The organism is Thermofilum uzonense (assembly GCF_000993805.1).
Classification (GTDB): domain Archaea; phylum Thermoproteota; class Thermoprotei; order Thermofilales; family Thermofilaceae; genus Thermofilum; species Thermofilum uzonense.
The window spans coordinates 338473-396143 of the sequence record NZ_CP009961.1 but is presented as its reverse complement, the minus strand read 5'-3'; the positions used below and the strand labels follow the sequence as shown (position 1 = coordinate 396143).

The window sequence follows — 57671 nt, the reverse complement described above, 5'->3', positions numbered from 1 at the left end:
AGACCCGAGAAAGCTTCCACGTCTACATAGAAGTAGTTCTGGAATGGATGTTTCTCTACTGAGATAGCTCCACTCGTGCTCTTAAACCATAGCCGCGCCTCTGCGTCCGCCACAGCTATGTCGTAGAGAAAGCCATTCTTCATCGAGAAAGTGCTTCTAAAATAAGGAAATAATGAGTTGATGGTTGATCGTCGGAGGGGGGTAAATCTAATATATATGGTTTTCGTACATCCAGAGACGAGATTTTTAACCAAGAAAATCCTTTATGAAAAACGTGAAGTGGGATAAGTCGAGAATTGTTGCCACGACAAGCGTGATGGCGGCGCTTACCACTGTAGCAACGATGATTTTCCAAGTACCTGTTCCCGAGACCCATGGATACATAAACCTGGGAGATACCATGGTCATGCTTTCAGGAATTCTGTTTGGACCACTGGTAGGGGCCATGGCTGGTGGAATAGGCTCTGCCTTAGCCGATGTGCTGTCTGGCTACGCGGGATGGGCTCCCTACACGCTTGTGATTAAAGGGCTTGAGGGGTTCCTCGTCGGACTCCTTGGCGGTAAGGATGGGAGGATTAAGGCATTGGCTGGGTGTCTGGCGGGCGGCGCCGTGATGGTGCTAGGGTACTTTTTAGTAGAGTTCTTGCTTTACGGGGCTGGAGCCTACGCCGAGCTCCCGGGTAATATCCTCCAGGCGTTGGCCGGAGTTATCGTGGCTGTTAGCGTGGGAGTTGAGGTTAGAAAGGTTTTAGGCAGGGTGTAGGGAATTGCTCTTGTCTTTCGGGAAGCTTCCATATACTGAACTCCGGGAAATCCTCTCCGTTATATACAGGAAAGACCCTTCCGTCCTCCTGGGCCCAGGTATTGGCGAGGATGCCGCGCTGATAGAGCTAGGCGACGATGTACTCGTGGTCCACGCCGATCCAATAACCGGTGCTGTCGAGAATATAGGTTGGCTTTCAGTGCACGTCTCGGCCAACGATATTGCTACAAGAGGAGTAAGGCCAAGATGGCTTGTCACGGTTCTACTCTTACCCCCGGGGTTAGAGTACAAGATGATTAAGGGTATAGTTCAACAAATAAGGAATGCGGCAGACGAGATTGGTGCGGTTGTCGTTGGAGGGCACACAGAGATTACTCCAGGGATTGATCGACCCATAGTGATTACAACGGCTATCGGTATCGGTAAAAGGGAAAAGGTTATATACACTGCTAATGCGAGGCCGGGTGATTTTTTAGTCCTCACTAAGGGTGCGGGTATCGAGGGAACAGCTATTATTGCTAGCGAGTTTCAGCATATACTCAAAGGAAAAGTCTCGGAGGAAATTCTCCTAAAGGCTAGAGAGTTCATAAGAGAGATAAGCGTTGTCCGCGAAGCCCTCGCGGCCTTTGAAACAGGGGGTGTACATGCCATGCACGATGCCACAGAAGGTGGTGTTATAGGCGCTGTCCAGGAGATCTCCATAGCGTCTGGACTCTCAGCTCGAGTATACGAGGGAAAAGTGCCGATTCGGGAAGAAACCCTCACCATTTGTCGAATCCTTGGCTTAGACCCGCTAAGACTTATTAGTTCAGGGTCTCTTCTCTTAGCAGTTGATCCGGGAAAAGTGGAAGATGTGTTAAAAACCATTTCTTCACTAGGTATAGAGGTCTCCATAATAGGAAGTCTTGGAGAAGGCGGAGGCGTAACCCTCATTCGCAGGAATGGTGAAGAGGAGGAAATCCTGAAGCCCATAGAGGATGAACTTTGGCGTCTCCTGGCGTTAGAGGGAACAAGCCGCGTCAAAAGCTTAGAATCATGATGAGCAAGCAGTTCTAGAAAAATGGTAGAACACAGCGTTATAGCAACGAAATAATGACGTCTCGGGGTAGGAGTATTTTTGGTTTAAAAGACTCTCTTAGCTAGCCTCCTAGCCCCGAGAATACGCCAGGCGAGTGATGCGAGAAGGGCTCTCCCATACATGTCGGTGTTCTGGGTTGCCCAGGCGCCTATAGCGCCGTATTTCTCCGCCAACACCTGGGCTGGGATCGCCCTAAAGAATACTACAGTTATCATGTTTATGAAAAGTGGTAGCCAGACGCTCCCCATGCCTCTCATAGCCCCATAGAAGGCGTTGCTGATGCCAAATCCAATCTCGCTGAGAGCTGCTAGGACTAGATACGCCTGGGTTAACCGAATAATTTCGGGGTCACTCGTGAACATATAGCCGGCGAACGGGGACAAGGCTACCAGAGCCAGTGCGGCCAACCCCATCGTAATAGCCCCCACCACTACTCCCTCGCGTAGCCGGGCGCTAACGCTCTCCAGGTTCCTAGCCCCTGTTTCCTGTCCGGTTCTCACGAGTGTTGCCAGGCTGATGGCGAAACTCGGCTGTATGATCAAGCTTTCCACATTCACTCCTATATTGTGGGCGGCGAGAGCTATGGTTCCACCTTTAGCCACGGCGTTTACGTATATATTGTGAGCTATACTTGCCACGAATCTTTCGAGAGCCATTGGAGTTCCAAGCATCAAGACTTTGAGGCTAAGTCTGCCTGGCACGGTTAATTGAATCCTTATGGGAGGCTTCCATATAGCATAGGCTACCAGGCTGAAGTAGCTTGATATTGTGGTAGCGAATCCTGCACCTTTTAGTCCCATAGCCTTGACATTAAATCCTCCGAGGGTGAATAGCGGTATCAAAAGAAGCCCTAGCCCGAGGTTTATGAGGGAGGCATATACGCTGGGCCACGGCTTGTCAACACTCCTGTACAACGAGGCTAAAACTATGTTTACAAAGAGTGCAGGTAGTGATAGAAGCCTCAGGAAAGTATACTCGAGAGCTAACTCAGTGACTTCAGCGTTACCAGAGGAGACCGCAAGGAAGTAGCTGGAGAGCCAATAAGGTGTGGAAAGGACGATGAGAACTGACAGGACGAATGCTAAGCAAAGCGTCTCTCCCGTGGCAGAGCCAGCTATATCTTCTTTCCTAGCCCCTATGGCCTGTGCTAAAACCACCATTAAGCCTCCGGTAAACACCGAGGCTAGCGCGTTTATTACGAAGAAAAGGTATGCTGCGAGACCGGTAGCGGCTACGGCTGTCGTTGAGAGCTTTGAAACAGTGATTAATGCGACCAGACTAAGTAAGGAGTCTGAGATGGTACTAATCGTTATCGGGAGAGCCAGGCTGGTTACACTTCTCTCTTCCATTGAGTTCAGGGTATCCTAGCTAATTTAAAAATTTTTAATTTTTCATAGAGTCTGTAAAGAATAAGTTCTGTAAAAGTCTTCCGGGTTTTCACGGAGCTCTCTCAATACTCTTGGAAGTACTCTCATCATCCTCGAAGCTGTTACCCCATCGATGCCCTCAAGAGATGCTACGTAGTCTCCAGCATAACCATGAACGAGGACTGCCATACGTGTCGCTTCCCCCACGTCCAGTCCCAAGCCTAGCATCGCTGCTATGACTCCTACAAGAACGTCCCCTGACCCCGCTTTAGCCATCCCCGGGTTTCCAGTCAAATTAACGTAGATCTTACCGCTTGGCGTCCCTACAAGGGTATGTGCACCTTTTAAAACTATGTATGAGTTGAGCTCTCTGCATAGCGTCCTCAAGAAACCAATTCTATCCTCTCTTATCCTTTCAACCGAGATTCCTGTAAGCCGAGACACTTCACCCAGGTGTGGTGTAAGTATTGTAGGAGCCTCTCTCTTTTTGATGAGTTCCAGGGCGCCGGCAACCGCCGTTAAACCGTCACCATCGAGGATTAAGGGCTTCTTGATAAGAGGAACCAGATCCCTGACCAGTCTAAGAGTTTCCTCCTCCGTGGTTAGTCCAGGACCCATTGCTACAATATCTGCCCATTCGGCCAGTTCAAGCAGCCTGTCCTTGTTAGCATATGATATGCTCCCGGATGGGGTCTCAAGTAATGGCTCGTAGACAACCTCGCTCGCCTTTGAACCTAGGTATGGCACTATATTTGATGCTGTTGCAAGCCTAGAGTAGCCGCCTCCAGCCAGGAGGAACGAGTATGCTGAAAAGAGGGGTGCCCCCATGTATCTCCTCGAACCGGCTATAAAGAGGGCCTTCCCGTAATCACCCTTATGCGTGTCTGGTTTTCTCTCAGGAAGCTGAACAGGGTCATTCGTCTCTATAACCAGATTTTCATCCTCTAGAAGCTCGATTGGATAAGATATCCTTGCAACGTATATCTCACCTGCGTGTTCAGCTCCCGGATATATTAAAAGACCGGGCTTTGGGAGTCCAAAAGTAACCGTATAGTCTGCTTTTACAGCTACTCCCATCACCTGACCTGTATCACCATTCACGCCTGAAGGTATGTCTACGCTCACTACGAGCGACCCGGAACCATTGACGGCGTCTATGACTCGAGCATATAACCCTGAAACGGGTCTATTGAGACCAATGCCGAACAATGCGTCTATCACTACGTCTGCCTGGTGTAATTCCTCTGATAAGCCGCTTATGTCTTCCGCGACATGCTCTACGGGCAGCCCCATTCTCATGATCCTATCAAGGTTTATCCGTGCCAGAGTAGTAATCTTCTCTAAATCTCCAATGATGTATACGTTTACATCCGCTCCTTGAGAGGCAAGATGCCTAGCTGCAACTAATCCGTCGCCTCCATTATTCCCGACCCCCGCCACAACAACAACTCTTAACCCACTCGCATCTGCAAAACTCTCTATAAGTCGTGCAACGCTGGCGCCCGCGTTTTCCATTAGTATTTCCTGTGAAATTCCGTACTTTGTACTAGCCAGCTCGTCCATCCTCTTTATGTCTTCAACTCGAGCCACCTTCACGGGGCATCAAGCATTAACACTTAACGATGCTTAAAATTACTACACTTGAAGCACGCTATCCAAGGGGGGTTTGATAACAGTGAAAGTGAAACCTAAACCAAGGAGTTTTTCAACTGATCCTGACAGGCTTCGTCTGATCATATAGCCAAGGCTTCTCTTTTTCTAATTCTTCTAGCCATGGGAGGCCATCCTGTGCACCCATCTTTGTAACCTTTAATCCCGCAACTATACTTGCAAGCCGTACCGACTCCACTAAATCCTTTCCATGCATTAAACCATAAGCCAAACCCGCGTTAAACGCATCACCAGCGCCTGTCGTGTCTACGGGTTCCACCCTTACAGCTGGTATGAAATAAGCATCAGTCCTTCTAACGACGACTGACCCCCTTGCCCCCAGAGTTATAACTGCTGCTCCTACACCCTTCTCGAGGAGTTTTCTACCAGCCTCCAAGGCAGAATCAACGCCAGATACTTCGATTCCAGTTAGCATGCTCGCTTCAACAGCGTTGGGAGTAAGTACATCTGCATGCTCGAGAACTTTGAACGGGAGGGGTTGAACCGGTGCTGGATTGAGAACTGTCGTGACGCCGTGTCTCTTAGCTATATCTAATGCTGTACTCACTGTCTCAAGGGGGATTTCTAGCTGTGTTAGTAGCACCCTGCTGCCCCTAATAATTTCCTCTGACTTTTCAAGATCAGCCTGGGAAAGCCTGTTATCCGTACCGGGTTCAAAGGCTATCATGTTTTCTCCATCATCGCTTAAAAGTATGAAGGCGATACCAGTATTCACCTCCTCGTCAATGAAGACGTAGTCTGTTCTGACATTATTTCTGGTGAAATTAGAGATGAGAAAATCCTTGTAATCCTTACCTATCCTACCTATCATGTATACCTCTATTCCGAGCCTGCCCAGACCAACCGCCTGGTTCGCCCCCTTGCCTCCCGGCTTTATCACGAAGCCCTTACCCTTAACTGTCTCGCCTGGCCTTGGAAGCTTTGGAACTCTTATGTAGAAGTCGACGTGTGTGCTCCCAACGACGCTTGCATGCATAAGATATCAATGACTAGTACGTAATTAAAAGCCTACCCTTGAAAGCTATTACTAATCAATAGTTAGGCATGGAATAAAGTTAAAATTCAGCCTTAGCCCGTTAAGGTGCGTGAAGCATTTAATAATAGACACTGATCCGGGAGTTGATGATGCCCTTACCCTCTTAATGGCTCTTAACAACCCCAATGTTGAGATACTTGCTTTATGCTCTGTGGCCGGCAACGTTCCAGCAGAGAGGGGGGCTAGGAATATTATCCGGTTGCTTGATGCAGTTAAAGCCCCCTCTGACCTTTATAATAAGGTTAGGCAAGGTTCATCCAAGCCCCTTGTCAGGAGGCTTGTCACAGCCGAGTGGGTTCACGGAAAGGACGGCTTGGGAGACGCCGGATTACCAGAAGCCTCTCGTGAGCCCTTGAAGGGTGGGGTTAGGTTTCTTCTCGAAGTATTGGAGTCGGCATCTAAGCGAGAGATATCAATCTTGACACTGGGCCCATTAACAAACATCGCCCTTTTAACAGCTCTAGCCCCCGACGTCACGAGCCGTGTTAAGGAGATTGTGGTTATGGGGGGATGGTTCGCTTTGACGAGCTACTCAAGCGGAAACGCTACGCCTGTCTCGGAATTTAACATATACAATGACCCCGAGGCGGCCCTAATGGTCTTCGAAGCCTTCGGTGATAAGCTCAGAGCCGTTGGCCTAGACGTCACCATGCACCCGGAAACGCTTCTCACCTGGGAACAATGGAGGCAGCTCAAGGAGTCGAAGTCCCAGTTTGCTAGGCTTTCCGCCTTGATAACCGAGAGGGGTTTAAGAGTGTTCGGAGGGGTTTTTGGGCTACACGACCCTCTTGCCTTCACTGCTCTTATTAAACCGGAGCTCTTTGAGTTCTCGACGTACCCTGTAACGGTCTCTCTGGGAGAGGGGGCAACTAGGGGTCAGACAATAGCGGATAAGAGAGGATGGTTAGAGTCGAGTGGCTCTGAGGAGGAGGCCTTCCCCTATATTAAATACCCGAAAATACAGGTTGCATCATCCGTTAAGGCTCGCGAGGCTAGAGACTACATAATACAGGCCCTGTCAACATAAACTCCTGGGATAAATTGAGTTTATTAGAGACGAATATCACATAATAATCGATGCCAGGAGACGCACAATACCATATTAGATGCCGCAAGGGAGACGTTGGAAAATACGTGATACTTCCCGGTGACCCTGGTAGGGTTCCTCTTATTGCTCGTCATCTAGAAAACGCTGTGAAAATTGCACAGAACAGAGAGTATGTAACCTATACGGGGTATTGGAAAGGGATAAGGGTATCTGTTACGAGCACAGGTATCGGTAGCCCGGCTGCTACTATCGCTGTGGAAGAGCTTGCCAATGTTGGGGCAGAGGTATTCATAAGACTAGGTACATGCGGCGGTGTCGAGCCCTCAGTCCACGCGGGAGACATCATAGTAGCACAGGCGGCGGTTCGGGGCGAAGGCGCCTCTAAGGAGTATCTGCCCACAGAGTATCCAGCGGTCGCTGATCACGATGTTGTGGAGGCTCTCCTCAGGTCTTCGAGAAAACTCGGGATACCGGTTAAGACGGGGATTGTGTGGACTCATGATGCTTACTACCGTGGAACCTGGGTTGGCGAGATGCCTCCCCAAGCTCGTAGAGTATATGAGCCTTGGCTTGAGGGGGGTGTTCTTTGTGTGGAGAACGAGGTTAGCGGCATTTACGTGGTGAGCAGGATCCGCAGGAAGAAGGCGGGCGCTGTTTTGCTCTGTATGGGAAACAACCTCGTCGAGACGCCTGAGCAGTTCACCGACACGGATTACCTATCAGGAGTAGAGAGAATGACGCGTTTAGTCTTGGGGGCTATAGAACTTCTTGAAGAGGGGCTCCGATAGTGAAGATTCTCATTAAAGACGCCGACCTTGTAGTAACACAAAACTCTAGAAGAGAGATTCTTCGAGGAGCATCCATCTTCATCGAGAATGACATTATAAAGGCCATAGGAGACTACAAGGATCTGGAGGGCCTAGGCGCGAACACAGAGGTTGATGCGAGAGGACTCGCCGTCATCCCAGGCCTTATCAACCTCCACACGCACTCCACTCAGACGGCAACTAGGGGCTTGCTAGAAGATATCCCATTGATGGCCTGGCTTTACCGCATCGATAAAATCTATGAGTCTATCGACGAGGAGGCAATAGGAGTCGCTTCAAAGCTTTCATTCTTAGAGGGGCTTTTTTGCGGGACAACGACTTTCGTAGATATGGAGCTTAGCTATCGGCCCGTGATTTCCGCTGCTCGTGAAGTAGGTGTAAGGCTCTTCGAGGCTGCAGCTCTAGTAGACACTCAGGAGACCGGTCCAAGCGGGTTTGAGAGGATAAACGATCCAGATGAAATTGTTAAGAAAGTCGTTAGAGACGCCGTAGAATTCAAGGAAGACCCGCTTGTCAAATTAGGTTTAGGCCCTGTCGGCATTCCAAGCAGCAGCCCTGAGCTTCTCAGAATCGCCGCGATCGAGGCTAGAAGGAATGGGCTCTTTGTTCAGACCCACTCATCTGAGAGCCAGGTTAACGAGAAGATAGCTAGGAAGTTGTACGGTTTAAGCGAGACACTCCTTCTAGAGAAAATGGGTGTTCTAGGACCATGGCTTATAATAGTTCACGGCGTAAACTTAACGAGAACAGACATTGATACCCTAGCTAAACATGGTGTAAGTGTAGCCCACTGCCCCACTAGTAATGCTAAGCTAGGTAACGGGGTAGCCCCTGCTTGGCATTTAATCTCGAGAGGCGTGAATCTTGGCCTAGGCACTGATGGGGCATCAAGCAATAATTCCTTGGACTTGTTCCAGGAGATCAAGACGTTTATACTCATGCAGCGGGCCATCCTAAAGGAAACTGTATTATCCGCGCAACAAGCCTTCGATGCAGCGACGATCAACGGTGCCCGTGCACTAAGGATAACAGGTAAAATTGGAAGTATTCAACCTGGCGCCTACGCCGACCTAGTGCTCGTAGACCTGAGGTCTTTGTACCTTCAGCCTTCAACGATGTTTCTTGAAAACCTCGTCTTCTCAGGCGGATGTAAAAGTGTAAAACATGTATTCGTCAACGGTAAACTTCTTGTCAAAGATGGCTTGTTTATAGACCCGACCCTTATTGATAAAATAATAACGGATTTTGAGGGGGCTTTCGAAAGAATACAGAAAAACGTAGTCTAAATAGCAATGAAGTATTATTGTCTTTAATTACATACTCTACAAATAGGTGTTCCTCATCTAGACTTATGAGGTGAATTTGTTGAGCTATGCGGCTGTTGGAAAGAAAATTAGGCTAGGGAGACTGTTGCCAGACGGTAAGAGCCTGATATTTGCGTTTGACCATGGTGTAGAGCACGGGCCTTCTGACTTCTCGGGAGAGACGATAAATCCCAGGAAGATCCTCGAGAAGATAGTTGACGTTGTTGACGCTATAATGTTGCTACCAGGCATGGCTAACATTACGAGTGATGTATGGGCTGGCAAGGTTCCCTTAATTGTCAAGGTCACGAGCAAGACAAGCCTGAGACCCGAGGACGCGCGACTTCTACAGAGCCCCTTTGGTTGGGTTGAAGACGTCGTAGCTCTTGGAGCTGAGGCTGTCGCGGCCACCGTCTACTGGGGGAGTCACTATGAGGACTCTATGCTCAAACAATGGTTTACCGTGAAGAGAGAAGCTGAGAAATATGGTCTGCCATGCCTACAACTCTCCTATCCTCGGGGGCCAGCGATTAAGAATATGTACGACGTAGAGGTAGTTCGTTACGGTGTCCGTGCGGCTATAGAGAGCGGGGCCGACCTCATAAAGACCTACTATACGGGAAGCACTGAGACGTTCCGCGAAGTTGTGAAGACCGCTGCAGGCATACCCGTACTGATGAGCGGAGGAGCTAAAGCCAAGACTCTCTTGGACTTCTTACATGTCGTCAAGAGCGTGATGGACGCTGGCGGACAGGGAGTAGTGGTTGGTAGAAACATTTTCCAGCATGAAAACCCGAAAGGGGCGGCAAAGGCCATATCAGCAGTCGTTCACGAGGGCCTAGATCCTGAGGAGGCTGTTAAGAAGGCTGGGTAGCCATGTCTCACGAGTACTACGACGCCATAACTGTAGGTCACGTCCTCTTGGACTTACGCTTCAGCGTTGACAGGTTTGCTGCGCCAGATAGGGAAAGCACTATACTTAGCCAGAGCCACGGAGTCGGCGGCAGCGCAGCCAATGTTGCTATAGGGATTCGCAGGCTTGGAGGAAACTCGACGGTCATAGCAAAGGTAGGCTTCGATGACTTTGGTAAAAACGCACTCGAGGATCTTGTCAAGGAGGGAGTGGATGTATCTAACATAAGGATTCAAGCAACAAACGGGAAAACGGGCTTCACTATCGTGATTATTGACTCGTCGGGCCAGATTTTAATGTATGGGCATAAAGGTGTCTCAGAGGAACTCAAGCCAGAGGAGATAAATGCAAAAGTATTTGAGAAAACAAAGCACGTCCACATAGCAAGTTTGCGCGTAGACACCTCGGCAGTAGCAGCTAGATATGCTAAGGAGAAAGGAGCCTTCGTCTCATTTGATCCCGGACGGAGGATTTCAAGGCTTGGCCTTGAAGCCTTGCGACCGGTATTGTCACACGCAGACCTCATACTGCCCAATGAAATCGAGGCTACTGCTATTACAGGTGAGGAAGACTATAAAAAGGCTGCACAGGTCTTGCTCGATACAGGCGTAAAGATTGTAGTAGTTAAAAGAGGGGGAAAAGGCGTCTATGTATCGACGCGAGATGAAGAATTTGAAATCCCCTCATATCTACCGGGAAAAGTAGTTGATACCACGGGTGCAGGAGATGCACTTGCAGCCGGCATAATAATGGGCTTGAAGAGATACCCCCTGCCTGACGCACTTAGGTTTGCTACTGTTGTAGCAGGTATAAAGGTTACAAGGCTTGGATCCCACGAAATACCCTCTCTCGCGGAGGTCGAGGCTGAGCTGAGAAAAATTGGCTTCACTAGCAAGTAACTCTTTTATTTACAGAAGTGTTAGAACAATCGCGAATCTAATGATCACTAAGGAGGAACTTGTGGTAAAAGCTCGCGAGTTTGCTCTTGACGAGTTATTCGATTCCATCCTTTATCTAGAGATGTCGAAGAGGGAGAAGAAACCTGAGAATAAGCAGTTACTCATGAAGATGTCCGAGCAAGAGAGAGCGCACTATGAGTTTTGGAAGCTTTTTTCAGGTGAAGTACGGCTCACAACACGTGACTTTGCAAGACTTAGACTTTTCATCCTCCTTTCTAGGGTGCTGGGTAAGGTCTTCACAATAAAGTATCTTGAGCGACATGAGGGAAAAGTAGTCGCCGAGTATCGGGGAATACTGGAATCCGGCGCTTTAGGGGAGGATAAGAAAGTTATCCTCGAGAAAATAATTGAAGACGAGGTTGAACATGAGACGTCCCTCACAAACCAGCTCGAAGAGTTTGCAGTGAAGCATTTAGGCGCTATAGCGTTAGGTATGAGCGACGCCATAATCGAGCTCTCAGGTGTTCATGCGGGCTTCCTAGGCTATACAGCTTCCTCCGTTACAACAGGTATTGCTGGACTAATAGTTGGAGTGAGCGCCTCAATGTCTATGTCAGCCGCGGCATACCTCCAGTCAAAACAGGAAAAAGGTAAATCCCCAGGTACCACAGCCATCGTCACAGGCCTCATGTATATGCTCACTGTGATCCTCCTGACAGCCCCATTCCTAGCTGGGCTCCCACTCCTCCATGCCCTCGTCTTGTCACTCATACTAGCCTTCATTGTCCTCGCAATATTCTCATTTTACAGCGCTGTAATAATGGACCGCGCCTTCCTGAGAGACTACGTTGAGAACATAGGAATCATATTCCTTGTCGTAGCTATAGGTTACTTTTTTGGAGAATGGGTTAAGGAGGTTACCGGAGTTCTCCCCTAACAATAAGATGCCAAGTTAAGTATCTCTCTAAGCACACACTATAGTATGGTAGACTATGGGCCAAATAAAAGGTAAAAAGATCTTTGTAGAGAATTCGGCGAATATTTTAGGAATGAATTATACCTCTACAACAAGATCTTTTAGATCTTTCCTAGGCCTCTTAGGAGGAGACTCAGCTGGGAAACCTACTGGGAATATAGCGATAGGATATAGATTGTCAGGAACGTCTAATATCTCTCTTATCTCCTCTACGTTCTCAAGCGTATATATCCAAACTGTAGCTAAGCCAACACAATGCAACGCTAGCCACAAGTATGTTGCTACTATTGAGCCATCCACGATATGCGAAACAGGCGATATACTCGCGTCTGAGAAAACCACTACCACAACTGGAGCGTTTAGAATAGGCTTCGACCATCTATGAAGCTCTGCGAGTCTTGTTATTTTAGACCGATCTCGCACGAGGTAAAAGCGCCAAGGCTGCCTATTGTGGGCGCTTGGGGCAAACCTTGCTATCTCGAAAGCCTTCCAAAGTAGATCATCAGGGACTTGCTCCTGCATGAATTTTCTAATGCTTCGTCTACTGGTTAAAAAGTCGGCACAAGACATAACAGTTACCCGATATATTCCTTATTATATATATTTTTGTCATACATGCCGTAGAGCCTCGCTACTCTCAGAAAAGAACGTGTACATGGTATCAGCAAGGATGCCTCAGGTAGACTGAAAGGTGTAGGATCTAATGGACAGATAATATATTGATGACTTAAATTATAAACTGTGGTGATCCAAGGAGTGTGTAGCCGCGAATATCCTCTATATGCAATCGCGGGTGTTAGTGCCGTGTTACTCAGGGAGAACAAACTCCTATTGGTTAAGAGAGGGAGCCAGCCCGGCGAGGGGTTCTGGGCTCTCCCAGGGGGCGCTGTTGAGGCTGGGGAGGGTATAATCGAGGCTGCTAGCAGAGAGCTTTATGAGGAAACAGGACTAAAGGGTAGACCCGTTGGTGTGTCTTTTGTCGCAAACATAGTAGTCAAAAAGGAGGCTCGGGTATGGTTTCATTATGTTCTACTGGGAGTTCTCTTCGACCCTGAAAGCATATCTGGTGAGTTGAAGCCAGGCGGGGATGCTCTTGACGCTAAATGGCTTGAATTAGAGGAGATAGTCACGCGAAACGACGTGGCTAAATCGACAAGATTCCTGGCGAGACTAGTACTAGAAAACAAGTTACGATGGGTACCCATCCATGAGCAACAAAGCTAAATACTAGGCAGGCTAAGATTTTATAATATGCTTGGAAAAAACCCTCTTGAAATCCCTAGTGGTAAACGTTTCTCGAAAGATGAGCTTGCACAGGCAATCCGACTGGCTATTATTGCAGAGTTGGACGCAATAAACCTGTATGTACAGCTTGCCAATGCAGCTGAGGATCCACTTGTCAAGAAAGTTTTCATGGACGTTGCCCGCGAGGAGAAGACCCACGTGGGAGAGTTCCTAGCCCTCTTGAAGACCCTAGATCCAGAGCAGGTTGGAGAGCTTGAGAAAGGGGCTCGGGAAGTAGCAGAACTTGCCGAGGAGAAATAACGTATCGTTATCCTTCTTTTTTCCTTACCATGACCTTTGTAGAATTAAACGTGGGACCACCTCCTAACCTCTGAACCTCCGTTCCAACGAGGACATTTTGAGCTACACCGTTCAGTCCTATAAGTTCTCTAGGGGACCATAAGACTCCCCGTGGGACGTCCTGAGTGATATGTACCCGCAACTCGACAACGCCATGATTATTGTAGACTTCGATGGTTTCTCCTTCGGAGATTCCAAGCTCTAGAGCGTCATGCTCATTCATGTGGACTATGCCCGGAATAGCCCCATATACGTCCCGGAACTGGGTATGCGTGTAGAGTGGATGCGCACTGTTAAGCAGGACAAAACCCTCCTGTTTCTCAATTACCCGTGGTAGTGGATCAAAACCTTTTTCCTCTGCTGTTTTAGAATAGAACTCTATCCTGCCGCTTGGTGTCTGATATTCGCTTAGAGGCCTGTACTTCAATGTGAGCACGGCACCATTAAAAAGCTCATCTATGCTTCCCTCTATGGCTTCCTCCAATGCTAGCCTTAAAGCTTCGTGACGATCTAGGCAAACATCTCTATCGACCCCCAGCTTCTCGGAAAGCCTGCAAGTCAGCCACACCTCGTCCCGTGATTCTCCTAGCGGTTCAAGAACACTTCGAGAGAGCATTATGTAGTTGTGGGCGTATGGGATAACAACGTCGGTTTTCTCATAGAAAGTTGGGGCTGGTAGAACCACGTCGGCTGCTCTTGCAGTCTCGATCCAGTGTGTCTCATGTACTACAACAAAAACATCCTCTCGCATGAATCCCCGTAGAAGCTTATCGGGTCGCGGTAAGGTTAGGAGGGGGTTCGAGTTGTAAATAAATATGAAATTGAATTCACCTTTCTCAATGAGGTCAGCTAGGGCTACCTGGCTGACAGTTCTAGAGGGCTGAAACCTGTCCTCGAGGCTTATCTTTGCCGTGTTGACAAAGAAGCCTTTACTGTTAGAGTAATAGAAACCCCTATGCACTCCAACCAAAGCCGGGAGAAGCGCGACTGCCCTGACAATATCGGCCCCTGCTACACGCTTCTGAACCCCGAAGCCTATGAGCGTTATACTCGGCTTTAAACTAGCATAAAGTTCAGCGAGTCTCTTAACACTATAAACATCTACTCCGGTTATGCTCTCGACCCTATCAGGTGTCCATTTCAAGACTTCTTCTCTATAAGCTTCGAATCCTTCACCATACCTTTCTATAAAGTCATAGTCCAGGAGCTCTCCCGTGATTAGGTGGTAAGCAACACCGTAGGCCAGTGCAACATCGCTTCCGGGCCGTGGACTGATCCAAAAGTCACTACGTTTAGCAGTTTCACTCCTTCTTGGATCAACGGAAACTATGAACGAGCCATTATCTCTCGCATCTAAGGCTAGCCTCCATATGTGTGGTGCGCTGACCGCGGCATTGAAACCCCAGAAAATCAACAACTTTGATGAGGGTATATCGGTTGGGAGCCTTCCATAGCTTAACCCATAATGTAGTGAGAGAGCATCGTGCCCGCTCTTACTGCATATGCTCCAGTCGGTCCGTGCAGCTCCCAGCCTGTTCCATAGCCTCAAAGGGTAATACATGGTTAGAAGACCCATGTTGCCTGCATATTCAATATGTAGGATTCTGCCTGGACCATGAGCCCTCAATGTGTCACTAAGTTTTTCAGCTACAAGATTTAAAGCCGTCTCCCAATCAATACGTATAAAATCGCTTGTCTTGCCGTTAAGCCTCGCGTAGGGGTATAAAACCCTGTCCTTCGAGAATACTCTTTTTCTGTCCTCGTTTCCACGCGGGCATAGGAACCCACCTGTTACAGGATTAAGGGTACTACCCCGGGATCTGAGGCTTAAGGGTTCAACCTCTATGAAGCACGTATCATAACAGTCGCGGGGGCAGACAAGCCTGAGTTTTTCACTCACGAAAAAACAGTATTAGCTGTTAGGTATATGAATAAGTTGTTAAGTTGGTCAATGCCAGAATATGAATATTAATCTCCTTCTTCGTTCCTCTAACTCGGAGACTCACGCTTTTTTCTCATAGCAGATATTCTCGTCGTTTTTCCCATGGTTCAATGTCCCCGGGAACCACGTAGAACAGAGGGTGGGTTTCTATTCTATTAATTCGACGTATCGCCTCGTATCTAGATGGATCTCGCTCCTTGAGCTTTCTAAGCAGATGATTAAACTCAAAGATAATCTGTCCCTCAGTCACTGGAAGCCTTAGGCTCAGATCATATCTGATAATCTTATCCTTGTTAAAGCTGTACCCCCTTTTTACACCCTCGTCGTAGACGTGATACAAGTATGTACCGATGTACAGTACCGGATCACTTGTAGCCCTGAATCTCTCAAGCTGGGGATGGGACGTGTAACCCTTGGTTAGCCCTTCGAGGACTTTCTGTGCTAGAAGCGCTTCGCGCCAAAGGCCTAGGAGCCCATACCTGTCAAGGTATCTGGGATGTATGGACCACAACCTCACACTTTTAAGAAATAGGCACAGCTTTTTAGACTCTTGCTTGAATATACTATTCTAAGTTTTTCTCAGGCGTTGATGACACGTCAATGATGAGTGGTAAGAGTCGAAAAAGCTAAAAATCTCTTCTTGAATATATAAATGGATAAATATGAGGTGCGCCATTTGTGGACAAGAAGCAGAAAGTCTTCTCTGGGCTACACACAAGGAACTAGGGGGAGTATGGGTTTGCAGGAAGTGCTGGGAGAAGTTATTCGAGTCTAATCTTATTGTCCCTGGGTCCGGAGAGTCAGGCTGTGCTTGCTCATAACTTCCACTGCCTCGTCTAGCCTCTCTCTATTTTTCCTAAAATTTTTCTCTCCAAAAAGGGGATAAGGGCTTTTCAAAACCTAAGCTGCTTGTAGAAGTGAGCTATGCTGGTCGGGAGACACTTGTCTGTTTCCTTCTTATATACACTGTTATGCCGGCTATTACTAGGGCTGCCAGGGTTATTATCAGCAGTGCTGTAGACGGGGTTATGAGAAGCTTTGGCTCAGCTTGTATGGGAGCTGTAGTCGTTGGAACAGGTACTTGTTGAGTCGCATTGACGGGAACAGTCGTTTGGGAGATATTTACAGAGCTTGAAGGCTGGGAGGCTTGCGGGGTAGCCGTAACGGGCGGCGTTGCATTAGAGGTTGTCTTGGGCGTAGATGGAGCTTGTGTGGGCTTGGAGGACTGTGAAGGCGGTGGCGGGGGTGGATTCAAAGTTTGGAGTGCTTCTGTAGATGACTTTGGAATCCCTGTGAGACCATAGATGGCTAGGATCGGGCTCTGCTGGGAGCTTACGACAGTGGCATGTATGGGGTCTGTTGTGACGTAGTAAGTGTAGAAGAGGGTGGCGTTTGTTTCGAGTTTGTTTTGAAGCTTGGTATTGATGTTTACAATGATTGTTTTATTTGCCGGGGCTAGGAGAACCACGTATAAAATTCTATCTCCAACAGTGTACTTTAATCTGACAGGTACCGTTGCTGGTCGGCCGTACACGTCGATCTTACGGTTTTCTACTAAATATGCAGTGGAATTTAAGACCTTGAGGCTTAAACTTCCCCTAGGGATGGAGACGGGTGTATAGGAATACGTCCCATTTGGATAGAGAACCATCACCAGATAATGGTAGTCTGAGACGCATGAGGCATTTCCCCTACAATCGCTAACAGGGTAAAGGGGTGCCCCGGCGGAACCGGCTATGATCCAGTGGGTCCCATTAAAACTTTGCGAAGCCCAGCCGTGCCAATGCGCTTGAACAGCGATTGCCGGCCAGCCATACATGTTCATGAACTTGTGAAGAGAAGCATTGTGCTCGGGCTTTATATTGTGGTTCACGTCTGGGTAAGCTGGCCTGTGAAAAACTAGAATGATCTTCCTACCGTCCAAGCCACTATAAGTCCGGTTGAGAGCTTGCTCCCAACGCTTGACATCCGCCTCAGTGTTTAACAGGGCTATCCTCCAGCCTGGGATATCGTCTCTAATAGCGTCTAGAGGACCTATATATTGTGACCAGTACTTCCAGCCGTCGGGATATACTACCTCGTGATTACCCATGATAAACCACGTGTTCTCAAGCCTTGTAGAGTTTATGATCTCGTAGAAGACTCTGTACTGTGACTCATACCCGTATCCGACATGATCACCGAGCCCTATGACCGCTATGGGGTAAATCGCGTTGATCTCATTTATAGCATGATAGAATACTTCTGGCGGGTAGTCTGCCAGGTAGTCAATTGGTCTATTATCCCCGAAGAATACGATTGGATACCAGGGCAAGTTAACAGGTATCGGCTTGGCTCGCAAATCGGTAAGAGTCGATGTAGGCGCGGCAGATATGGACACGCCTAGAAGTAATACACTTATCAAGAATGCATAGGCCTCTATTTTTTTCATCCTATTCAGGTTTAAACGCTAGCGGAGCGTGCATAAATATTTTAGTGTAGCCACTACTTTTAGACGGCCTTTGCGAGAGGGGCAGCAGTCGAGTTCTTATATGAGGTGCTTTTGCCAAAAAAGCACGCAGCAATACCTGTAATCGTTGTCCTTGGCGAGTACCAAATAGCTACAACGTACCTTCGAGTCCCCCAGTGGAAATACAGAGATTACTTGTCGGGATGCTTGCCACGCGCTCGCCGGCCTTCTACCCCCGTTTTCACCCTGAGGATGACCTGGAGGCAATAGAAAACGCTGCTTTTCATAAAATCAAGGCTTGGGATTGTTACCTCATTAAGCTAGCGAAAAGTCTAGGAAATAGAATAATCTACACAATAGACGAGTCATTGAGGTCTATGCTGGATACAACGGTGATAAATCCCTTCCCTGGTGATCTCGTCAAAGGCTACTACGCCTACCTCAAGAGCATGCTAAGCTAGAGGGAGAAAAGGTAGAATATTCCTGGAATCTTCGCAGCGGAAAGATAAGCGTAGCAGAAAATTAAGCGTGAAAATCTTACATTAAGAGAGATCACACACTGCAATATTATGGTGTTTTAGTACATATGCCTGGCAATCTCAGTATAGACTTCCTTCGCATACAGCCTGACAAGTCTTTCCTCAAGGTTTCTTTCTACTCCTAAAGCCTTCACCTTGACGAGGCCTCTTATATACTCGTATGCGGAGATCATAATGCTTAGATTCCAGTAAAGGGCCTTTGTAACAGCTATGCTTTCTTGCGGAGTCGAGCATAGCTTTAAAAGTTCCCTGTTAAAAGCGCCCATGGTCTCTATCATGAGATCCTCACTAACACCGTTTCTCACATGTGCAAGAGAGATTCTTGCAACGAGTAGGGCGTGTTTTTCATCAAAGTTTCCTGTGAATACAGATTCTAGCCAGTATTTGAAGAGAGCCACGGCTCTTTCATGGCTAAGGCCTGACTGTTTAATACACTCTTGTCCCTGGGGGTCATTCAACAAGGAAGTAGCCGCTTGTGCGATGACGGCCTCAATTGTGGGCGAAACACGGTCCTTCATTTGATGCAGGAGCTCTACATCGTTGTCAGTGATCCCTAGGAAATTTCTCGCAAGCCGTGAAAAATCGCCTATTTTTGAAACAAGATCATTATATTTATTCATGTAGAGCTGACACCTCGTTTTTGTTTATTTGATAACAATCATCTGCTCGAATCATGATATTTATCTTATTCAGTTAAAAAATGAGTATAATATAAAGAGTGCAAAGCAGATATCCTCTTCAACCCATTGTTGATGGAATCTATGCGTCCTATAACGGGATCTTCCTGCTAGGACTTAGATGGAACGAGGCCTCATTGATATGATTAATGAAGTTAAAAACGACGAGTCTCGCTTTTTACATGCGCGGGGTAAAACTACTTTAAACTGTTGAGGAATAAAAAACGGCGTGGCCACGTGTCCCGGGAAAAACGGATGAGAGGCCCTCCGTGGTGAGGGATAGGGGCATTAGGCTGAAGGACCGGCCCGTGGTCTACCGCTAGACGAGCGCAGCAGGGGTGTCTATCAGCCACCAGCTGTGAAGTAGTGAAGGCGAGGGCGGTAAACAACAAACCCGTGACCCGCCCAAACGAAAACCCCCACCATTCAGAGTGCGGAAGAAGGTCAGATTACACTACATTATGCCACGCATTGCTTATTTAATACTGAACCAGCGTAATTAGGTATGTGGTTACCCGCGTCAAGTTGGACGAGGTTGCAAACAAACTGCTGGAAGTGGGTAGAGAATTCGAGATCCTGTGCAGACAGAGAAAGCCGGAGTGTAGCGAGGACAACCTTAGGGATAGGTTTGACCGCATCCTCTACGAAGAGGTTCTGTCTCCGCTTGGGGCGCCAAGGCCCTACTACGAGTATACAGTCTACGCCAAAGAGGGCTTCCTAGTAAGACACTACAGAATTGACGCATACTACGGCATGGTTTTTTTTCGAGTTTAAGAGGCCCTACCCAGGCCTTGCCAGCGAGAGCGTCAGAGAGGAGGCGAAGAAGCAGGTAACCGAGAAGTACATACCGGCCCTGCTGAACGATGAGAATGTAAAGGCGATACTCAATCAGATACAGCAAAAGAAACTGAGCCCTGTCATCGCCGGCGTCATAACCGACGGGGTGAGGGTCATGTTCGCGAAATACAACGTGGACAGCGGAAGGCTAGAAGTTACAGATCTCCTTAACATTAATGAGGATTCCGTGAGGCTTATTGTACAGCACATCACCGCCTCCTGGCGCAAAAGTCTCGACGCCGCCACTCTCTCCGCTGAATTCGGCTACGGAAGCGGGATAGCTAAAGAAGCTGTGAAGACCTTTTACAATAAACTGAAAAATATAAGCGGGAGAGCCGAGGATCTATACAAAGAGTGGGTAAAGCTTGTCTCTCAGACATATCCAGGGGCGGGAGCCGAGGTGTCTGAGGTAGCCGAGATGTACGGAATTGAAGAAAGGGGTGTGGACGGCTCCAGGCTTTTCTTCGCCATACAGACCTACTACGCCCTCATCCTTAAGATGCTGGCCGCTGAGGTGGCAAGCAGGTTCTCAAAATCAGAAATTTCCTCACAAGGCGAGGACGCTCAAGTACGCGAGGCGCGGAAGGGATTCTACGGTTCCGCGATTTCCTCCTTTATGGATGAGCTCCGAAAAGGTGCAGGGGAGTCAGACAGGCTTAGGGAGGCTCTAGCGAGGCTTGAGCAGGGCAGTCCCATGGCCTGGTACGGCGTTAGGAACCTGCTAGAGGGCCAGCTCTACAGTTGGTATATAGACGCGTGGGATGCTGAGGTGTATAAGGCGGTGAGGGGGGTTGTGGAGAGGCTTGCCGAGTTCGACGTGGAGGCGCTTGAACTGAGCCCCTCGCGCGCCCGCGACGTGTTTAAGGTGCTGTACGAGGAGTTGGTGCCGCGGAGACAGGTGAGGCAGAAACTCGGCATATACACCACGCCCGACTGGCTGGCCGAACTAGTGCTCGACAAACTGGGGCTGACAGTGGAGAACATGCTCAGGGAGGGGGCAGAGGACTGGCGCGCTCCCCTGCGCAAGAGGATCCTAGACCCCGGCGTGGGCACCGGCACCTTCCTGGTGCTGTACATACAGAGGCTGGGCGAATACCTGAATCGGAAATTTAACGGCTCCATCTCGGACGAGGCAGCCAGAGAGACACTTCAACTCATCACCCAGAACGTTGTAGGTTTCGACATAGACGCGCTGGCGCTCCTCACGGCGAGGACCAACTACCTCATAGCGCTAGCCAGCATCCGCGTGCTTAAGCACAAGGGCGACAGGGACATCGAGATACCCGTATACCTCGCCAACTCCATCGCCCCCGCAAGCTACAGCGAAACGAGCACACTCGTCAAGAATCAGGTAGTGCCGACGGTGGTTATAGACACCTCGGTGGACACGTTCGTCGTCCCCAAATTGGCAGCCGGGAAGATAAAGCCGGCCATGGAAGAGCTGCAAAATCTCCTGGACAGGGAGATGCCCAAGGAGCACGCTGCTGAGAGCTTCAGAGCGATCCTCTCGGAGGCAGAGGCCGCGGTGATGGCGGACTTTTACGATACCCTCCTCTCTTTGAAGAGGCTTGGAAGAGACTCCATATGGGTCTCTATTGTGGAGAGCTACATCGTACCGGAGGCGTACTCCGGTACGTTCGACTGCGTGGTCGGCAACCCGCCGTGGCTCTCTTACCGCTTTATAGCCGACACGAAATACCAGGAGGAGGTGATCAAACCACTGATTAAAGACTACTACCAGCTGACCACGAAGGACGAATTAATCACCCAAATGGAGATGGCGGCCCTGTTCCTGGCGAGGGCGCTGGACATGTACCTGAAGGAGGGGGGAGCCGTGGGGTTCGTGATGCCGCGCTCCGTATTCAGTGCGGATCAGCATCACAACCTACGGACGGGCAAGGTCTCGCGTATAAGCTACACGTTCCTGGAGGTGATAGACCTCGAGAAGGTCTCGCCGCTCTTCTACGTGCCGGCGTGCGCCATCATCGCGAAGAAGGAGAGGGAGGGGGGAGTGCGGTACCCGATCCCTGCCACCGTAGTGAGCGGCAGATTGCCGGAGGACAGGCAAAAAACGCTGAGCCTCGGGGACGCGGCCCTCAGGTACGAGCGCCGCGATCTCTTCCTAAACACAAGCGGCGAGAGGAGCGCGTGGAGCTACGTGCAGCTGCCGGAGATCAAAACCGCCCGCTCCTACTACTACGAAAGGTTCAAGGAAGGCGCAACGGTCGTTCCGCGACCGATATTTTTCGTGGATGTAGTCGGCGTCGTCGGCGAAGAGTTAGCTATCGTGAGGTCTTCTAAGCGGGCGGTAGAGCGCAAAGAGGCGAAGGCGTTGCAGCTGGCCATAGCGCAGAGACCAGTGGAGATGATTTACCTGTATGCTGTGCTGACATCCAGCGAGTTGGTGCCATTCTGCTACCTCCAACCCTCGATAGCCGTTTTGCCCATCGAGCCGCGGGGCCGCGGGTACGCCCTCCTGGCGCCCGACGCCCTCAGGGGCAGAGGCCACGGCTACATGGCGCAGAGGATGGAGGAGGCGCAGAGACTGTGGGAGAAGTACAGAGGGAGGAAGAAGGAGCGGGCGAGCATCTACGAGTGGTTGAATTACCAGAACAAGCTGACGTCGCACGACCCGGCTGCGAAATACCGCGTAGTGTACAACACATCCGGCACTTATTTAACGGCGGCAGTCGTTCCCGTAGGGCCGCAAGACATAACGGTTAAAACACTGGCGGGAGATGTTAAGCTGGAATTGAGAGACATAATTATCGATCATACGCTTTATGTAGCACATGTGAACAGCTTGGAGGAGGCGGATTACTTGGCCGCCGCACTGAACTCGCCGGTGCTGGATAGACTAGTGAAGCCGTTTCAAACAAAGGGAGAATTTGGCGCAAGACACTTCCACAAAAAACCACTTGAGTTCCCCATACCCAGGTTGAATCCTATGGACGAGCGCCATATAAAGCTCGCAGAGCTTGGCAGGACTGCCAGGGAGAGTGTCTGCAAGGGATTGCTAAAAGAGGTTCTGCAAAGTCTGGGCTACGACGAGAGTCTGGCGGAAAGGAGCTATCTAACGCCGCAGGAAATGGGCCGGCTGAGAGCGACAATTAGAGAAAACCTGAGAGATTTGTTGAACGAGATTGATAGGCTAGTTGTGGAGTTGTTAAGTGTAAAGGGAACTAATACACTCCTAGACTATAGATAACGTGTAATTGAGTCGCGCAGTAGCCACCTCTCCACCCACCCTGGCTTATCGACATCTTCGTCTTCTTAATCCTCAATGCGTTCCTCCCGTGGATAATCTACATCATGCCCGAGAGGAGAATCAACAGTGTTTGAGGGAGCTGCGGGGTGTCTATCAGCCACCAGCTGTGAAGTAGTGAAGGTGAGGGCGGTAATCAACAAACCCGTGACCCGCCCTAAGGAAACCCCAACCCTCCAGGGTGCGGGAGGTGTAGTCTTTTCAGGTGTAGAACAACGTAAAGGAATAGATCGGCAATGATTAGTGAGAGTATCCCAAGTAATCCTAGGCCAAGTAACGTTTCTCGCTGGAAGGCTGGGAGATTAGATGCTATTAGGGTTAGAGGCCATAGCGCGTTGAATGCTCCGTGCAGTGAAGCCGCTGGTAAGACGCTTTTCGCATGACTTGTGAATAGTAGGAGTGGATATGTGAGAACTATGCCGAGAGGGATAAAGAACAAGAGCCCAAATATTCTACTAGCAGGGTAATTGTATCCTAGTAAGAGGATTGCAGGTGCATGCCACAATGCCCAAATCGTACCGATTATTATAGTGTTTTTAAGGTTAGGTGTGTAGCCGAGCTGCTGGTACAGGTATCCCCTCCAACCGATTTCTTCTCCAAGGGCGAAAAACGCGTTAATGGTTATGGCTGCTATATATGCATTGACCGTAACAGTCGAATACGCGATCCTTTCAGCAAGATCTCGTAGATCTCCCTCCATTAATTGCGGGAGCTGGCTTCCCAGGACTTCTCGTATTTTGTTTACATAAGAATTGAAGTCGAAGAGCCCTAGTGGCTCAGCTATACCGATGTAGACCCCAAGAGCAACATATACAAATAAGGGAGCAGCTAGGAAAAGAATAATGGATCTCTTGTGTATTGCCAAATGGCTCTTTAACGTCGACCACGCATTCTCACCGAGAACCCTGAGAGAGATAATGGTTGCTATAGTGACAATCCACATTCTGGAAAAAGCCCACAAGTTAAGTGCGAGACGGTGCTCATAGCCTTTCGTCGCAAAAAGAATGAAGTCGACTAGAAAAGCGAGGAGATAGGCTAGAAGAGTGAATAGTAAAACCCTCTTGAACGTCGTATTATCCATAAGTGATTCATGTATGCGAGTCCTGTATAAGGAAATATATTGCTTTCCCTGGGTTATTGAAAGATATAGTTTCTGTAAAACGAAAAGTTTAAAAATCTCTCGTTTATCATACGTGTCGGCAGGTGGTCTAATTTAATGAGTTGACTCAAAGCTTCCTTCTCGAGCGGAAGCCGATCAACCGAGGTTATAGTTCGACCCGCGCGTTCCCGTGACGCCGAGTGCATATTTCGTATTCACCTGAAATCGCTTGAGGGGCTCGACGAGGAAGACCTCGAGTGGTTCAAGGCCATGATTGGCGTTCGTTCGAGACGACGGAAAGTCCTAGTGGCAGAGGTTAACGGGAGGGTCGTAGGCTTCATAATTGCCTACAAGTACAGGGAGCTTGCTTATATTGACAGTCTAGCTGTGGATCCAGATTACAGGGACATGGGTATCGGGGGCAAGCTCATTCAGGCCGTGGAGGAACTCTTAAAGCGAGAGGATGTTGAGAGAGTCGCGTTGAGCGTTAAGGAGGGCAACCTTAGGGCCTTGGACTTCTATCTTAAGAGGGGGTACAATGTGAAAGGAGTCATCTTGTTCCTCGCGGCAGATCCCTCACGTCTAGTCGAGATGCCTATGAATGCTTTTACACTAAAGCTTAAGAAGGCTTCCTCGATAAGGAGGCTTAAAAGCTTCAAGCCTACAACTTGGTGGAGCACGCTTACCGAGCCTGTAGACAGGATGGTGTATAAGAGGTACTCAACTGGTGAGAAGGCCCTGCTTGTCTACAGGGGGACCCGTGTAAAAGGGCTTGCAGAGTTCTCCATGGACGACGAGCTCTTCATAGACTATGTAGCTCTTTCTTCATATAGTTCTATCGACGCACTATGGGCCCTCCTTAACGGGTTACGCTCCATCGCGCTTCAATCTGATATCCATCTTATAACGATACCCGTTGACTCTACTAAGGAGAAAATTGTAGAAGAGCTCTACAAGGCTGGTTTCCGCGCACACAAGACAGAATATCTATTGGAAAAAGATCTTGGCGATGGCGGGCGTTAGAGAACACGAGTTATTTTTGTTCTACGAGGGAAAGTTATTAGATATGAAAGGTACTGTTCATTTTTGGCTGATTGCACTTAAAGCTGCCATGTGTAGTGGGTAAACTATTGGTGATGTGGTTAGAAGTGGGTGAGTCGCGTACTGTAGCTTTACGATGTCATAGGCTGTGAGGTTGCTCTGGATTGCAGCCGCTGCATAGTTAATCATCTCGCCAACGGATTCGGGCCCTGCAATTTGAACTCCTACAAGTCGTAGATCACCCTTCGAGAAGAGTGCTTTAAACTTTATCTTGGAGACTCCGGGAAGACTAGCTGGGTGTCGGTTGGGTGCCTCCACTGTGACGGCTATCACCTTCAAGCCGAGCTTTTCCGCCGCGCTCTCGGTGAGTCCCGCTGCAGTGAGGGCTGTTCCAGCGATGGTAGTGGAGAAGACTGGCAGTATTCCTTCGCAGCCTTTAGATGGATTTACCCCCGCTATATGCATTGCTGCAACTCTGCCCTCGAAGACTGCTAGGGTTGCAAAGTATGCACGGATGGGTTTCCCGGTGAAAAAGTCTCTTTTCTGGGCTATGTCTCCCACCGCGTAGATGTCAGGGATGTTTGTACGCATGAAGGAGTCCACGATAACGTGTCCCTGCTCGTCCAACTCAATACCGGCCTCTCTGGCTATCTCGGTATTTGGTGCTACTCCTACCCCGATAAGAACAGCGTCTGCATCCAATTGATTACCATTGCTCAGGAGTACCTTTTCAACTTTTCCGTTCCCTAATATCTCCTTTACCCCCGTTTTAAGGTGAAACTTTACTCCCTTAGCCTCTAGATTCTTCCTGGCGATTTCTCCGAACTCCTTGTCAAAGGAAAGGGCCAGAGCCTCGTCTAAAACCTCAACGACGTGTATTTCACGCCCCTTTGCCAGGTCATCCGCATACTCCATTCCCACGAATCCCGCACCTATTATCACGATGCGTTTCGCATTCTTTAATACCTCTAGGGCCTGAGCTAGAGGTTCTCCTTCCTTTGATATGAGGACGACGCCCTTCAAGCCAATACCCGGTATGTTTAGCTTCGCAGGGCTTGTTCCCATTGAAAGAACTAGCTTGTCATAGTTGATCTTCCTGCCGCTCGAAGTTAGCACAAACTTCTCTTCTGGGTTAATCTTAACGACTTCGTCTATTAGGAGCTCTGCGCCGGAGCTTGTAAGTATTGAGTCAGGGATAAGGCACCCCTCTAATGAGCCTATAGTCTCTACAATGTATGGTACGGAGCAGGGCACGGGTTGTGACTTTGTCCTCCTTATTACTAGAACCTTAAGGTCTGAGCGGAGTGTTTTCAGTGCAAGGGCTGTTGCAAGCCCACCGGCACCTCCACCAACAATTACAACGTCGTATCTTTTAGTTGCCATATGGCATCGTTGGCTTGAGCGTTTTTCCGTATTAAGGCATTTGTTAATACATCATGTTACATATCGCGGAATATACTCCTGTGGGCCAGCATGATTAGAACAGTGATATGTAAGCTTTTACTAACGGCTCATAGGCGAAGCTTATATTTTGGGAGGCTGAATTAGTACAAGAAATAGGTAATGAAGCCAGGAGCTACAGACGTCAGAACCATTGAAGAGTTAGAAAGAACCTTCAGGGGGAGCGAGGAGCTAGCACGGAGGTTATCCAGAGTCATCCATGAAAGGTTTAACCAGGCAAGGAAAGTACTCGGACTTGACAGCATCAAGATTATGAACTTCTGTGGCACTCACGAGTGGACTATCGTTCATTTTGGCTTGAGAAGCTTGATGCCGAAGGGGCTAGAGCTCGTAGCTGGACCCGGGTGTCCAGTCTGTGTTACACCTTCGAAATACATTGAAGATGCTATAAGGCTGTCACTTGACGGTATCCGCGTCTACACTTATGGAGACACCTACAAGCTTCGCACAATAAATGAGGTACGTGGCGTCACGTCTCTCGAGGAAGCTAAGGCAATGGGTGGTGACGTCAAGCTTGTGTTGAACATCCTAGAAGCTATCAAGGACTCGAGGAATAATGGAAAGGAGGCTGTTTTCCTAGGTATAGGCTTTGAAACGGCTGCTCCAGCATACGCTCAGGCCGTTCTAAGCGGTAAGATGCCCGATAACTTAAAACTTTTAAGCCTGGCTAAGCTGACGCCCCCCGCAATGTTTTACGCTATGGATATTCTCCGCGAAAAGCCACCAGAGCCCCCCGTTATGGGGGTCATCGCACCGGGACATGTGTCGACTATAACAGGTGCTAAGGCATGGGAGCCTGTGGCCGAAAATTACTCTGTGCCCGTTGTGGTCTCAGGGTTTGAGCCCTTGGATGTCCTGTTGTCCATAGCCGAGATCCTCCGGCAAATTATTTCACGAGAAGCGAAGGTGAAGATCGAGTATACGAGGGCGGTCACCTGGAGCGGGGATTTAAAGGCGCAGGCTATGATACATAAAGTATTCGAAACGGTTGACGATGCTTGGAGAGGTATAGGCTTCTTCCCGTTAAGCGGTCTAAGGTTACGCGACTCTTTCGCGAGGATGGATGCTTTCAAGCAGTTCGGGATCAAGGAGATCAGGCCAGAAGAGTGGAGAAAGGACACCCCGCCGGGTTGCAGGTGTGCGGAGGTGACGCTCGGGAAGGCTAAGCCCACAGATTGCCCCATGTTCTTAAAGAAGTGTACACCCGAAAAGCCTTATGGTCCATGCATGGTTTCCCTCGAGGGAACGTGTGCTGTATGGGCGAGGTTTGGTGGTGGGGGAGTAGCAGATGAAATCGCCAGAGAGCTAGGATTGTAAATTTTTAAGACGAATATAGTTTAATGAAAAAATAATATTAGCTTGCTATACATAATTAAAACCAGGAGAAAGGTATTGAGCCTAGCTCAGCCTCCAGAGCCTGTAGAGATAAAGTTGAGAATATCTGAGCTTTACAAAGCTCTAAGTAAAGAGCTCGGCAATAGAGCTCTGGGCTTAGCCGTGTGGAGCGGAAGCATACTCGCCCGATACCTGTGGGAGTACTGGGGACCAGAGCTTAGAAGGCAAGGAATCTCCTGGCCGCGCTTCCTCTCATTCCTGAAGTCTTATACTGGTCTAATCGCGAGATGGGCTATAGATGGGAGCCTCTCCTGGGAACAGCTTACTGAACAGGTAGCGGAAGGTCTGAGAGGGAGTAGGAGAATGGGGTTGGATAGGTACTTTTCCCAGCCTTGATTGCTAAAGCTATAATTTTTTGACAAAGCTTACGATCAGCTGGTCATAAGTGTCAGGAGTATAAATATCTACGAGCGAGCCGCTCTGCATCCTAGCCACTCTGTCACAATACCATATTAGCTCAAGGTTGTGAGTAACCATTACAATGGTTATGCCGTACTCCTGGTTTAATTTCCTGAAGACATCCATGATTACCTGAGAGTTCCTCGCGTCTAGGTTCCCCGTGGGCTCGTCCGCGAGAAGTATCCTAGGCCTTCCGACTATAGCTCTGGCTATGGCCACTCGCTGCTGCTCTCCCCCACTCAACTGGGTAGGGTATTTAAGCGCAGCGCTCTCAAGACCCACCATTCTCAAGGCTTCTAGAGCCATTTTCCTCCTCTCATCCCTCTGGATTCCTTTTTTAATTAAGGGCAGTTCGACGTTCTCGATCACTTTCAAGCGAGGAACCAGGTAAAACATCTGGAATACGAAGCCTACGATCTCGTTCCTGTATCGGCTCAGCGACTCATCGCTCCTGAGGCTAGAAATCTCCCTCCCAGCGACTATTATTTTCCCGCTGGTAGGCCGGTCGAGACCCCCTATAAGGTGTAACATGGTGGTTTTTCCGCTACCACTTGGCCCCACTATTGCAAAAAACTCTCCTTGTCTCACGCTCATTGAAACATCGTTTACTGCAATTACGGGGCCTGAGGCGCTATTGTATATTTTGGATACATGCTCAAGGATAATTATCTCACTCATACCTGAGCGCCTCCACAGGGTTAAGGGAAGCCCCTCTACGTGAAGGGATATATGCTGCGAGCGCGTTCATGAAGAGAGGTAGAAGTGAAGAGAGAGCCACGACGCTTGGCGTGAGCGTCAGCCCTATTTGAAGGGTAAACATAGGTATTTTTACAAACATTGAGAGAATCAGGGCAAGTGAGAGACCTATCACTATTCCAATTGTTGATATTATGATAGCCTCGAGAAGGAATATTATGAGCACGTCCAAACTCGTGTAGCCCAGCGCCTTCAATATGCCTATCTCCTTTGTCCTCTGAACAACACTGATTGTTGTGCTGTCAAATATCCAGAGGGCTGTCACACCCATGCCGACAGCCGAGACCAATCCGATGAAAGTCTCAAGGGCTCCTACAAGTGCCGTGAACTGGCTCACCATGGAAGCCGCAGAAATTATATTGGATCCGGGAGGGGCAACCGCCCTAACTTCCTTTGTTATCTGATCCAGCCTTGATAGATCCCCAACCAATATTATAACCGCTGCATAGTTTCTAGTGTTGGAAACATAGGTAAAGTAGGTGGATGGATCCATGTATATATAGGCAGTACCGCTTGGAGGCCCCACCGAGCCCCCCATCATGCTTGAAGACTGAACCATGAGACCTGAAACCACTAGCTGGATGCTCTTTGACTTGATACGTACCACGAGAGGGGAGCCGACGTCCAGGATCCTTTGCCCCGTATTCGGGTCACTCCAAAGGTTGTATGATACGAGTACGCCTAGCCCGCTCGGCTGTGTAGACCCCTCAGCCACTACTTGACGCATATCTGAGACGCCAAGGAAATCGGGCAGGCGTTGAGGGTCTATAGCCACCAAGGTGACTGGTTGCTCGCCGGAAGATGTGATCGTAACACCAGTAGTAGTTGCAAGTCCAAAGGCGTCCTTCACGCCGGGTATCCTTTTAAAGTAGGCTATGTCCGCGTCGCTGAAACCTCCTGTATACCCGCCTGTCACGATTATACTGTTAGCGGCTATTGTCCTCTGAAGCTGTTCCACAAAGGTTTTCTGAAAGCTCTCGCCTATTCCCAACGCTAGGCTCAGGGCTAGGACAGCTATTGTGACCCCGATTATTGCGCCGATCGCCCTTCCGCGTTTCTCCTTTAGACTTGTGAAAGCCAAATAGAAGTACTCCGAGAATCTCAACTCCCGGCACCCTTCTTTGACCTACGCTTATAAAGGTAAACGCCCAAAGCGACTAATAGGAGGAATAATCCACCTAGGAGCAACGAGGTGGGGTTGGCGGAAGTCCGGGGCGAGCTGGTTGTCGACGCGGAGGGTTTAACTACCTTGACGAAGGACACACGTTCCGCAGAGCCCTTGTTACCATAGGCATCAACGTATGTAACCAGGAATCGAACCTCGTAGTCGCCTTCTTTTAGTGCTTTGAACGAGAAAGGTACGCTCGTCAGAACCTGTGGGTTTAGCTGGCCAAGGTAAGTGTAAAGTGTCCTTGACGAGACGAGGCCTTCACCAGGGTATGCTGAGACGTTTACGGCGTAGACCGGGTAGGTTCCGTCGTTTATGAGGCTCAAGGCAAACACAACGTTAGAGCCCACCTCAACTGTTTGAGGGACAACCTCAATCGACGTGATGGTTACCGACGACCTTTGAAGAATGAATAAGGTGAATGATCCCTGGGTGTAGGTTAGGCCGCTGCCAGGCGTGTTATATATTGCTTGGTAGGATACAGGTGTGCTCGTTGAGGCGGTGCTGGGTACCTCTACCCTTACAGGGAATGTCTTGATCTCACCGGGGTTTAAGTCTCCAATCCCCAGTACGGAGGGTGTAATTGCCAAGGGAGATCCCTGAAGGTTGAGTATGACCTGCAGGTTTTTCGCGGTGATCGAGCCGAGATTTACCACCCTTAGCGTTATCTTGTTTGTCGCCCCGGCGGTAACTGTTGCAGGATCAGGGATCACTATTATGCTCTGACCCTGGGTAGCGTAAAGCGGTATGTTGAAGGTAGACGACCTTGCATTACCCGTACAGTCTACGTATGATAAAGTAACTAATAACGCTGGAAAGCTGGATTGTGGAACAAGCTGCAAGGGTATACGTATCCTTGAGCCTCCTGCAAGTAAGCCGACATTATAAGATAATGGGACAGTAATGTTTAACAGGGTTACTCCCTGACCATTTATACTCACAGTGACATCTCGCATGTCAGAGATCCCCTGGTTAGCGATCTCTATCACAGCGCTGTTTATGGTATTCATGTAAACCATTTGAGGACTTACGCTTACTCTCGGATCGGTGAGCCAGCACGCAACAAGCTCCGTGTTTATCAAAGTAGATCCTCCCATCTGGGTGTTCATACCATAAGCGTCATCCCAGCTATCCTGCCAGCTGACAAGTATCCCTACCGGGCAATGAGTCGTAGCGTTCGTACCGTCAACCGTGAAGGTTGCTATCTTTGTCGTGCCAGGCCTCCAAGACCCTAATAGGACTGGCTGACCTGAAAGCACAGAGGCGTTACACTGTGGCTGAAGTGAAATGCTTGAGCCTAAAAGGGTATACCTACCGTAATATGTTACGGCGACAGTAACTGTCTTTGTAGTTCCTGAAAGGTCCACTACGCTTATGCTTTCTATCGTGAAGATATAAGTGGCTCCAGTCCTAGTGCTAGATTGTGAAGCTTGAGGAATAGGGGCAGAATATACCCCTTGTACGGCGATAGTTGAGAGGATAATAAGTAGGAATACGGCTGGGCGGCTCACCTTACTCTCCCTGATGATGTTTTTCCTCATATCGGACACCGATACAAGCGACGGTAGATTAATAAATCTTATGAATTTGAAGCCACGTTCTCGAGCTCTTTCATTATCCTCATCAATTTCTCCTTAGCTTCTTTGTTTAGCTTGTTCTGTGCAACGTAATCCTTTAGGAAATCAACATAGCCTTCTATCACTCTGATCACATCCTCTATTGTGGCCGGTTTAATTCCGAGACCACACTCCTCGACTTCAACGAGGCCTTTATCCGTCAAGCTGTATAATTTTTGTCCATTAACAATAGTGTGCTCTATTAGGCCCTCATTTTCGAGTTCACGAAGTAGAGGATAAACACTTCCCGGAGAGGGCCTCCATAATCCACCTGTTATAAGTTCGACTTGGTTTATTATCTCTATCCCGCTCATGGGCCTGTTTCTCAATAGAGTCAAGACTAAAACACGCAAAGGGTTGCGAGCAAACCTGGTCAAATACATGTGCATCGTATATCGGTTTCCGATACCGATACTCATTTAAAAACGTTCACTGGGATAGCTGTTAAGAGTGTACAGGTGGAGCTGAGTGCTTGCAGTTGAAGCGAGAAACATCTCAAAGACTTTCATAAGCCGTGAGCGTTCCTCATTTTACAGGGGTAGAAAGAAGGTCGTCGAGGCTCTGAAAAATGTCTCGTTTGAGATATCTTCTGGAGAAGTTTTCGGCCTTCTGGGTCCCAACGGAGCCGGTAAGACAACCATGATTAAGATCCTAAGCACGCTCCTATTGCCGGACTCAGGCGAGGCTTACGTCAACGGATACGATGTAGTTCGAGAGCCGGAAAAAGTCCGTGAAAGCATAGGTGTAAGCCTTTACAGTGACCGCGGCTTCTACTGGAAGCTCAGCGGCAGGGAAAACCTCCTCTACTTTGCAAGTCTTTACCATCTTGAGCCCGGCTGGGCTAAAGATAGGGTTGATGAGTTGTTATCTCTACTCGGCCTTGAAGAGGACGCTGACAGACTAGTCGAAGAGTACAGTACGGGTATGAAGTCTAAGCTCAACATCGCTAGGGCATTGCTTCACGACCCCCCTGTACTCTTCCTAGATGAGCCGACAATAGGCTTAGACCCGAACTCTGCTAGGAAGATCCGGGAAATCATCTTGGAACTAAAGAAAAAGGGCAAAACAGTGCTTCTGACAACACACAACATGTTTGAAGCCGACGTGCTGTCAGACCGAGTTGCCATTATAAATAAGGGAAAAATCCTGGCGGTCGGTTCTCCCTCAGATCTGAAGAGAAGAATATCAAGCAAAAGCATTCTTGAAATAGAGTTGATTGGAGTTAAAGATAATGGTGCATTTGAAACTCTGAGAGGTCTTGATGGGGTGGTTAGCATGGCTCATCAGTGGCTTGACCCTTCAGCGGGCAGAGTTGATTTAAAGGTAATACTCGACGAGAAAGGGTCACTGAGAGAGGTGCTCGAACACCTACTCAGGACCGACAATAAGATGCTTAGTGTGAAGAGTATAGAGCCTACTCTCGAGGATGTATTCGTTTATTACACTGGTGAAAGACTTGAGAGCCAGGCCTAGGTTCCTCTACGCAGCCTTGTTTATCAGCATCTTGATGAAGGAGACGAAACTGTTCACACGCTATGTCGGAAGCCTTTTCACGATTATGGCTATGCCATTCATGATGTCATGGCTCTTCATGGGTATAGGCTATGCTGTGGCCGGATACTCAGCCCTGGACAACTTTACCGTTAACACAGGGGTCAAGAGTCCACTATTGTACTTTACCCTAGGGGGAGTCTTGATGATATCTAGTATGATCATGGTGGAGAACATGTCTAGTGTAATTCGTGAGGAACAACTCATGGGCACCTTCGAACTACACTACCTGACCCCGAACAACACAATTCTCGTCTGGATATTCCACGCGGTAGCACAGTCGATTCTCATCCTAATAGTATTCACTATCGACTTGACAGTTGTCGTCGCACTACAGGGCTCGCTATTAAGCCCACTCGACTGGCTGGTTGCTTCCCTAATTATATTACTCGGTCTTCTCCCCCTAGCGGGTATAGGCTTAGCGGTGGCAGCTCTCACTATGAGGTTTAAGGAAGTATGGGCTGTTGCAAGCACTATTAATTCTTTCATAGCAATGTTATCGGGATTCTTCTACCCGTTGGAAGTCTTCCCTGGCATAGTCAGGCTTGCCGCCTCTCTACTGCCAACTACACATGCGTCTCAGCTTCTCAGGCAAATAATTCAAGTGTCAGCCACCAGCCTTGACTTCCAACAAAAAATTGCAATCATGCTGGGACTTAGCCTACTCTACTTAATCCTGGGGAGGTTTGTATATGAGAGATGGGAGGTCGAGGCTCGTAGTAAGGGAGAACTCGCGAAATACTAGGTTCGTTAAAGGTCCTAGAGCGCTACTTGTAGAACTCTCATGGGTGTCCAGAGTAGCCCTGAAGATCTACCTTAGATACCCTGCCTGGATCATAGCTGACATCATAACTGCGCCCGCGTGGCTCGTTCTCTTAATCTTCCCGGTTTTGATGTTTCTACCCAAAAGTCAATGGAGCAACCCCCTCGTGTTAAACTCTTTCTTATGGGCTATGATCCTCTGGGACATAGTCTCATATGGCTTATGGAGCTTCGGAATGGCTATTCGCCGAGAACAACAAATGGGTACTCTAGAGTTTATCTACCTGACAAACGCGAACAGAGTGTTGATTTTCGCTAGAAATATTTTCGCACGCATCATCAGCTTAACCTTAACGATAGCCTATACCTACGTTTTCTTCAAGCTTCTCTTTAACATTCAGGTCATCATCTTTGACCCGCTTCCAGTCCTACTCGTACTTCTCCTTGGACTATTCACTTCGATGGGCTTCGGCCTCTTATACGGGGCTCTCGTCTTACGCTTTAAGGACGCGGGGCCTCTAAATAACATCCTTCAATTCATAATACTGGGTATCTCGGGAGTTTTTTACCCGGTTTCCAGCCTGCCGGAGAGTCTTCGTGTTGTCTCGATGATCCTGCCCTTCACCTACATCTCTGAAATTCTCAGGTATCACGCGTTGGGAATGCCTACTTTGATCCCCGTCAAATGTGAGTGGATAATACTTGTATTGTCGACGCTCCTCCTAAATATGGCTGGATTTATTCTACTTAATCTAATCGAGAAAAACTCAAAGAAAACGGGTGAGCTAGCCAAATATTAAGGCCAGTAGAGTTTACAGACGTGCCTACAGTATTCCCGTAGAACATCTCCAAAGTTCTGAGCGTTAAACTTTAGTTTTGAGTAATTGGATGTGAAGTGTTTGTTTAATGACTGCACGTTTCCCGTATAAGCCAAGGAGACACCAACTAGAAGTAGCCAAGATAATATCAGAGCAGATTAAAAGAAAGAGCATAGTTTTAGAGGCTCCCACGGGTTTCGGTAAGACACCTGTAGTAATACATGCATTGCTCCCCTTCCTTGAGAAGGGTGGAAGAATTGTATGGGCTGTGAGAACGGGTAGCGAAACTGATCGACCGGTGGAAGAGTTTAAAGTTTTCAGGGAGAAAGCTGGTGTTAGGCTAGTTGCTCTAGGTCTCCGCGGTAAAAAGGATATGTGTCTCCTTGCCAAGCGATTCGGGGAGAATCTTGACTATTCAGAGGTATCATATATTTGTAGCCGCGAAAAGAGTAGGTGTCCCTACTATAAAAAGCTAAGGGAGGGTGTTGATCTTCAACTTCTAATAGATAAAGGCGCCTTAACCTACTCCGAGATATACAGTTCGGCGAGTGCTATTGGCGTATGCCCCTATTTCCTCCAGCGTGAATTACTACGAGTTGCAGACGTTATCTCATTGAGCTACAACTACGTTGTTGATGAAAGTCTGAGCTGGAGTGTCAAAGGAGTCTTTCCCTTCAAGGAGTCCATACTCGTAGTAGACGAGGCCCATAATCTTCAAAACCTGAACCTAGGGGGAGATACGATAACAGAGGGTACTATGGAGCGTGCTTACAGGGAGGCTGAGGAAGCAAAGGACGAGGAGGTCGCTGAGTTTATAGAGGCTGTACACCGAGAGGTTCTCACGCGTTACGGTAAACTAGAGGAAGAGGAAAGCGATATCTTCAGCCCGGAATCACTTCTACCCGGAAATTATGAGAGAATGCTTGTGCGTGCACTAGAGTTAGGAGAAAGAATTAGGGAGAAGAGGTTCAAGGAGGGGAAGAGACCTCAGTCGAGTTTATACCATTTTTCTACCTTCTTTGAGACGGCTCTGAAGCTTCAGGGAGTTGAGGGCATAGCCCACATAGTTGAGAAACTCAATGGACGAATCTACCTCAACATATGGGACATGCGAGCTGGCGAGATACTCTCAAGCGTGTGGAAGTCATTCAAGCGTGTCATCTTTATGTCTGGAACCCTGGCTCCTGTGGAGGCTTTTGCGGAGACGATTGGTCTCAGGGACTATTACGTTATTACTGTTCCTAGCCCTTACGATGAGACCAACGCATCAGTTTATTTAGTCAAAGACCTCACAACTAGAGGAGAGGAGCTCAGCATCGAGATGGCTGACAAGTATGTTAAAGCCATCGTGAAGACTCTTTCAAGGATAAAGCGGAACACAGCGGTCTTTACTGCAAGTTACAGAGTGCAGTCCAGGCTCGTCCAGGCCGGTCTCCTTGATAAAGCCGAGAGTCTGGGCTATGAGGTTTTCCAGGAGAGACGGGACATGACGGGCGTGGAGGCATCAGAGATGCTCCGAAGGTTTAAGGCTCTTGCGAATACCGGGAATGGTCTTTTGGTTGCGCCAATGGGGGGACGCTTTGCTGAGGGAGCAGATTATCCTGGCGAGGAGCTTATGTGTGTTTTCCTGGTAGGCATACCCTTCGAAAGACCCACGACAAAGACAAAACTGTATATTGAATACTACCAGAAGCTTTACGGCGAGGAAAAAGGACGCTTCTATGCGTACGTTTATCCAGCGATAAGAAAAGCATCTCAGGCTTTGGGCAGGGCACTCAGGGGACCAAGAGATCAAGCCGTGCTGATTCTTGGAGATTACCGCTACCAAAACTATATCGCCTTGTTCCCTGACTATGTGCGCGAGCTTGCTCGACCCATTACTCACGACCGCCTCGATGCGATCGAGCCCCCGTGGGATCGGGTGAAACTGTAGGGTGTGAGAGATGGCTAGCCCGGAAGAATACGCTGTATCGCAGGAGGCTGAAAAGCTTGCTGGGAGAGCCCTAGCAGAGATAGCGGCTGAGGCACTTGAGAGAGCCTCATTTATTGGTCTTCCGATAGACTTCTCTGTAACAAGCAACCGAGGGGTTGCTGTACATTTTAGGGGTAAAAGAGCTTTCTTCCGGGTGGTTGCGGTAGCTAATCCTAGTAGAGGGTATACTGTGTGCCTTAGACGCTACTTGAGTGATTGTGGAGAGATCGGAGTTATTCGGGCTCCAGGCGAGGTACAAATCCACGTTACAAGTATACCGACTTACTTGAGCTCCCCAGGAGAGCTATACAATGGCTTTGTTGCTGATGTTTGGAATCGACGCTTCCTCTCTGTACTGAATGGTAAAATGGAGAAGATTTCCTTTGAGGAAATTCCCAGTAAGCACGGACAAATCCTTCTCCGTGAAGTCGAGAATATGGGCGTATCCAGCATCATAAGATATTATTTTTCGCCCGACACACTCGACTATGCTTTTGGCATATTAGAGCTAAACCTGCTTCCGGTGTGGCTCAACAGTCTGAGCGAAAGCCTATCTGTTTCCGAAAAAGCCGCTATGAAACTTCGTGAATTCTTGCGATCTAAGGCTCATTAACCAAAAATCATATTAAGAATATTAACTATCTCAACCCGATGGAGAAAAAAACAACCCTTGTGCTTTTAGCATTAATGCTCTCTTATTCTCTCATCGCCGCCTCTCAACCCTCATTACCAGGAATCCCGTCGCTATCACGGGTATCCGTCTCCCCTGACCTGGGCATGGGTAAACCAGCTATAGTCTTACCGGGAAAGAGCTTCTCGTTCAAGCTAGCCGGCACGCAGGACCAGCCAAAGACAGGTTACATATGGTCTGTCTTCCTAAACGGAGAAAAACTAGTGGTTGCAAACTACACCGTAACGGTCTCCTATTCGAGCGGAGTCGTAACAGTAACGATTCCCGGCGACGTTAAGCCTGGCCTCTACGATCTTGTACTTGTAGGACAGTCTAAAACAGAGATTCCTAGGAGTGTATGGGTCTACGACACTTCCAAGACGACGCTTAAAATAGTACACGTAAGCGACCAGCACTACGGGGCCGGACAACCTGACGTGATTGTTGGCGACATGAACAGGCTGGCGGGCTACGTTATGTCGGGCCTCCTTGGGCCAGACTTCATCATTGACACAGGTGATGTGGCCGACACAGCCAGCGAGCAACAGTATAGATGGGCATACTCATATGAGCTCGCCTTTCTCTACTCGTATCCTATTCTAGCGATCCCGGGAAATCACGATACTCCTCCTGACGCATGGCTTGTGTACTTCGGGAGCACGACATGGTATAGGGTTATAGCGGACAAGCTACTGATAATCGGGCTGTACTCGTACGAGCAGGGCTACCCGACTTTGGAGCAACTACGATGGGCTGAAGGACTGTTAAAGCAGTATTCCCAGATACCAGTAAAAGTGATACTTGTTCATCACCCCGTATTCTACTACCAGGGCGAGTTAAAGACAACCTACGATGACGCAAAAGTGATAGCGCCATACGATCCAGAGAAGAACCCGAACTCCCCAATATACTCCTCTTGGAGCGGGAATATGAACATCACCCGGTATTTCCTGAAGATAGTTGAGGAAAACGGCGTTAACTATGTCTTGTCTGGACACGTGCACAGAGACGTTTTTGTCAAGTATACCAGTACCCGCACAGGCAAGACTACATACTTTTTAACGATAACTACCCTGGGCATGGGCTCAGCAATATACGATGGGCTAGACTTCTACTTGCTCGACCTCAAATCTGGACTAATAGACTTCCCCGTGAAGCCTCCAACCTTCATAGGCTTCGCAAACGACTCAAGTAAGCTTGCACAAAACTCCATCCCTGTCGGAATCTATCCGCCTAGAAATAACCTTGGCGTCTCAAACCAGGTGTTTACACCCACATCCTTGTATCAGTGGCCGCATGCATACGTATTAACACTTGAAAACAAGCTAAACTACCTCAATTTGGAAAACACCATGGTCTGGTGTCTACCCTGGAACGGTGACTTCTCGGCAAAGGTAATTGAGTCAACTGGAGGCTCACTCTTCAGCGTCACAGACAAGTTAGTGATGGGGGACAAGCTCTTCCTAGCTGTTAGAATAAAACTCCCATATCAGAGTAAACTCGTCGTAGCACTGAACAACGCCCCTGATACCACACCTCCAACTATAAATCTAAAAATGCTTATACCTGAGAAACCCGTGCCTGGAGCCTCCTTCCAGGCATACATAAGCGCGGGCGACGAGGAATGGGGTGTAGCGAACTTCACGGCAAAACTGGTAGTAGGAAACAATGAGTATGCACTAAGCCCACAACTCTATACTCCCGGGACGATTCTTGACCCCTTGAACTCCCTGACATTTAAACTCCAAGGAAAAATCCCTGAAAACGCTGGCGAAGCTAAACTCGTAGTAAAGGTCATAGACTATGCTGGCCACGAGGCCACAAAAGAATTTACCTTGTATTCAGCACAGCAGGCTCCGCCGTCTCAACAACAACCATCACAGCCATCGCAGCCAACACAGCCCTCACAACCACAACAACCAACACAACCATCACAACCCACACAGCCGACACAGCCAAGCGAAGCCAAGCCTGAATCCTTGAACTTTGCAACAATCCTGCTTGGAGTCCTAATAGCTGCAGCCCTCTTTATACTGTTGCTGGGTCTCACGAAATACACTAGGAGGAAAAAGTGAAAAGGTAAATTTTATAAGTTTTTTAGCCCTATCATCATTGATGAAAACAGAAAAAACATTAATCATATTACTGTTCTTGATGGCAATTATTGCTTTCTCGCACAACATTTCCGCTCAGCCAGTTATCGTTGCCGCCGATTTAGGTCACGGTGAAAGCAACAAATATCTAAACTATATAATGGGGAACATAACCTTCGTAACATGGAAGATTATAAAAGAGCCTATAACCCCCTCAACACTAAAAGACGTTGATATACTATTACTGGGGCAACCTACAGTCGCGTTCAGTCCAGACGAAATCGCAGCAATTAAGGCATGGCTTAACACAGGCAACAAGGTTCTCTATGTAGCAGGAGACAGCGACTATGGTCCTGGCGGTAAAACAATACTCCAGCTAAACGACCTCCTAGCAGGAATAGGAACAAAGCTCAGGCTAGAGCACGGGGCTGTCTACAGCGATAACCCTGACGTGACAGCAAAAGCCTATTACAGAATGCTCACATTCGTAGAGCCCGACAACTATCCTGGCCTCAGAACCGATCTTCTGAAGAGAGATATAACCCTACCCATACTCATGCATGGGCCAGGCTGTATCATCTGGCAGGACGCCCAGGGCAAATACCATGACCCTGTAAAGGAGACATTTCCCGGATTAATACGTCTCGTTTGGGCTCATAAAAGCTACATGGGCGACAACACTCCCCCGACTCCCTACGTCTACGACCTCATGAGTTACGGCAAGGGAACAGGTGATCACGACTTTGTCATGTATGCCGCTGAATACTGGCCTGACAAGAACGTTCTCATAGTTGTCTCAGGCGAAAGCATTTACGGCGACTATGAGCCCGCGTGGGCTTCAAGCTATTACGGTAAAGATTTAGACGGCCCAACATTTGTGACCAATCTCTTCAGGTGGTGGGTATACGTGTTAACTGAGGCTCCGACCCAGGCCGCAATCGCACAACTCGCACAGAATACACAAGCAATGGCTGGAACAATTAATACCCAGGCTAGCCAGATCCAAGGGCTCAAATCAAGCGTCGACAGCCTATCAAGCAAGGTTGACAGCCTGACCAGCTCACTTAACTCCCTAACAAGTACTGTTAACACGCTGATGATAATTTCAATAGTGGAGGCCATACTTGTCCTAGTAGCTCTCGCGTTAGTATTCCTCCACAAGCACAAGACTAGTTAAGTAAAACTTTTTCTCGTATATTTCTTATATGGTAAGCCAGGTTAAGGATTTAAGCAACATATATGCTGGATACTCGATAGTGATATAAAATGAACAAGAACATCGTTATTTTAGCCGCCGTGGTACTTCTTATCGGAGTTATTGGAGCCGCTTTCCTGTTCCTACAAAAACCACCCGTTCAGCAGGCTCCGCCGTCTCAACAACAACCATCACAGCCATCGCAGCCAACACAGCCCTCACAACCACAACAACCAACACAACCATCACAACCCACACAGCCGACACAGCCAAGCGGGGTCACGCTCTATGTAATCACAAGGCATGAGCAAACAATTCAGGATCTCACCAGGAGAATGTTCCTTAACAGTAACGTAGCTAAAAAGTACAACATTGTAAATATAGTATTCTTGCCTGTGAATGCAGAGCAATGGCCTGAATACATCAAAAATGCAGTCTCCAAGGGTAGGGGGATAGATGTAGCGTGGGGCGGAGGCCCTACTCTCTTTAACCTTATAGACGAGCAGGGACTCATTGAGCCTGTAGACGAGAGTAAGATACCCGAGTTTAGCCTGGTGAAGCAGGAGCTTGCAAAGATACCCAAAACTATCGCAGGGGCCCCAACTTATAAGGTGGGAAACGACGGCCTTATCCATTGGATAGGCGCCAGTATAAGCAGTTTCGGCTTTACGGTGAACAAAGATCTCTTAAGCAAATACGGGCTACCCATGCCAAAGAAGTGGTCAGATCTCGGGAACCCTATCTACGCTAAAAACCTCCCAGCAGTACCACTTGTAGGCACAGCTGACCCAACGATGAGTACAAGTAACACTAGAATGTTCGAGATCATTCTTCAAGCATACGGATGGGACGCAGGCTGGAAAGCATTAACACTTCTCGCAGCTAACGCTAAGATTTACAGCGGTAGCAGCGACGTCAGAGATGCAGTTATAAGAGGAGACATAGCTGTCGGGACAACAATAGACTTCTACGGCTACACTGCACAACAACAAAACCCTGCCTGTCTATACATCATACCCAACGGTGAAAGCATAGTAAATGCCGACCCAATAGCCGTACTTAAGGGTGCAAGCCATCCAAGGGAGGCGGCGGTTTTTGTCGCCTGGGTTCTCAACGAGACTGGAGGGCAGCTAGTATGGCTTGACCCGAATATTAACAGGCTTCCGATCAACCCGAAGGTCTTTGATACTCCACAAGGAGCTCAGAGACCTGACTTGAAGAAAGCCCTTGAAGACGTGCAGAACGCTGGTGGAATCAACTTTAATGAGACGCTATCCTCTCTATGGGTTACTGCCGTCGTAGACTACTTTAAAGCAACACTTGTAGACGCGCACGACGACCTCCAACCCGTTTGGGCTCAGATCGCCCAGGCATACCTCAACGGTAAGATAACTAAGGACCAATTCAATAAGCTTGTTGACTCTCTAACTGCCCCAATAATATTCACTGACCCATTAACAAAGAAGAAAACTACATTCACCATCGACTACGCAATAAATATCAGCAACCAATTGGCTAATAACCCCTCAATATACCAGGACTTGATGAATCAGTGGCGCGAAGGGGCCAGACAAAGATACCTCAATACACAATCACTTCTCAAACAGATGACCGGCTCCTAGAAAAAGAATTCTTTTTTTCCCTTTTTCTTCTTAAATATCTTTCCTGTGGGCAAAAACACGCTCACAGACCATGTATAGGTATAAAGAGCTCGAGTTATAATTAAGAATATAAAGAGAGTCCGTTAAGATTTTTAGGTGCTTATCTGTGAGAATCAGGAGAGGAACCCTTTGGACGGTCGGAGCCGTCCTGTCGATTGCATATCTTCTTACGTTTTTCATCACTCCAGCTATTCTCAACCTTGTTGATCCAATATTGTGGATCGCGTGCATAGCCTCGGCTGTAATATTATACAAGCTTGGCTACGACTACAGGTGGATTAAATTCAGTTCAGGGCTAAGCTTCCTAGCAATCTTCACTCTACTTTATGATTTTTTCCTTATCTCGATTGGTGCTCATGGAATCGCACGCGGCGTCGCGTTTCTTCTCACACCCTTACTTGCAACAGCGGCCGGAGGATTTCTCTACGAAAAAATTCAATCCTTTAAGAGGACACGTGAAGCCAGGAAAGGTATTGTCTCTCTCACGAGAAGAATCCGGACAACTCTTTACGAGCTAGACCCTCTGTTGTGGGTCTTCATAGTTTTTGGTTCTAGTTTCCTAATAGTATTCCTTGTCTCGCCCATACTCTTTGTTCTCGTTAATGCGTTCAGGGCACCCTCAGGTGGTGCATGGTACTCCAACTTTCAGAGAATCTTCTCCGCCCGCGAGTATGTTAGGCTGGAAACTCTCCCAGGGGAGCAGTTCGCTTTTGCTGTTCAGCTCGGAAACGAGACGCTCTATGTTATCAAAGGTCTGAACTATGGAGCGCTTGTTAACAGCCTGATACTCTCCCTCTTCGTGACCTCGGCAGCTACAGCCATAGGAATCATTATGGCTTTCATACTTGCAAGGTATAGTTTCCCAGGCAAGGATTTCCTCAGAATACTGTCCCTTGTCCCATTATTCGTGACCCCCTTTGTAAACTCTTATGTAGTCAAGATCCTTTTCAGCGAGTATGGTCCAATCTCCCTCGTAACCCAGAGTCTATTTGGATGGAAGCTTAGACTGGACGGCTTGGTAGGAGTCGCCTTAGCACAAATAATCTCCTTCTATCCGATAGTCTACCTCAACGCTTACAGTGCCTTCCTTAACGTTGACCCAAGCACCGAGGAACAAGCAGAAAACCTTGGAGCTAGGGGCTTCACCCTCTTCAGGAGCGTCACCTTCCCACTAGCTCTTCCAGGAATAGTTGCCGGAGCTATAATCGTTTATATTTTCAGCCTAGAGGATGTCGGAGCGCCTCTAATCTTCCAGGAGTGGAATCTTATGAGTGCTCAGATATTTAGGGGATTCATGACGCAGACAGGAATAGTATCACCTGAATCTGCGGCTCTCGGTATAGTTATGCTTTTTATCGCCGTTATGGGCTTCCTTGCCATAAGGAACTATGTGGGGATGCGTTCCTACGCGATGATCAGTCGTGGAGGCAGACTGGTTTCCCGAGCTCGTCCACTCGGTCCCCTGGGGAAGCTCGTAGTGTATCTTATCGTCTTCCCCCTAGTACTATTAACTGCTTTTCCACAGATAGGTGTTTTCCTGTTAGCCTTCAATGTCATGCCTTCAAGAGGCTTCGAGATAAACTTGGGAAGCTTTACACTCGATTATTTCGAGAGATTGTTCACCGACCCTGGTGTATTCACTTATATCAGGAACACCTTAATCTATGCTGCACTCTCCGTTATACTGGCTGTCGTCGTAGCAGTAATGGTCGGCTATGGCGTGAGCAGGATACGTGTATCATGGCTTTCCAACCTACTTGATACTCTTGCAACCGTGCCTATAGCTATCCCTGGATTAGTGATAGCCCTGGGCTATTACTACTTCTTCACAACTATATTCTCTGGAACTCCTCTAGACCCTGCCTCGATTGGGGCTTTCCAAGCCTGGGTAGTGCTGGTAGTCTCCTACAGTGTGAGGAAACTGCCCTACGTGGTTCGATCCGTCTATGCGGGCTTTCAGCAGGTTCACGTCGGCTTGGAGGAGGCCGCGCTTAACCTGGGGGCTACCAGGGCTAAGGTTGTTTTTGGTGTCGTGTTGCCCTTCATCCTCTCCTATATTTTCAGCGGAGCGGTACTGGGCTTTATTTACATGGCTACGGAGGTCAGCACGAGCATAACGATCGGGAACTTTAACCCATCACAGGCGCCAATGACATACTATATGATGAATGTCTATAAGGGAGGGTCGCCGATAGGTGTTCAAATCGCCGCTGCTATGGGAGTGCTGCTTATATTTATACAGCTGGTCGCAATGTTAATTGTTGTAGGAGTATTAAAGCAGAGGTATGCGTTCATCGGGGTGTGAGCTATGGTGTGGATAAAGATCTTGAATGTGACAAAGGTGTACGGGAAGGTTAAGGCTTTAGACAATGTCTCGCTAGAGATCCGCGATGGAGAGCTCTTCACAATGCTAGGCCCTAGTGGATGCGGGAAGACAACCCTCCTGCGCATCATTGCTGGCTTCGAGGTCCCCGAGGAGGGTAAGGTCTTCTTTGCAGATCAAGACGTTACATTCGTGAAGCCCTACCAGAGGAATACGGCTATGGTGTTCCAGAACTATGCGCTATGGCCCCACATGACGGTCTTCGAGAATGTCGCCTATGGTCTAAAGATTAGACGGAAACAGCTTGGACTCAGCGACGAGGATATAGAGAGGAGGGTTAGGGATGCTCTGAAACTAGTAAGGCTTGAGGGCTTGGAGGACAGGTATCCTCTGCAATTAAGCGGGGGGCAACAGCAACGGGTAGCCCTAGCGAGAGCTTTAGTAGTGGAGCCGAAGGTTCTCCTGCTCGATGAGCCGCTTAGTAACCTTGACGCTAAACTGAGAATCGAGATGCGTGAAGAGATAAAGAGGATACAGTCATCGCTTGGGATAACGACAGTATATGTGACTCATGACCAGGAGGAAGCCATGAGCCTGGCTGACCGTATAGCGGTGATGAACAAAGGTAAAATCCTCCAGGTAGGCACCCCGAAGGAGATATATTCTAAACCTAACAACCTCTTTGTTGCAACATTTATTGGGAGAAGCACGTACCTTGTAGGGATTGCCAGGGAAATATCAGGAGAAAAAGTAAAGGTGTCCTTTGATGGACAGTCGCTTGAGGGGTTTATCGCACCTGGACACACCGTGAGAGAGGGAGACAAGGTCGCTGCCATAATGAAAACCGAGGACTTTAAAGTTGATGCATCCGAGTCTAACGCACTAGAGGGCATAGTCGAGATCCAGATGTTCATAGGCATGTTCAACCAGGTTAAGGTTAGAGTTGGAAATCAGAGGATAACAGCCCTTCTTGATCCAGCGCTAGAACTCAGCTCAGGTCAGAAAATAAGACTCGCCATAAAGCCTTCAGAGGTTAGCGTCTTCCCGGTTACGGGCTGGGAGGAGGAAAGCTTCGCTTAAAGCTGCAAAGCTACCAATAAACTGATATTTGGCTTTAGGAATTATTAGAAATCGTGGCAAGTCGCAGGTTAGCCGAACTCACTTATGTTGAGGTCGGGAAGCTTCTCAGCGAAGGAATAGACACAGTTATTTTTCCCATAGGAACTATCGAGCCTCACGGCCCTCACCTTCCTCTCGGCACTGACAACTATATACCTGAATTGATAGCTGAGAAACTCGCGGTGAAAATCAACGCTCTTATCCTCCCAACCTTAAACTACGGTGTCACGAACAGCTTACATGGTTATCCAGGGTCTATAAGAGTGAGGCCTGAGAGCTTGGAAAACATTGTCTACGACGTTCTTGAGAGCATTGCATTTCATGGCATTAGAATAGCATTGATACTAAACGGCCATGGGGGCAACACTCTCGCTTTAGACAACGCTGCTCGGAGAGCTTGGCTTGACCACAGGCTTGCGACACTCCTTATCGACTGGTGGACACTTGCACGAGACAGGGGATTAACTAAAAAGTACTTGGGGAAGGAGGGGGGACACGCGGCTACGGACGAGACTGCGCTCATTGAACTCTTCCGACCAAACATCGTCAAGAAAAGCCAGTATAGTAGCGATGCGATCTTCACCGCCTCAGCTGGCGTGCGAGCATATCCGTTGCCAGGGACCATAATCAACTACTCTGAAACAGAGGGTGAGGTCGTCTTTAGTCCTGAGAAGGCTGAAGAGTATCTTGAAGCACTTGTAGAGGAGATAAGGCAGATTTACTTGAAGCTCAGGCAGACGCTTTCCTTAGTCGACATCCCGTCTCGGAAAGCCTAGCAGCTCCTGAGGATAGCAGAGAAAGGGATTGGAGTTTATCCTCGCACTTTTAATCTCAGGTTTCTAGCCGGGAATTCGCGTGGTGACAACGCGTTGAGCAACCTGTTCACGTTATTTCTGAGCTCTACGAGCGGTTCCGCGACAAGGGCTAGCTCCTCCTTATCATAACCCTCGTCTGGGAATAATAGCTTTAGAGCACCTGATAACAGCTTTTTAACAGCTTTCTCGTCTCTTATTGTTGGGGCTCCTTGCAGCTCAAAGGTTGACTCGACCTCCTTTTCGAGGCTTTCAGTCCTTATCCTGTGAAGTACCTCGGCTAGATAGTCGGAGGCGATCCCATAGCCCCTTGCCAGGTGCTCATCGCTTTTCATAATCTTGGGCAACTCCCATCCATGTATGAAGCCGTGAACACGGTCCAAAAAGGCTGTGTCATGCATGAAGCTAGGGAGGTGCGAGATTATGCCTTGCGTGGTAGCAGTTTTCTCTGCATCCACGTTGCCTATAAGTACCAGGGAACAGGTGCTTGGTCTCTTCGGGTGAAAGCCGCCCCTCTCGAAGTATCCGTCCACCATATAGTCCTTTAACTTGGCTACGACCTCATCAGAGTTTGAAAACTTTATCTTACTTATCTCGTCGAAGACGACAACGTCGTTCACGACGAGATCTCCTGGAATGTTGCTTCTAGCATCATAGAAGAGCTTTGCGGGCGACACGATTCCGCCGGAGTATATCCTCGAGTAGTAGGTCAAGTTTCTATATGTGAATGTTTTGCCTGTAGCCCTGGGTCCAAGCTCTAGGATATTAACGTTGGCTTCAGCCATGGGGATTAGTCGCACGAGTAAGAGCAGCTTTTGCTTCAAACTGTACGCTGAAGGGTTTAGGCCCACGCTCGTAACAAGCACGTCTATCCACTCCCCAAGTGAAAAACTCGTCCTAGCTTCTCTAAAAACCTCGACATCTATATTGTAGGCTTGGAAAGGCTCGAAGTCCTCCATCATCACGGGGGTCAAGTTCTTACCCTTTGTCTGTAGCCCAGGGTCGTAAATGAGCAATCCAACTCCCCAAAGCCCACTGTAGAGCCTCTCGTTCTCTTTTATTATCCTCTCATCTATGAGCGCGTCATCTATGCTTAGGGCGGGTATCTGGAGGAGAAACAAGTCTTTTTTCAGGTTGACGCGTACCCTAAACTCATCTAGGATTTTTATAGCGCCCTTCTCCTTCAGCCTGCCAAGGAACAACTCCCTTGAGCTCGGCTCAGGGTATAACTCGTTTACCTTTGCTGTAACCTCGTCGATGCACTTCTCGCCGGGCTCACTGCATAGTCGGCCTATCATGAACTCAGCTATAAAGGCGGGTATCCTGCTAACAGAACCAGTTCGTGTAAGGCTCTTGTCTACTGCGTACTCTCCGAACAGCATTCTGACCTTCTCGTCTATGTTGATAGACACTTGCCATCACCCCGCGTGTTAGAGGAGCCTCTCGATGCGATTTCGTAACCTTGAATCCCGTGGAGCTTTTTTGTCTTTTTCACTCATACGGGTTAGGGAGTTCTCATCTTCTTTGGAGGTATTACTTTGAGAATTTAAACCATCCTCCACGTGAAGCGTAGAGTTGAAGGTGTTCGAGAAGAAAAGGAGGAAACGGTAAAAAATCGTTAAGGGATTATGTGCCTTCTCACGGTTAAATGATCCCTTAACCTCAAAACCATCTCCCGAGGAGTAGAGAATTATTTTTTCTGTTTCTTTATGGGGTAGATCGACTCCTGATGCAAGTCCTATGAGATTTTTGAATAAGGAGGAGTCCTCGCGTATGCCTTTGAACACGATTCCTCCTGCCGGTGTCCCTACGGAAAGGTCGAGGTACCCTAGCCGGAATAGACGGGAGAGGATCGGCTTTTTAATTCTGACCTCCTCTATGATATACGTTGGGATGTATCTTACAGTGAGTCGTGGGATGATCGAGTCTTTCCTGATACCTCTAATTTCGAGGGTGCTCCTGGTGAGGCGGTACTCACTGAAGAGCCTTTCGACGTCTATCGTTATAAGGGCTATCGGGGAGAGTATCAGAGAGCCCAAGAAGAAAGAATCATTTAAACTTGAATAGCCTATCAGACTAAGGCCGAAAGAATAGGAGTAAAGGGCGAGTGTAAAAAACTTCTCGGGCCAGCCTAACTCGTATGAAAAAAGGTGGTAGATGCCGAGCAAGACCAAGGGAACATAGATTGTGAACTGTCCAAGAAAATCCCCAGTAGCGAAGACTAGCACTATTACTGGGAAAGCGTATCGACCCAGGAGTGAGAGGCGGGAGGGCCTCGTTGCGTCAATCGCAACCATACAGAAAACATTGATTCTGGTAATCTAATAACCTTACTCCAGGCGTGAGCTTCTCCTTTGAACCGGGGACCTTGAATAGAAGAAAACTAGACTTGAAACGGCCTGGAAGGGTGTAAGGGAGACTTATAGGTCCTAAACCTCTACGCGATATCCTGTTGTTTTTAAAGCACGTTCAACTCCCAACGATAGAGGTAAGCCTAGAAAGAAAATAGATACCAGCGAGCCGGGTAATACACCTGCAATGGAGACCACCAGCGTCACATCTGTATTAAAGGCCCATAAAAGGAACCACCTCAGATAGCTTCCCACTCCAATACTCACTATCATAACTTGTGATAGAACAGCGGCAACCCTTAGTAAAAATCCCCTCCTGTAGGCGAGCTTATATGCAGTGTATCCCGCGACAAAGTTCACCAAGCTACCGAGTAATGCGTCAAGGAAATTAAGGCCTGAGGAGCCCCAAGGGGCAGCCAGGATATTTCCAATGAAACAGCCGACACTGACTCCTATTACGGCTGGATAACCAAGAACAGTGACTAGGGGCAGAAGAGAGTCGGCAATCCGTACCTGCCAAAGGAGAAATGACGTCATTGGAAGAATGTATACTAGTATGGCGTAGAGAGATGCTATCAGGCTGGCTAAGGCTATCTTGCGAGACTCCACAGGTGTTTCACGCGTATCCCTTTATTTAAATCTCTTCATCCAAGTGTCTTGAGCGGGTTGAGAAACCCTCAGGGGCTTAAACCAAGCGTTTCTACAAAAATACACGCCAATTGATGGTTGAGGTTATCCAAACGCATGCCTGACTATGTAATCTATGATCCTATCTATCTCTACCTTCACCGCTGGCGGGATACCGGGCACTTCCGCAGCGAGAAATCCTCTAAGAAGTATACTCCTCGCTTCATCCTCGCTGAAGCCCTTAGACATCAGGTACTCTATCTTCTCGCCTGCTATCATCCCAATGGCCGCCTCATGGGTTAACTGGACTTCCTGTTTTGAGGAGGAGAGGACAGGTATGGCCTCTATTATCGACTCGTTGTCCATTAGTAGGCCGAGGCATTCAATATGACCCTTGCCTCCGGGAGCCGATGCATTGATCTTAGCCCTCGTGTAAATTTTAGAGCCTTTACTCGCGATAACTCGAGAAACAAGCTCTGCGGAGGCATTTTCGCCACGTAGGAGGGCCTCGCCACCAAGGTCATAGTAGCCATTTCCTGTACCTGCTACAACCGAGACTAGCTTAGCGTTAGCATTTTTGTCTAGGTATACCTTTGGATAAGTCTGGACTGAAGCCACTGGGCTGTAAAGGGCATAATAGCTCAGGTACTGTCCACCCTCCTCCACGCGGACAACGGTTCGTGGTCTGACGTGTGTTCCTTCACCCCATGAATGGAGCATTGTGAAGACTAGCTTAGCGTTTTTAGCAACATAGAACTCGGACACGCCGATATGTAGGCCACCGCTTTTCCCATGGGGGACTAAGCAGCCTGTCGTGACATGAGCTTCAGCACCCTCGTCGACATAAATAATATTGTGGGCATGTTGAACTTCATCGTAACCCGTGAAAAGGCTTAGGCATGTGTAGACTGGCCAAGGAGTCTTTACTCCTGGAGGCACATATACAAAGTATCCAGCCTCCCTTCCGTACAGGAACGTGTGAGCTGTATATTTATCCACGTCGGGCTCTATGAGCTTCCATGCAAGTCTCCGTGCGAGCTCGTACTTTTTTAATGCCTGCGCTAAGGGCTCTACAGTAACGCCCACCTCTTTAAACCTCTCCGACATCGCTTTTGCGAGCGCGGTCTCGCCCCACTGAAGGTAACTCAGCTGTCCCGGCTTTACACCTATCTTCTTCTCTACAGACTCTTCAAGACCCTCCATAGAGGATTCTAAACCGTATACCGAGCCCGCAGGTTTGTAGGCTGATAAGTCGATGTCTGGTCCGTAAGGCGAGGCCTTTTCCAATGCCTTAAGAACCTTTTCCCTATCCACCACAGACACCATCAAACCCCCTCTCCTCGAGTAACTCTAACAGTTCAGAAGCCCGACCCGAGCATGCTATACGGCCCTCCTTCAACACCACTCCATGGGCTTCTATGCCGACACGCTCGGCTAAGATTCTCGTGTGTGTAACGATTAACATACCGGTTCTGAGCTTCTCAACCATGAACCTGATAGCCTCCGCGATAAGCTTTATGCTATCAAGATCTACGCCGCTGTCAGGCTCGTCAAGGAGCGCGAACCTTGGCCTTGTAAGCGCTGTCAGGAAGACCTCGACGCGCTTTCGCTCACCACCACTGAAACCCCTAAATGCGTCTCTCTCGAACAGATGGTTTATCTCAAGTATATTTGATAAAGCCCCAATGAGATCTTCGCCTCCCATGCGCTCTGCTATCAGTTTGGCCAGCCTTGAGACCTTAACTCCCGTTAACTCTGGTGGAATCTGATAGGATAGGACTATGCCTTTCTTCGCTCTCTCATAGGCTGGCAGAGGGGTAACGTCCTCGCCTCCCAGTAAAATACGGCCACGCGAAACATGAACGCGTGGAAGCCCAGCTATTGCTGAGAGAAGCGTAGTCTTGCCTGCACCGTTGGGGCCTAGCAGGAGTACAATTTCCCCACTTCTAAGAAGGAGATCTATATCCTTAACTATCTCACTGCTGTCTACGGAAGCTGTGAGCCGCTCAACCCTGAGTTCCAAGAAAACCTGCACCCATGTCTTCCACTTGTTAGGCGAAATAAACTTTTGCTGCGTATAAATTAGAACTAGTGCGTCACTAGACAAAAATAAATCTAGAGATATGATCAATTATATTTCATGGCAATCGTAATAAGCCTAGAAGGAAAAATAGCCCTGGTCACCGGGGCTTCAAGCGGTATAGGCCTCGGCGTTGCTAAGGTATTGTCCCGAGCCGGCGCCAAGGTTATTATTGTGGCTCGGAGCCCGGCTAGACTGAAGGAGGCTAGCGAAGAAATCAAGGAGTATTCCGGTAGAGAGCCTCACATTATCCCAGCAGATCTCACCAAGCGTGAGGACCTGGAAAGAATTTCTGAGAAACTTGGCTCCCTGGGAATGCCTGACGTTTTCTTTTACTCGATAGGAGGCCCAAAGCCCGGGAGATTCATGGACTTCGATATGAATGATTGGGAGGAAGCTTTCCGGCTACTGATTTATCCCGCGATATACCTCACTAGGATAGTTCTACCCTACATGATATCTAAGAGGTGGGGGAGGATCATCTTCCTCACGAGCCTAGCTATAAAGGAGCCCATCCCGAACCTAGCTCTGAGCAACGTGATCAGGATCAGCTTCGCAGGGCTTGTAAGGACCCTCGCCCGTGAAGTCGGGGCCAATGGTATCACAGTTAATGGGATCATGCCTGGAGTTATAAAAACAAGGAGGGTAGAAGAGATAGCGCGTGTTACCTCGGAAAAGGAAAGGATAAGCTTCGAAGAGGCCTTATCAAGACTGACCTCTGATATCCCAGCTGGACGTTTGGGAACTCCAGAAGAGATAGGATACCTTGCAGCTTTCCTTGCGAGTGACTACGCCTCCTACATAAATGGGGCCATGATACCTGTCGACGGTGGTAAGCAGGTGTCTGTGTTCTAGTATTCACTTCCCTGGTACTTTAGGGGCATACAATCGTGAAGCCTTGCAAGGGTAAGACGTGGCTCCCCTCTTTTAAAGTGTGTAGACTAGAGTCTCGAGGGGTAATAGCCTCGACTCATGCCTAAACGTGCCATCTACTCTCATATCTGGATATTATGGCGTATGAAACCTCCTTTGCTTTTTATTTCCCGCATCAAGCACTAATCCAAATGGAGATCGAGCTATCTGTTAGCCTGGAGTGCTGTTCAGTAAAATTGCTTGAATGGTTCGTCTATCAAGAGCTAGCTGGTGGTAGGTACATGGATATATGATAACGGCAAGAGAGATAAACTAATTTTCTTGCGTATTATTCACTCTTCCTTTGACTCTTGCCAAGAATGGTCTCACAAACTCTATGTTCAGGCTCTGTAGTGTCTCCTCCTTGGGGATTCCTAGGCTGTCCCAACCCATGAAGGAGAAGTACTCCGCTCTCTCTTTTTCAATCTTCTCCTTTTCCACAGCTTTACCTTTGAAAGGACCTGAGGGGAGCGGCTCATAGAAACGTGGAGGAAGATCATCGTCCTCTAGAGGTCTCCAGTATATGTCTGGTCCCCCGAGCAAAAGGGCGACGCGTTGGAGGGATAATATTCTTTTTGCATGAGCGTTCATCCACTCCTCGCGGGTGATCCCGAACCCTGTTATCGCTTCAAGAAACTGGAACATAAGGTCTGTCTCCGCATTAAAGGCGCAGATAACCGCTGAATCAGGGAAGGTCATCCATAGTTCGCCCCAGGGTGCCTCATATGGTTTTCTGGGGGCTGATGTGTGGTCTCCGCCTTGTGTGCTTGTAGCGTAAGAGAATTCGGGAAGATAGTCTTTTCCGCTCCTGACTCCGTGAGCCCCTATAGCTATGCCCTTCGAGTGTACAAGGTATTTTCTCACATCTACTCCTTTGAGTTTCTGAAGTTCAAGCGCAAACCTAAAACCTCCCTCAGCCATGATTTTCCCTAGCCCCTCACGCTTAGCAATCATTAACATAAGCCGTGCAAACGCCTCGGCATCCCCCCATTTCGGCTTAACTCCTGAGAGATCCTTCTCGCTTAGCAGACCTTTCTCGTAGAGCTCGGCTACAAAACCTAGAAGATTACCTGTCTGTATACCGCAAAGGCCGAGGTCGTCAGCGATCGATGACAAATAGATGCAGCTGCGAGGCTCGAAGACGCCTAGATTTGGCCCCATGTAGGCTTGAAGCTCGTAGTCCGGAGTGTCTGTAAGGGCACCCTTTTTAGCCCCGCTCCTCAAGTAGGATATTTTCATGCAGGCCGAGGGGCACCCGTAATCAGCCCAGAATCTTTTAACCCAATGAGCCTCGAAGTATTGTTGTCCCATAGCGCGGTTGTCGTGCCATTCCTCCTGCCAATTTCTCACAGGCTCACTGCTCGTTAGCGCGGCGGTCTGGTAGCCCCCTGAACCCGTACCCCACTGCTTGAAGGTTGTCCTCCGGTTTAGCCTGTTCCAGGACTCTTTAATGAGGAGCTTGACCCACTCAGGGTGCTTTGGCTTGGGCATGGGACCAAATCCTTTTGCTACGAGTGCCTTCAGGTTTTTTGAGCCCATGACAGCTCCGTAACCACCGTAGCCGGCGGCGTGTGCCAGCTTAGCCATAACGGCTGCAGTTCTGACCTTGTTTTCGCCTGCAGGTCCAATGTAGACAAAGCTCGGCTCTTTTGTCAACCCTTGACGGGCTAGATTCCTAGATTTAAGGTTGTTCCAGACCTCCTTCATCAGCCTACTGAATGTTTCACGCCCGTTTAGACCCCATAGGTGGCTTGCATCCCTTATCTCTACCCGTTCCCCTTCAATGTATACATAGACGGGGTCCCTAGCCTTACCCCTGACCAATACACCATCATATCCAGCCGCCTTGAGCTCAATAGCAACCTCTGAGGAAAGCACACTCCCTACAATGCCGTTACTTTGTGGAGACTTACCTGATACCGCCAGCTTAACTCCGGGATAGTATCCAGTAAGAGGGCCTGTTAGAAAGAGTAGTATGTTCTCTTCCCCTAAGGGGTCTACATTTTCCCATCTATGGCCAAGTTCTCGCAGAAGAATGTAAGCGGCTAGTCCGCGGCCCCCTATATAGTCGCGTAGAACTTCTTCCTCTAGAGGATGCTCTCCTATTCTCTCATGGGACAAGTCTATATCTAATAGGCGACCATGATACCCGTAGATCATCCTAGAAACACCTCTTCTCCCCCGTAAAGTGTTTCGTGCAGCCTCCTTGCCACTTCCTCGGGGAATATTGAGTAGATCTTGAGGGCAACACTCTCATAAGGTACAACCTGTAGAGCATGGAAGCCAGCATCCTGGCATGCCTTAACGCACTCCGGCTCACCACCGCAAAGGTCGCAAACCATCGCCTTACCTGTCTTCGGGTGTAGCCTCATGACCTTGCCCGGACAGGCCCTTACACAGTCCCCGCAACCCGTGCATTTTGCCTCGTCGACTATAACCGCACCTGTTTTCTCATCAACCCTTAGAGCCGCCTGGCCACAGGCCTTTATGCAGGGGTAGTCCCTGCACTGCGCACAAGTCTGGGGGACGTCCACCCCAGGGTATAACTCGAATACTCTTATTCTGCTGGCCTCCGGCCATACAGTACCTTCATGGTGTAGAGAGCATGCGACCTCGCATAAACGGCATCCGGAGCAGCGTAGTGGGTCGCGTAGAATGAATATCTGCTGGGCCACAGTTCAAGCTGGGATAAGCGCCTTATATAGATGTTGACGTTATTCTTATTCTCTTTTTTACAATTAATATATATTAACGTGTTACTTTGAAAAAGTTGAAGAGTATGTGCTGGGGTTCCTCGGCGGTGGTTCTGGACACTGACGGCAAGGTCGCTAAGGTCGACTATGGCGACGGGATTACACGTGAAGTGTTTATAGGAATATCGGAGGGTAGAGTCGAGAAGGGCGACCTTGTGGTGGTTCATGCAGGCGTTATTATAACTAAGCTCACAGAGGAAAGTATACTCGAACAAATATCTTTCATAAGAGAGACTTTAGGCGAGGAAGGCGAACTAATGGCACAAATGTATAAGAATATTTTGAGGCTGGCAGAGGAGCTCAAGAAGAGGTAGACCCGGGTTGAGTAAAATCGATGCCCTTGCTCTTGCCCACGGGCAGGGAGGAAGCGAGACAATAGAGCTTCTCAGAAAAGTAGTCTTTAGCAGGGTTACAGACAACCTCAAGCGTGTCGAGGGGGGTGTCGGGATAGATAAACCCGACGATGGCTCCCTTATCCCGTTGCCTGACGGTAAGTTCTTAGTGGTAAGCGTTGACTCTTATACTGTTAACCCTCCTTTCTTTCCCGGCGGTAACATTGGAAGTCTAGCAGCGTCCGGCTCGATAAATGATGTCGTGATGATGGGTGGAAGACCTATAGCCATGCTCGACTCAATCGTCGCAGAGGAGGGGCTCCCCCTGAAAACGCTAGAGGAAATTGTGGACTCCCTAATATCTGTTCTGGAAAAAGAGGGTGTAGCTCTAATTGGAGGTGACTTCAAGGTAATGCCTAAGGGTCAACTAGATCGCATCGTGATAACAACCGTTGGTATAGGAGTTGCCGTATACCCTATTGTGGACGAGCCTAAACCGGGGGACAAGATTATTGTGACAGATTATATCGGTGACCACGGAACCGTTATCCTGATGTCGCAGCTAGGACTAGGAGATGTGGAGGAGATAGCTCATGGACTTTTAAAAAGTGACTCTAAGCCCTTGACCCCACTTCTACCAGTATTTGAAGAATTCGCGGGGTATATTCACGCAGCTCGGGACCCCACGCGTGGTGGTCTCGCAGGCGTATTGAATGAGTGGGCGCAGGAGAGCGGGCTCATAATGGTTGTCAGAGACGAGGATATACCCGTGCGTGAACCCGTTAAGCGATATGCTGAGATGCTGGGTGTAGACCCGGTATATTTGGCAAGCGAGGGGGTTGCTGTGCTCAGTGTGGCTTCCGAGAAGGCAGATATTGTCTTAGAGAGGCTTGTCTCGAGCGGTTTTAAGAATGCCAGGATTATCGGGGAGGTTAAACAAAGCGAGAAGTACAAGAGTTATGTCTTGTCTAAGACGGCTGTGGGAGGCTATAGGGTAATTGAGCCGCCTAGAGGAGTTCTCGTCCCTAGGATTTGCTAGGTGGTCGTGTTGAAGTCCTTGCGATTCGGGGGTGTTAAAGTTTCGAGAAGGGGGTTAGCTGGTGTCAGGTTAGATTATGAAGGAACCAGTATATGCATTGATGTCGTGCAGCCCGAGCGTTGTGATTACGCTCTCTATACTCATGATCACCCGAGGCATGCTCCTGCTGAGGATTGGTCTCGGGTTGTAGTCTCACCGTTCAGGGGGAATAGAATAGCTCCTGGTGAGAGTATCGAGTTAAGCAACGGAGTATTAGTTGAGGCTGTACATGCCTACAATCTTGGCATTCAAGAGACTGTAAAGCATCCCAGAGGCTTCGGGGCTGGCTATGTCTTGGAGTTCCGTAGTGGGCCCAGGATATACCACATGGGTGACACTGATCTAATAGAGGAAATTTTAAGCGTCAAGAACAAGCCACTAGACATAATGTTGGTGCCAGTGGGTGGGGATGGTGTTATGACCCCAGAGGAGGCCTCCGAGGCCGTTAAAAC

General features: G+C 48.6%; 54 protein-coding genes (2 of these 54 only partly in view). 31 read left to right on the top strand and 23 right to left on the bottom strand.

Going from position 1 to position 57671, the window contains the following annotated elements:
* Nucleotides 1-143, bottom strand: partial view of a DNA polymerase domain-containing protein gene (locus MA03_RS02115; protein ID WP_052883692.1) — the beginning only. 1831 nt of this gene lie to the left of the window's left edge; only the first 143 of its 1974 coding nucleotides appear in the window; its start codon is at nt 141-143; its stop codon lies off the left edge, out of view.
* Nucleotides 144-274: 131 nt separating this feature from the next.
* Between MA03_RS02115 and MA03_RS02110 the strand changes: the two genes are divergently transcribed.
* Nucleotides 275-763, top strand: coding sequence for an ECF transporter S component (locus tag MA03_RS02110; RefSeq protein ID WP_236944910.1), 489 nt, complete (start codon nt 275-277; stop codon nt 761-763).
* A 4-nt stretch (nt 764-767) separates the two neighbouring features.
* Nucleotides 768-1802, top strand: a complete 1035-nt coding sequence (locus tag MA03_RS02105; RefSeq protein WP_052883690.1) for an AIR synthase family protein — start codon at nt 768-770, stop codon at nt 1800-1802.
* A gap of 83 nt (nt 1803-1885) precedes the next feature.
* Here MA03_RS02105 and MA03_RS02100 read toward each other — a convergent pair whose 3' ends face one another.
* The 3 genes from MA03_RS02100 to rbsK all read right to left on the bottom strand — a co-directional run bounded on the left by MA03_RS02100 (nt 1886) and on the right by rbsK (nt 5855).
* Nucleotides 1886-3190, bottom strand: coding sequence for an MATE family efflux transporter (locus tag MA03_RS02100; RefSeq protein WP_052883689.1), 1305 nt, complete (start codon nt 3188-3190; stop codon nt 1886-1888).
* A 42-nt stretch (nt 3191-3232) separates the two neighbouring features.
* Complete coding sequence (locus MA03_RS02095) at nt 3233-4804, bottom strand: bifunctional ADP-dependent NAD(P)H-hydrate dehydratase/NAD(P)H-hydrate epimerase (protein WP_052883688.1); 1572 nt, start codon at nt 4802-4804, stop codon at nt 3233-3235.
* Nucleotides 4805-4913: 109 nt separating this feature from the next.
* A complete protein-coding gene (gene rbsK, locus MA03_RS02090; protein ID WP_052883687.1) occupies nt 4914-5855 on the bottom strand; it encodes a ribokinase in 942 nt (313 codons plus the stop codon).
* Nucleotides 5856-5964: 109 nt separating this feature from the next.
* Here rbsK and MA03_RS02085 point away from each other — a divergent pair, with 109 nt between their 5' ends.
* The 6 genes from MA03_RS02085 to MA03_RS02060 all read left to right on the top strand — a co-directional run bounded on the left by MA03_RS02085 (nt 5965) and on the right by MA03_RS02060 (nt 11843).
* Nucleotides 5965-6942: a nucleoside hydrolase gene (locus tag MA03_RS02085; protein ID WP_052883686.1), complete on the top strand. Its 978-nt coding sequence runs from the start codon at nt 5965-5967 to the stop codon at nt 6940-6942.
* Nucleotides 6943-6992: 50 nt separating this feature from the next.
* Nucleotides 6993-7751 carry a nucleoside phosphorylase gene (locus MA03_RS02080; RefSeq protein ID WP_052883685.1) on the top strand — a complete coding sequence of 253 codons (759 nt, stop codon included), beginning with the start codon at nt 6993-6995 and terminating at the stop codon, nt 7749-7751.
* On the top strand, nt 7751-9076 hold the full coding sequence (locus MA03_RS02075; protein ID WP_052883684.1) for an amidohydrolase family protein: 1326 nt from the start codon (nt 7751-7753) through the stop codon (nt 9074-9076). The genes MA03_RS02080 and MA03_RS02075 overlap by 1 nt, the downstream gene beginning before the upstream one ends.
* Nucleotides 9077-9152: 76 nt before the next feature.
* Nucleotides 9153-9968 carry a class I fructose-bisphosphate aldolase gene (fba, locus tag MA03_RS02070; protein WP_052884865.1) on the top strand — a complete coding sequence of 272 codons (816 nt, stop codon included), beginning with the start codon at nt 9153-9155 and terminating at the stop codon, nt 9966-9968.
* Nucleotides 9969-9970: 2 nt separating this feature from the next.
* Nucleotides 9971-10906 (top strand): carbohydrate kinase family protein, encoded by a 936-nt coding sequence (locus tag MA03_RS02065; RefSeq protein WP_052883683.1) that lies wholly within the window; start codon nt 9971-9973, stop codon nt 10904-10906.
* Between the two features lie 40 nt (nt 10907-10946).
* Nucleotides 10947-11843, top strand: coding sequence for a VIT1/CCC1 transporter family protein (locus MA03_RS02060; RefSeq protein ID WP_052883682.1), 897 nt, complete (start codon nt 10947-10949; stop codon nt 11841-11843).
* A gap of 117 nt (nt 11844-11960) precedes the next feature.
* Here the strand turns inward: MA03_RS02060 and MA03_RS02055 are convergent, their stop codons facing one another.
* Complete coding sequence (locus MA03_RS02055) at nt 11961-12452, bottom strand: nitroreductase family protein (protein WP_052883681.1); 492 nt, start codon at nt 12450-12452, stop codon at nt 11961-11963.
* Between the two features lie 234 nt (nt 12453-12686).
* Here MA03_RS02055 and MA03_RS02050 point away from each other — a divergent pair, with 234 nt between their 5' ends.
* Together MA03_RS02050 and MA03_RS02045 are read left to right on the top strand one after the other, a co-directional pair.
* Entirely contained in the window at nt 12687-13106 is a 420-nt protein-coding gene (locus MA03_RS02050) for an NUDIX hydrolase (protein WP_236944908.1), read from the top strand.
* Nucleotides 13107-13133: 27 nt separating this feature from the next.
* Nucleotides 13134-13427 (top strand): ferritin family protein, encoded by a 294-nt coding sequence (locus MA03_RS02045; protein ID WP_052883680.1) that lies wholly within the window; start codon nt 13134-13136, stop codon nt 13425-13427.
* 7 nt (nt 13428-13434) lie between these two features.
* Here MA03_RS02045 and MA03_RS02040 read toward each other — a convergent pair whose 3' ends face one another.
* The 3 genes from MA03_RS02040 to MA03_RS02030 all read right to left on the bottom strand — a co-directional run bounded on the left by MA03_RS02040 (nt 13435) and on the right by MA03_RS02030 (nt 17839).
* Nucleotides 13435-15366: a molybdopterin-dependent oxidoreductase gene (locus MA03_RS02040; protein ID WP_052883679.1), complete on the bottom strand. Its 1932-nt coding sequence runs from the start codon at nt 15364-15366 to the stop codon at nt 13435-13437.
* A 115-nt stretch (nt 15367-15481) separates the two neighbouring features.
* The gene (locus MA03_RS02035; protein ID WP_052883678.1) at nt 15482-15925 is read right to left on the bottom strand and encodes a pyrimidine dimer DNA glycosylase/endonuclease V; all 444 of its coding nucleotides are present in this window, start codon (nt 15923-15925) and stop codon (nt 15482-15484) included.
* A 405-nt stretch (nt 15926-16330) separates the two neighbouring features.
* Complete coding sequence (locus MA03_RS02030) at nt 16331-17839, bottom strand: metallophosphoesterase family protein (protein WP_052883677.1); 1509 nt, start codon at nt 17837-17839, stop codon at nt 16331-16333.
* Nucleotides 17840-18033: 194 nt separating this feature from the next.
* Here MA03_RS02030 and MA03_RS02025 point away from each other — a divergent pair, with 194 nt between their 5' ends.
* Nucleotides 18034-18318 (top strand): hypothetical protein, encoded by a 285-nt coding sequence (locus MA03_RS02025; RefSeq protein ID WP_052883676.1) that lies wholly within the window; start codon nt 18034-18036, stop codon nt 18316-18318.
* Nucleotides 18319-18434: 116 nt separating this feature from the next.
* On the opposite strand, the gene MA03_RS02020 is transcribed toward MA03_RS02025, so the two are convergent.
* Entirely contained in the window at nt 18435-19016 is a 582-nt protein-coding gene (locus tag MA03_RS02020) for a protoglobin domain-containing protein (RefSeq protein WP_052883675.1), read from the bottom strand.
* 582 nt (nt 19017-19598) lie between these two features.
* On the opposite strand from MA03_RS02020, the gene MA03_RS02015 reads away from it, so the two are divergent.
* A complete protein-coding gene (locus MA03_RS02015; RefSeq protein WP_219731644.1) occupies nt 19599-19847 on the top strand; it encodes a hypothetical protein in 249 nt (82 codons plus the stop codon).
* Complete coding sequence (locus MA03_RS02010; RefSeq protein WP_052883673.1) at nt 19810-23118, top strand: Eco57I restriction-modification methylase domain-containing protein; 3309 nt, start codon at nt 19810-19812, stop codon at nt 23116-23118. The genes MA03_RS02015 and MA03_RS02010 overlap by 38 nt, the downstream gene beginning before the upstream one ends.
* A 65-nt stretch (nt 23119-23183) precedes the next feature.
* Here MA03_RS02010 and MA03_RS08975 read toward each other — a convergent pair whose 3' ends face one another.
* Together MA03_RS08975 and MA03_RS02005 are read right to left on the bottom strand one after the other, a co-directional pair.
* Nucleotides 23184-23318, bottom strand: coding sequence for a hypothetical protein (locus MA03_RS08975; protein ID WP_257719666.1), 135 nt, complete (start codon nt 23316-23318; stop codon nt 23184-23186).
* A gap of 14 nt (nt 23319-23332) precedes the next feature.
* Entirely contained in the window at nt 23333-24256 is a 924-nt protein-coding gene (locus tag MA03_RS02005) for a CPBP family intramembrane glutamic endopeptidase (RefSeq protein WP_052883672.1), read from the bottom strand.
* A gap of 186 nt (nt 24257-24442) precedes the next feature.
* On the opposite strand from MA03_RS02005, the gene MA03_RS02000 reads away from it, so the two are divergent.
* The gene (locus MA03_RS02000; protein WP_394326352.1) at nt 24443-25297 is read left to right on the top strand and encodes a GNAT family N-acetyltransferase; all 855 of its coding nucleotides are present in this window, start codon (nt 24443-24445) and stop codon (nt 25295-25297) included.
* 57 nt (nt 25298-25354) lie between these two features.
* Here MA03_RS02000 and MA03_RS01995 read toward each other — a convergent pair whose 3' ends face one another.
* Nucleotides 25355-26698 (bottom strand): FAD-dependent oxidoreductase, encoded by a 1344-nt coding sequence (locus MA03_RS01995; protein WP_052883670.1) that lies wholly within the window; start codon nt 26696-26698, stop codon nt 25355-25357.
* A 180-nt stretch (nt 26699-26878) separates the two neighbouring features.
* Here MA03_RS01995 and hypD point away from each other — a divergent pair, with 180 nt between their 5' ends.
* Nucleotides 26879-28093, top strand: a complete 1215-nt coding sequence (hypD, locus tag MA03_RS01990; protein ID WP_052883669.1) for a hydrogenase formation protein HypD — start codon at nt 26879-26881, stop codon at nt 28091-28093.
* A gap of 75 nt (nt 28094-28168) precedes the next feature.
* Nucleotides 28169-28507, top strand: a complete 339-nt coding sequence (locus MA03_RS01985) for a hypothetical protein (protein ID WP_191118663.1) — start codon at nt 28169-28171, stop codon at nt 28505-28507.
* A 9-nt stretch (nt 28508-28516) separates the two neighbouring features.
* Here MA03_RS01985 and MA03_RS01980 read toward each other — a convergent pair whose 3' ends face one another.
* From MA03_RS01980 to MA03_RS01965, 4 genes are read right to left on the bottom strand one after another with little or no spacing between them, the layout of a single operon-like run.
* Nucleotides 28517-29248: an ABC transporter ATP-binding protein gene (locus MA03_RS01980; protein ID WP_052883667.1), complete on the bottom strand. Its 732-nt coding sequence runs from the start codon at nt 29246-29248 to the stop codon at nt 28517-28519.
* Nucleotides 29241-30431 carry an ABC transporter permease gene (locus tag MA03_RS01975; protein WP_052883666.1) on the bottom strand — a complete coding sequence of 397 codons (1191 nt, stop codon included), beginning with the start codon at nt 30429-30431 and terminating at the stop codon, nt 29241-29243. The genes MA03_RS01980 and MA03_RS01975 overlap by 8 nt, the downstream gene beginning before the upstream one ends.
* Entirely contained in the window at nt 30428-32035 is a 1608-nt protein-coding gene (locus tag MA03_RS01970; protein WP_191118662.1) for a COG1361 S-layer family protein, read from the bottom strand. Before MA03_RS01970 ends, MA03_RS01975 begins: the two co-directional genes overlap by 4 nt.
* Nucleotides 32036-32073: 38 nt before the next feature.
* Nucleotides 32074-32499 (bottom strand): PadR family transcriptional regulator, encoded by a 426-nt coding sequence (locus MA03_RS01965; protein ID WP_191118661.1) that lies wholly within the window; start codon nt 32497-32499, stop codon nt 32074-32076.
* A 79-nt stretch (nt 32500-32578) separates the two neighbouring features.
* Here MA03_RS01965 and MA03_RS01960 point away from each other — a divergent pair, with 79 nt between their 5' ends.
* The 11 genes from MA03_RS01960 (at nt 32579) to MA03_RS01910 (ending at nt 47050) form a co-directional block, all read left to right on the top strand.
* Nucleotides 32579-33583, top strand: a complete 1005-nt coding sequence (locus MA03_RS01960; protein ID WP_052883663.1) for an ABC transporter ATP-binding protein — start codon at nt 32579-32581, stop codon at nt 33581-33583.
* Nucleotides 33567-34406: an ABC transporter permease gene (locus tag MA03_RS01955; RefSeq protein ID WP_191118660.1), complete on the top strand. Its 840-nt coding sequence runs from the start codon at nt 33567-33569 to the stop codon at nt 34404-34406. The genes MA03_RS01960 and MA03_RS01955 overlap by 17 nt, the downstream gene beginning before the upstream one ends.
* A complete protein-coding gene (locus MA03_RS01950) occupies nt 34354-35223 on the top strand; it encodes an ABC transporter permease (RefSeq protein WP_191118659.1) in 870 nt (289 codons plus the stop codon). The genes MA03_RS01955 and MA03_RS01950 overlap by 53 nt, the downstream gene beginning before the upstream one ends.
* A gap of 106 nt (nt 35224-35329) precedes the next feature.
* The gene (locus MA03_RS01945) at nt 35330-37174 is read left to right on the top strand and encodes an ATP-dependent DNA helicase (RefSeq protein ID WP_052883660.1); all 1845 of its coding nucleotides are present in this window, start codon (nt 35330-35332) and stop codon (nt 37172-37174) included.
* 10 nt (nt 37175-37184) lie between these two features.
* On the top strand, nt 37185-37826 hold the full coding sequence (locus tag MA03_RS01940) for a hypothetical protein (RefSeq protein ID WP_052883659.1): 642 nt from the start codon (nt 37185-37187) through the stop codon (nt 37824-37826).
* A gap of 38 nt (nt 37827-37864) precedes the next feature.
* On the top strand, nt 37865-39958 hold the full coding sequence (locus MA03_RS01935) for a metallophosphoesterase family protein (RefSeq protein ID WP_052883658.1): 2094 nt from the start codon (nt 37865-37867) through the stop codon (nt 39956-39958).
* A 40-nt stretch (nt 39959-39998) separates the two neighbouring features.
* On the top strand, nt 39999-41153 hold the full coding sequence (locus MA03_RS01930) for a motility-associated ABC transporter substrate-binding family protein (protein WP_052883657.1): 1155 nt from the start codon (nt 39999-40001) through the stop codon (nt 41151-41153).
* Between the two features lie 89 nt (nt 41154-41242).
* Complete coding sequence (locus tag MA03_RS01925; RefSeq protein WP_052883656.1) at nt 41243-42793, top strand: ABC transporter substrate-binding protein; 1551 nt, start codon at nt 41243-41245, stop codon at nt 42791-42793.
* Between the two features lie 145 nt (nt 42794-42938).
* The gene (locus tag MA03_RS01920; protein ID WP_191118658.1) at nt 42939-45137 is read left to right on the top strand and encodes an ABC transporter permease; all 2199 of its coding nucleotides are present in this window, start codon (nt 42939-42941) and stop codon (nt 45135-45137) included.
* A gap of 3 nt (nt 45138-45140) precedes the next feature.
* On the top strand, nt 45141-46235 hold the full coding sequence (locus tag MA03_RS01915) for an ABC transporter ATP-binding protein (protein WP_052883655.1): 1095 nt from the start codon (nt 45141-45143) through the stop codon (nt 46233-46235).
* 53 nt (nt 46236-46288) lie between these two features.
* Nucleotides 46289-47050 (top strand): creatininase family protein, encoded by a 762-nt coding sequence (locus tag MA03_RS01910; RefSeq protein WP_052883654.1) that lies wholly within the window; start codon nt 46289-46291, stop codon nt 47048-47050.
* A gap of 35 nt (nt 47051-47085) precedes the next feature.
* Here MA03_RS01910 and brxL read toward each other — a convergent pair whose 3' ends face one another.
* The 5 genes from brxL to MA03_RS01885 form a co-directional block, all read right to left on the bottom strand.
* On the bottom strand, nt 47086-48498 hold the full coding sequence (gene brxL, locus MA03_RS01905) for a BREX system Lon protease-like protein BrxL (protein WP_052883653.1): 1413 nt from the start codon (nt 48496-48498) through the stop codon (nt 47086-47088).
* An 18-nt stretch (nt 48499-48516) separates the two neighbouring features.
* Nucleotides 48517-49383: a hypothetical protein gene (locus MA03_RS01900; protein WP_052883652.1), complete on the bottom strand. Its 867-nt coding sequence runs from the start codon at nt 49381-49383 to the stop codon at nt 48517-48519.
* A gap of 132 nt (nt 49384-49515) precedes the next feature.
* Nucleotides 49516-50046: a QueT transporter family protein gene (locus MA03_RS01895; protein ID WP_052883651.1), complete on the bottom strand. Its 531-nt coding sequence runs from the start codon at nt 50044-50046 to the stop codon at nt 49516-49518.
* Between the two features lie 123 nt (nt 50047-50169).
* Nucleotides 50170-51390, bottom strand: a complete 1221-nt coding sequence (locus tag MA03_RS01890; RefSeq protein ID WP_052883650.1) for a SufB/SufD family protein — start codon at nt 51388-51390, stop codon at nt 50170-50172.
* A complete protein-coding gene (locus MA03_RS01885) occupies nt 51371-52171 on the bottom strand; it encodes an ATP-binding cassette domain-containing protein (RefSeq protein ID WP_191118657.1) in 801 nt (266 codons plus the stop codon). The genes MA03_RS01890 and MA03_RS01885 overlap by 20 nt, the downstream gene beginning before the upstream one ends.
* Before the next feature lie 33 nt (nt 52172-52204).
* On the opposite strand from MA03_RS01885, the gene MA03_RS01880 reads away from it, so the two are divergent.
* Nucleotides 52205-52999 (top strand): SDR family oxidoreductase, encoded by a 795-nt coding sequence (locus tag MA03_RS01880; RefSeq protein ID WP_052883648.1) that lies wholly within the window; start codon nt 52205-52207, stop codon nt 52997-52999.
* A gap of 330 nt (nt 53000-53329) precedes the next feature.
* Here the strand turns inward: MA03_RS01880 and MA03_RS01875 are convergent, their stop codons facing one another.
* Together MA03_RS01875 and MA03_RS01870 are read right to left on the bottom strand one after the other, a co-directional pair.
* Nucleotides 53330-55216 carry an aldehyde ferredoxin oxidoreductase family protein gene (locus tag MA03_RS01875; protein ID WP_236944907.1) on the bottom strand — a complete coding sequence of 629 codons (1887 nt, stop codon included), beginning with the start codon at nt 55214-55216 and terminating at the stop codon, nt 53330-53332.
* Nucleotides 55213-55731: a 4Fe-4S dicluster domain-containing protein gene (locus tag MA03_RS01870; protein ID WP_052883647.1), complete on the bottom strand. Its 519-nt coding sequence runs from the start codon at nt 55729-55731 to the stop codon at nt 55213-55215. The genes MA03_RS01875 and MA03_RS01870 overlap by 4 nt, the downstream gene beginning before the upstream one ends.
* Before the next feature lie 104 nt (nt 55732-55835).
* On the opposite strand from MA03_RS01870, the gene MA03_RS01865 reads away from it, so the two are divergent.
* The 3 genes in view from MA03_RS01865 to MA03_RS01855 are tightly spaced (at most 16 nt apart) and all read left to right on the top strand, a layout consistent with a single transcriptional unit that may run on beyond the window.
* On the top strand, nt 55836-56123 hold the full coding sequence (locus MA03_RS01865) for a HypC/HybG/HupF family hydrogenase formation chaperone (protein WP_052883646.1): 288 nt from the start codon (nt 55836-55838) through the stop codon (nt 56121-56123).
* 16 nt (nt 56124-56139) lie between these two features.
* Complete coding sequence (gene hypE, locus MA03_RS01860; protein WP_052884861.1) at nt 56140-57180, top strand: hydrogenase expression/formation protein HypE; 1041 nt, start codon at nt 56140-56142, stop codon at nt 57178-57180.
* Nucleotides 57181-57189: 9 nt separating this feature from the next.
* Nucleotides 57190-57671 carry the 5' portion of an MBL fold metallo-hydrolase gene (locus tag MA03_RS01855; protein ID WP_191118656.1) on the top strand. Its footprint extends 118 nt past the window's final position, so 482 of the gene's 600 nt are visible here — the first part of the coding sequence; its start codon is at nt 57190-57192; its stop codon lies off the right edge, out of view.

What these genes read in the sequence shown, in the direction of transcription:
- MA03_RS02100 (WP_052883689.1), bottom strand. Translation starts at nt 3,190, where the DNA reads ATGGAAGAGAGAAGTGTAACCAGCCTGGCTCTCCCGATAACGATTAGT.
- rbsK (WP_052883687.1), bottom strand. Translation starts at nt 5,855, where the DNA reads ATGCATGCAAGCGTCGTTGGGAGCACACACGTCGACTTCTACATAAGA.
- MA03_RS02080 (WP_052883685.1), top strand. Translation starts at nt 6,993, where the DNA reads ATGCCAGGAGACGCACAATACCATATTAGATGCCGCAAGGGAGACGTT.
- MA03_RS02065 (WP_052883683.1), top strand. Translation starts at nt 9,971, where the DNA reads ATGTCTCACGAGTACTACGACGCCATAACTGTAGGTCACGTCCTCTTG.
- MA03_RS02060 (WP_052883682.1), top strand. Translation starts at nt 10,947, where the DNA reads ATGATCACTAAGGAGGAACTTGTGGTAAAAGCTCGCGAGTTTGCTCTT.
- MA03_RS02055 (WP_052883681.1), bottom strand. Translation starts at nt 12,452, where the DNA reads ATGTCTTGTGCCGACTTTTTAACCAGTAGACGAAGCATTAGAAAATTC.
- MA03_RS02045 (WP_052883680.1), top strand. Translation starts at nt 13,134, where the DNA reads ATGCTTGGAAAAAACCCTCTTGAAATCCCTAGTGGTAAACGTTTCTCG.
- MA03_RS02030 (WP_052883677.1), bottom strand. Translation starts at nt 17,839, where the DNA reads ATGAAAAAAATAGAGGCCTATGCATTCTTGATAAGTGTATTACTTCTA.
- MA03_RS02020 (WP_052883675.1), bottom strand. Translation starts at nt 19,016, where the DNA reads ATGAATAAATATAATGATCTTGTTTCAAAAATAGGCGATTTTTCACGG.
- MA03_RS02005 (WP_052883672.1), bottom strand. Translation starts at nt 24,256, where the DNA reads ATGGATAATACGACGTTCAAGAGGGTTTTACTATTCACTCTTCTAGCC.
- MA03_RS01995 (WP_052883670.1), bottom strand. Translation starts at nt 26,698, where the DNA reads ATGGCAACTAAAAGATACGACGTTGTAATTGTTGGTGGAGGTGCCGGT.
- hypD (WP_052883669.1), top strand. Translation starts at nt 26,879, where the DNA reads ATGAAGCCAGGAGCTACAGACGTCAGAACCATTGAAGAGTTAGAAAGA.
- MA03_RS01980 (WP_052883667.1), bottom strand. Translation starts at nt 29,248, where the DNA reads ATGAGTGAGATAATTATCCTTGAGCATGTATCCAAAATATACAATAGC.
- MA03_RS01970 (WP_191118662.1), bottom strand. Translation starts at nt 32,035, where the DNA reads ATGAGGAAAAACATCATCAGGGAGAGTAAGGTGAGCCGCCCAGCCGTA.
- MA03_RS01965 (WP_191118661.1), bottom strand. Translation starts at nt 32,499, where the DNA reads ATGCACATGTATTTGACCAGGTTTGCTCGCAACCCTTTGCGTGTTTTA.
- MA03_RS01950 (WP_191118659.1), top strand. Translation starts at nt 34,354, where the DNA reads ATGAGAGATGGGAGGTCGAGGCTCGTAGTAAGGGAGAACTCGCGAAAT.
- MA03_RS01945 (WP_052883660.1), top strand. Translation starts at nt 35,330, where the DNA reads ATGACTGCACGTTTCCCGTATAAGCCAAGGAGACACCAACTAGAAGTA.
- MA03_RS01940 (WP_052883659.1), top strand. Translation starts at nt 37,185, where the DNA reads ATGGCTAGCCCGGAAGAATACGCTGTATCGCAGGAGGCTGAAAAGCTT.
- MA03_RS01935 (WP_052883658.1), top strand. Translation starts at nt 37,865, where the DNA reads ATGGAGAAAAAAACAACCCTTGTGCTTTTAGCATTAATGCTCTCTTAT.
- MA03_RS01930 (WP_052883657.1), top strand. Translation starts at nt 39,999, where the DNA reads ATGAAAACAGAAAAAACATTAATCATATTACTGTTCTTGATGGCAATT.
- MA03_RS01925 (WP_052883656.1), top strand. Translation starts at nt 41,243, where the DNA reads ATGAACAAGAACATCGTTATTTTAGCCGCCGTGGTACTTCTTATCGGA.
- MA03_RS01915 (WP_052883655.1), top strand. Translation starts at nt 45,141, where the DNA reads ATGGTGTGGATAAAGATCTTGAATGTGACAAAGGTGTACGGGAAGGTT.
- MA03_RS01900 (WP_052883652.1), bottom strand. Translation starts at nt 49,383, where the DNA reads ATGGTTGCGATTGACGCAACGAGGCCCTCCCGCCTCTCACTCCTGGGT.
- MA03_RS01890 (WP_052883650.1), bottom strand. Translation starts at nt 51,390, where the DNA reads ATGGTGTCTGTGGTGGATAGGGAAAAGGTTCTTAAGGCATTGGAAAAG.
- MA03_RS01880 (WP_052883648.1), top strand. Translation starts at nt 52,205, where the DNA reads ATGGCAATCGTAATAAGCCTAGAAGGAAAAATAGCCCTGGTCACCGGG.
- MA03_RS01875 (WP_236944907.1), bottom strand. Translation starts at nt 55,216, where the DNA reads ATGATCTACGGGTATCATGGTCGCCTATTAGATATAGACTTGTCCCAT.
- MA03_RS01865 (WP_052883646.1), top strand. Translation starts at nt 55,836, where the DNA reads ATGTGCTGGGGTTCCTCGGCGGTGGTTCTGGACACTGACGGCAAGGTC.